This is a genomic window from Acidimicrobiales bacterium, from assembly GCA_022452145.1.
Classification (GTDB): Bacteria; Actinomycetota; Acidimicrobiia; order Acidimicrobiales; family MedAcidi-G1; genus UBA9410.
In genome coordinates, this window is the sequence record JAKURY010000017.1 from 1 (window position 1) to 50811 (window position 50811).

Consider the following 50811-nt stretch of genomic DNA (forward strand, 5'->3'; position numbering starts at 1 on the left):
AGCCTGGCCGGGATGGCCGCCGCCGGGCCGGTCGCCGTGTTCCCCCTCATCCATGGCCCGCTCGGCGAGGACGGCACCCTGCAGGGCCTGCTCGAGTTGGCCGACGTGCCGGACGTCGGGAGCGGCGTGCTGGGCTCGGCGCTGGCCATGGACAAGTTGGCCGCCAAGGAGATCCTGGCCCACCACGGGATTCCCCAGGTCCGGTACCGGGGACTCCATGTCGACCGCCTCGGCGAACCCGGGTCGGACGGCCGCCGGGCACTGCTGAAGGGCCTGCTCATGGACCTCGGCCCCACAGTGTTCGTGAAACCGGCCAACATGGGCTCCTCGGTCGGGGTATCGCGGGCATTCGACCCGGCCTCGCTGGATACCTCCCTGGCCACTGCCGCCACCTACGACGAGTGGATCCTCGTCGAGGAGGCGGTGGCGGGTCGGGAGATCGAGTTCGCCGTGCTCGGCGGCAGGACCCCGCAGGTCTCGGGGCCCGGCGAGATCAGGCCGGGCGACACCTTCTACAGCTACGTGGACAAGTACGAAACCGACGCCGCCGAGCTCATCGACGATCCCGACCTGGAACCGGCGACCGTGGTCGGCTTCCAGGAACTCGCCGCCAGGGCCTTCGTCGCCCTGCGGTGCTCGGGCATGGCCCGGGTCGACTTCTTCCTCGCCGACGACGGCCGCATGCTCCTGAACGAGATCAACACGATCCCCGGCTTCACCTCGATCTCGATGTACCCGCGGCTCTGGCTGAAGGCCGGTCTGTCGTACGGAGGACTCATCGACCGGCTGGTCGACCTGGCCGTCGAGCGCCACACCCGCCGGCGGCGCAACACCGGCCGCTAACCGGACCCGCCTCAGGCCACCGGGTCCAGGGACGCCCTCAGGAACCGCAGCAGCTCGCTCCGACGTTGTACGACGGGCCGCAGAGTCGGGCCCACACCGGCCACCCGGAGCACCTCGATCTCGGTGGCCACCCCGACCACCGTGGAGTACGCGCTCAGCAGCAGCAGCTGGGCGTCTGTCCGCCGCATCCGGCCGGCGGCCATCTCCGCCTCGATCCACAACCGGGCCCGGGCCATCAGCGGTTCCAGGTGGCCTCGCAGGCGTTGGGCCCCGGGCGAGTTGGGACGGCTCACCTCGCGCAGCAACCCGAGCAGGACCGGTTGTTCGAGCGCCACCCGGAACACGGCCCTCACCAGGGCATCCACCCGCTCCCAGTCCTTCTGGCCTCCGACCAGCACCTGGTCCAGCGCCCCGGTGAGGTGTTCGGCGCAGCGGTCCACCACGGCGTTGAGCAGGCCGCGCTTTGATACGAAGTGGTACAGGATCGTCTGCTTGCGTATGCCCAGCCCGGCCGCCAGGTCGTCCAGCGAGGTGCCGTCGTAGCCGGCCGTGCCGAAGGAGGCTAGGGCGGCGTCCAGCACCCGTCCCTTGGTGCCCCCGCGGGCCTCGCTCGACGCCACCCGACCACCGTAGTCCATAATTCTACCATCTGGTAAGGAGCCTGACCATCTGGTAGAATTATGGGCGTGATACCCCAGAACCTGGCCGGGCGCCGCATCGCAGTCACCGGCAGCACCGGATTTCTGGGCACCGCCCTCGTCGAACGCCTGCTGCGCTCGGCCCCGGGCTGCGAGCTGCTCCTGATCGTCCGTCCGGGCCGCCGTGGAGCCACCCGCCGCGTCGAACGGGACATCTTCCGCAACGACGCCTTCGACAACCTGAGAGCCGACCTGGGAGCCGATGGCTTCGCCGAGATGCTGGCACGTCGGGTGACCGCTGTGGCCGGCGACGTGACCACCGACGGCCTCGGACTGGACGCAGACGGACGCGCCGACCTGGCATCCTGCGACATCGTCATCCACTCGGCGGCGGTTGTGAGCTTCGACTCGCCCCTGGACCAAGCCGTCGAGGTCAACCTGCTTGGCCCGGTCAGGGTCGTCGAGACCCTGGCGGACCTGGGCGTCGCCCCCCACCTGGTGGCCGTCTCCACCTGCTACGTGGCCGGGAGCCGACGTGGAAGCGCCCCCGAGGAACCGGTCGACGCCTCGACGTTCTTCGTCGGCGTGGACTGGCGAACCGAGGTGGATGCAGCCCGCCGGATCCGCCTCGACACCGAGACGGAGAGCCGGACCCCGGAACGCCTCCAGGGCTTCCGGAGCGAGGCACACGGCGAGTTGGGCGCCGCCGGCACCCCCAGCCTTGCCGCCAAGACCGAACAACTCCGCTCCCGCTGGGTCGACGACCGGATGGGGGAGGCCGGGGTTGCCCGTGCCACCTCCCTGGGCTTCCCCGACGCCTACGCCTACACCAAGGCGCTCGGAGAGATAGCCGTCGCCGAGAGCGCCGGCGACGTGCCCGTCAGCGTCGTGAGGCCCGCCATCATCGAATCGGCGCACTCGGAGCCCTACCCCGGTTGGATTCGGGGCTTCCGCATGGCCGAGCCCGTCATCATCTCGTACGCCCGGGGCCTGCTGAAGGAGTTCCCCGGCGTCCCCGAGGGCACGGTCGACGTGATGCCCGTCGACTTCGTGGTGGCCGCCATCTGCGCCGTAGCCGCCCGCGGACCCCTCGGCCCCGACGACGGCACCGACATCGTGCAGGTGGCTTCGGGCAGCGTTAACCCGCTGCGCTACGGGCACCTGGTGGACATGGTGCGGGAGTGGTTCACCGAGCACCCCATCTACGACGACTTGGGCCAGCCCATCGCGGTCCCCGAGTGGTCCTTCCCGGGCCGCGGTCGGGTCAAGAAGCAGTTGGAGAGGGCGGCCACGACACTGGACCGGGCGCAGAAGGTGTTCGAGGTGCTGCCTGTCCGGGGCCGACAGGCCGAGGTGGGGGCGCGCCTGGAGGAACAGCGCGACCTGATCCGCCGGGCCGAGGGCTACGTGGACCTGTACGGCGCCTACGCCGAATGCGAGGCCATCTACGGGCTAGACAACCTGCTCGGCCTGTGGGACTCGCTGGACGACGCCGATCGGGCCACCTTCTGCTTCGACCCCCGGATCATCGACTGGAACCGCTACGTACCCGACATCCACCTGCCGTCGGTCGTGAAGGCCGGCCGGGTCCCGATGAAGCCCCCGGCCCGGGGTGGCGAGAGCCGGTCGGCCCGCCTCCGCCGGCAGGTCCTGGCGCCCGAAAGGCACCTCGTCGCCTTCGACCTCGAGAACACACTCATCGCATCCAACGTCGTCGCCTCCTACGCCTGGCTGGGAAGTCGCCACCTCCGCGGACGCGACCGAGCCCGCTTCGTGGCCGGCCTGGTGGCCGAGGCCCCGACCCTGCTCTCGCTCGACAAGAAGGACCGCAGCGACTTCCTCCGCCACTTCTACCGTCGCTACGAGGGCGCTCCGGTCGACCAGATCGCCGCGGACTCCGTCGAGCAGTTCAGCGAGTTGATCCTGGCCAAGTCGTTTCCGGCGGGCATCCGTCGGGTCCGCCAGCACAGGGCTCTCGGCCACCGGACCGTCCTCATCACAGGAGCCCTCGACTTCGTCGTCGAGCCCTTCCGCCCCCTGTTCGACGACATCGTGTCGGCCAAACTGGGCGTGGTCGACGGCACCTACGACGGTCGCATGACCGCCGTGCCACCCACCGGCGAGGCCCGCTACCAGGCACTCGTGGACCATGCCGCGGCCCACGACATGGACCTGCGGGAGTCGGTGGCCTACGCCGACTCTGCCAGCGACCTGCCCATGCTGGAAGCGGTCGGCTTCCCGGTGGCGGTCAACCCGGAGACCCGACTCGCCAGCATCGCCCGCAAGCGCGGCTGGCTGGTAGAGGACTTCCGCAAGTCACCCGGCATGCGACGCAGCCTCCTGCCGCTGGCCCCTGCGAGGAGCGCCGCCCGATGAAGGCCCTGCAGTTCCGACGCAACCTCCCCCGCTACGCAGCCGCCCGGCTGGCCGGCGGGTTCGTCCCCGGTCGCGGTGCCTCGGCCGGGCCCCTCAGCCTGGTCGACATGGATCCCCCCACCGCTCCCGGCCCCGACTGGGTACGCGTCCGCCCCCGGCTCTCGGGAATCTGCGGCTCGGACCTGGCAACCGTGGACGGTAGGTCGGCCCGCTACTTCGAACCCCTGGTCTCCTTCCCGTTCGTTCCGGGCCACGAGGTGGTCGGCGACCTGGACGACGGCACCCGGGTGGTCCTGGAGCCGGTGTTGGGCTGCGTGAGCAGGAACCTCCATCCGGCCTGCCAGTCCTGTGCCGACGGTCGGCTGGGCAACTGCGAGCACACCTCCTTCGGGGACCTGGAGCCCGGCATCCAGACCGGCTCCTGCCACGACACGGGCGGAGGCTGGGCCACGGCCTTCACGGCCCATCGGTCCCAGCTGCACGCCGTTTCCGTCGACATGGACGACGCTGCGGCTGTCATGGTCGAACCCACGGCCTGCGGTGTCCACGCGGCCCTAGCGGCCCATGTACCCAACGGTGGCGTAGTAGTCGTCCTCGGCGCTGGGACGCTCGGACAGGTCACCCTGGCCGCCCTGCGCGCACATACCGCTCCCCGCACCATCATCGCCACCGCCCGCTATCCCGAGCAGCGGCGCATGGCGGGCCTCCTGGGCGCCGACCTGGTGATCGCCCCCGACGAGGTCAGGCGGGCGGTCAGACGTGCCACCGGCAGCCGGGCCATCGGGGCACCGACCGTCGGCGGGCCCCGGGATGGCGTGGTGGACCGCCTCACCGGGGGCGCCGACGTGGTCGTGGACTGCGTCGGCTCCTCGGCCAGCCTCTCCGACGCCCTGGCAGTGGTCAGGCCACGGGGCCGAATCGTGCTCGTCGGCATGCCGGCCGAGGTCACCCTGGAGCTGACACCGCTGTGGCACCGCGAGGTGGAGCTGGTCGGCGCCTACACCTACGGCACCGAGACCCTCGCCGACGGCGCAGAGAGCCGCACCTTCGACCTGGCCACCGACCTGGTACGCGACGCCGACCTGGGTCGGCTGGTGACCGCCACCTACCCGCTGACCCGCTACCGCGACGCCCTCGAACACGCTGCGGCTGCCGGCCGACGGGGTGCCGTGAAGATCGCCTTCGACCTCCGCGATGAGAAGGAGCGCAACGACCTGTGAGCAACGGACGCCACCTCGCCCCCCGGCCCGGCTTCGTCCTCGACGTCGACCGGAACAGCCCGCCCATCGTGTTCCACCACGGCGAGGGCTTCCGCCTGGAGAAGCTTCCGCCCGGGCGGTCCCGGGTCATCTACCCGGCCGAACCCCTGGAGGGCCTGGCCGACCCCGACGGCGCCATCCGCCACGCCCTTGCCAACCCGCTCGGCGACTCCGAGCCGCTCCGCGCCCTGCTGCACTCCGGGATGAAGCTCACGATCGCCTTCGACGACATCTCCCTCCCACTCCCGCCGATGCGCCGCCCGGACATCCGCCAGCGGGTCATCGAGGCGGTGCTGGACGTGGCCGCCGAGGCCGGGGTGGACGACGTCCACCTCATCGCCGCCCTGGCCATCCACCGGCGCATGACCTCCGACGAACTCCGGCACGCCGTCGGCGACCGGGTGTACGACGCCTTCGCCCCCGACGGTCGCCTCTACAACCACGATGCCGAGGACCCGGACGGCATGGTGGTGCTGGGCGAGACGCCCCACGGCGAGGACGTGCAGTTCAGCCGGCGGGCCGCCGAGAGCGACCTGTTGGTATACGTCAACATCAACCTGGTGGCCATGGACGGAGGCCACAAGAGCACCGCCACCGGCCTGGCCGGCTACACCGGCCTCCGGCACCACCACAACGTCCACACGATGTCCAACTCCCGCTCATTCATGGACCAGGAGAACTCGGCCCTGCACGCATCGAACTGGCGGATGGGCAAGGTCCTCCGGGATGCCGGCGTAAAGATCTTCCAGATCGAGACCACGGTCAACAACGACACGTTCGGACGCCAGGGCCCGCTCGCCCTACTCCAGAAGCGTGAGTGGGAGTGGTCGGCCCGGGACCGCATGCAGTTCCTGGCCATGAAGGCCGGCCTTGACCTCATGCCCAACGGGGCCAAGCGCCGTGCTTTCTCCGGCTGGCAGGCGCCGTACGCCCTGACGTCGGTCCAGGCGGGCGAGGTCGAGGCTGTCCACGAGGTCACGACGGCCAACGTCTACAGGCAGCAGCTCGTCGCGGTCGAAGGCCAGACCGACGTCCTGACCATGGGCCTGCCGTACATCTGTCCCTACAACGTCAACTCGATCATGAACCCGATCCTGGTCATGTGCCTGGGGCTCGGCTACTTCTTCAACCTCTACCGGGGTCGGCCGCTGGTCAGGGAGGGTGGCGTGCTCATCATGAGCCATCCCACACCGTGGGAGTTCCACCCGGTCCACCACCCCAGCTACATCGACTTCTTCGAGCAGGTCCTGGCCGACACCACCGATCCGGCCGAAATCGAACGGAAATACGAGAAGCAGTTCGCCGAGGACGAGTGGTACATCCACCTGTACCGGAACTCGTACGCCTACCACGGCGTCCACCCGTTCTACATGTGGTACTGGGGCACCCACGCCCTCGAGCACCTCGGCCGGGTGGTCATCGTGGGTGGCGATCCGGCGGCAGTGCGCCGCATGGGGTTCCAGCCGGCTTCCACCCTGCAGGACGCCCTCGAGATGGCGTCTGACGTGGTCGGTCCACAGCCCACGATCACGCACCTCAAGAACCCGCCCATCTTCATGGCCGACGTCACCTGACCTGATGGGGCAGGTGGGCCTCCGGGTGGCGAAGACCCGGGCCATGGTCGCAAGGCTCGGCTTTCCGTGGCGTGCCGCACCGGTACCGAACGGCATCACCCCTGCACCACCGGCGCGCCGACTCGGCGCCGACTACGACACCGACTGGGCCCGCCGCTATCCGGCACGACTGGCCCGGGCCGCCCTCGTGGAGGGCGTCATGCGCCCGGTCATGTCGGCGGTCGCCTCGCCTGACCGCCGCGGCCTGGACCGCCTGGACGACCTGGACGGACCGGTCGTCTTCGTGGCCAACCACCACAGCCACGCCGACACGCCCCTGCTGCTCACGTCCATCCCCGACCCGTGGCGCCACCGGACCCTCGTGGGAGCGGCCGCCGATTACTTCTTCGGGAACCGATTCAGCGGAGCCGTATCAGCACTGGCCATCGGAGCGGTGCCCATCGAGCGCACCCGCGTGGGCCGTCGGTCAGCCGACATGGCCCGCGACCTCATCGACGACGGCTGGAGCATGCTGCTCTACCCGGAGGGTGGTCGGAGCCCCGACGGATGGGGCCAGGAGTTCAGGGGAGGAGCAGCCTTCCTGGCCATCCGGTGCAACGTACCCGTCGTGCCCATCCACCTGCAGGGCACCGGGCGGATCCTCCGGAAGGGTCGGACACTGCCACGTCCGTCGCGTACGACCGTCACGTTCGGCAACCCGCTCGTTCCCACGGAGGGCGAGAACGCCCGCGCCTTCGCCGTCCGACTCCAGTCTGCCGTGGCCGCCCTCGGAGACGAGGCCACGTCCGACTGGTGGCAGGCCAGGCGACGGGCCCACGCCGGCACCTCACCCGGCCTGACCGGTCCGGACGTGGGCGCCTGGCGTCGGGCATGGGCCCTGGGCGACCGCGACCGGCGGTCGCGGCGGCGTCGTCGCCGGTGGCCCGAACTCTGAGCTTCCGGCCCACCACCGTCGAGCCGAACTTCTTCAGTCCTTCGGCTGCCATCCCGTTCAGCGCCGGGCACCCCGCCGGTAGCATCCGGAACATCGATGGAAGCGTGGCCAGAGCCGTTCCCGTTCCCGTCGGATCCCACGATTCTGACCAGCGATTCTGACCAGCGAACGAGACAAGCGAGTTCCCCATGACCGTCGCCGCCTCCACCCCCATCGAGCTGATTCGGGGCGTCTACGCCTCTCTGGACGAGCGCTTCGAGATCGGCCGCCGCCGCATTGATCGACCCCTCACGCTGGCCGAGAAGATCCTCGTCAACCACCTCGATGACCCCGAGGGCGCCGCTCTGGAGCGCGGCGTCTCATACGTCGACCTGCGTCCCGACCGGGTGGCGATGCAGGACGCCACAGCCCAGATGGCCTGGCTTCAGTTCATGACCGCCGGCCTCGACCAGGTCCGGGTTCCGACCACCACCCACTGCGACCACCTCATCCAGGCCCGCGACGACGGCAGGACGGACCTGCTCACAGCCGTCGAGGGCAACCGCGAGGTCTACGACTTCCTGGCCTCGGTCTGCGCCCGCTACGGCGCGGGCTTCTGGAAGCCCGGCTCCGGGATCATCCACCAGGTGGTGCTCGAGCAGTACGCCTTCCCCGGCGGGATGATGATCGGCACCGACAGCCACACCCCGAACGCCGGAGGCCTCGCCATGGTGGCCATCGGCGTGGGTGGCGCCGACGCCGTCGACGTGATGGCCGGCTTCCCGTGGAACGTGCGCTGGCCCAGGCTCATCGGCGTCCACCTGACCGGCGAGTTGAACGGCTGGGCCGCCCCCAAAGACGTCATCCTGAAGGTCGCCGACATCCTCACCGTCAACGGCGGCACGGGTGCCATCGTGGAATACTTCGGTCCCGGTGCCCGCAGCCTCTCGGCCACAGGCAAGGGCACCATCTGCAACATGGGCGCCGAGATCGGCGCAACCACCTCGCTGTTCGCCTACGACGACGCTGTGGCCCGCTACCTGAAGTCCACAGGCCGCGAGGCCGTGGCCGACGCGGCGGACGCCGTGGCCCACCACCTCCGGGCCGACGACGAGGTCGAGGCCGATCCCGGAGCATTCTTCGACCAGGTCATCGAGCTCGACCTGACCACCCTGTCGCCGCACATCAACGGCCCCCACACCCCCGACCTGTCCCGCCCGGTGGCCGACCTGGGCGCCGAGGCTGAGCGCGAGGGCTGGCCCATGGAGGTCAGCGCCGGCCTCATCGGGTCGTGCACCAACTCCTCCTACGAGGACATCACCCGGGCGGCCAGCATCGCGCGTGACGCCCTGGCCAAGGGCCTGACGGCAAGGGCCCCGCTGCTCGTCACTCCCGGCTCCGAACAGGTCCGGGCCACCATCGAGCGCGACGGCCTGCTGGCCGACTTCGAGGCCATCGGTGCCAAGGTGCTGGCCAACGCCTGCGGGCCCTGCATCGGCCAGTGGGACCGCCAGGACATGGAGGACGGCGTTCCCAACTCCATCGTCACTAGCTACAACCGGAACTTCCCCAAGCGCAACGACGGGTATGCCACCACGCACGCGTTCGTCACCTCTCCCGAGACGGTGATGGCCCTGACCATCGCCGGCCGCCTCGACTTCGACCCGGCGAACGACACGCTCACCAACGACGCCGGCGAGGAGGTCTGCCTGAGCGTCGGTGACGGCGAGGAACTTCCGGCCGCCGGATTCGATCCAGGTGAGGAGACCTTCCAGTCGCCGCCGGCCGACGGCATCACCGTCGAGGTGGTCGTGTCGCCGACCAGCGACCGCCTGCAGGTCCTGACCCCGTTCCCGGCATGGGACGGCGAGGACATCACCGGCCTGGCGGTGCTCGTCAAGGCCCGGGGCAAGTGCACCACCGACCACATCTCGATGGCCGGACCGTGGCTGAAGTACCGGGGCCACCTCGAGAACATCTCGGGCAACGTCTACATGGGAGCCGTGAACGCCTTCACCGGCGAGGTCGGCACCGGCCTGGACGTCACCGACGGCGGGACGCGGCCATACCCGGATATCGCCCGCCGCTACCACGAGGCAGGCATCGGGTGGGTCGCCATAGGCGACGAGAACATGGGCGAGGGATCGTCACGTGAGCACGCCGCCATGGAGCCCCGGTTCCGGGGAGCCCGAGCGGTCATTGCCCGCTCGTTCGCCCGGATCCACGAGACCAACCTCAAGAAGCAGGGCCTGCTGCCCCTCACGTTCGCCGACCGGGACGACTACGACCTGATCGGTCCCGAGGACCACATCTCGGTGGTCGGACTGGCCGACCTGGCTCCCGACGAGCAGGTCGAGGTCGTCGTCACCTCACCGGACGGTTCCACGACCAGCATCACCACGAACCACACGTACTCGGCCGACCAGATCGAGTGGTTCAGGGCGGGCAGTGCCCTGAACCTGATCCGCCAGCGCACCGGGTCCTGACGGTTCCCAGCCACCGGGGCGCCCGTGCGCCACAGCAGACGGCGTAGCACTGGCACCGGCCACCATCCGCCGCCTCGCATGCGACGCCGGCATCATCCCCGTCGTCCTCGCCACGAACGGCGAAGTGCTGGACATCGGCCGTCGCACCCGCACCATCTCCACCGCACTACGAAACGCCCTCACCATCCGAGACCGCGGCTGCACCTTCCCCGGATGCACCCAACCACCGTCATGGTGCGACGCCCACCACGTCCGCCATTGGTCCGGGCGACCCCACAGACCTCGCCAACCTCGTCCTGTTGTGCTCGACGCACCACCACGTGGTCCACGAAGGCAACTGGCAGATCACCAGAGCCCCCGACGGCCGCCACGAGTTCAGATCACCCACTAGCGAACGGTTACCAACCCGACGTGTACCACTACTCCACCCGCTTCTGGAATAGACCCACGTGCGATGCTCCAGGGCCTCGGAACCTCATGTAGGGAGACACGGGTACCCCCGGAAGCGGCCTCAACCGTCGACGGGCACCAGGCGTGCGCTGACGGCTACGTCGCCGGTCCATGCCCACGACAGGACACAGGTCGTGTCGCCGAACCTCTGGGCGTGGTGCTCCCACGGAGCGTGGTGCACCGACTCGCCGACCGCCCTTTCCACCCACGGGCCAACGCCCCTCTGGAACGAGACCGAGCCCGACAACACGTGGTACGTCTCCTCAGCCGGGTGCTCGTGCCGGGGGTAGTGCAGGCCGGCTCCCCACACGCCCAGCCCCGCGCTGGCCACGTCGGACTCGACCAGTCCACCGGATCCGATCACCCGGACGTATCCGTAGTTGTCCAGGAAGTGCTGCGACAGCGTCGCCGCGTACTCGGCGGTCTGGACCCAGTGCAGGATCGGCGCCGCCGCCGTGAACGCCCGCAGCACCGCTCCGACGCCCGGAACGGCGCTTCCGACGTCGATCGCAGACTCACACCCGGCCAGCAGCCGGGCCACCGGTAGGGCCACCGGATCGGGCTCCACCACCTCGTCCGCCTCCAGGGCGGCGACCAGCAAGCTCCCGACCGTGCCCAGCATCGAAAACCGCTGGGCATCCGGATGTCCGACATAGAAGTCGGCAAGGGCGGCGACCAGATCGCGACGCAGGTCAGCGCTCATCGGCACCGGCGGCCCACCCCGTGGGCCACGGTCCGACGAGGGGCAGAAGAATCCACCGGGTTCCTGAGCGCCGGAAGCGGGTACTCGTCAGACCGCCCGCAGCCTGTAGCCGCGGTTGCGGGCCTCGGCGAACGTGTCCGGTCCGAAGCACAGGAAACGCTCGCTGGACATCAGTTCGTCCAGCACGATGGCCAAGGTCTCCTCATCGGCAACCTCGTCCAGGTCGTAGACCTGCTGGGTGCGCTTGTCACCGATGAAGCGGTGGTGGGCGAAGGACGACGGTCGATCCATGACCGCGGAGGCTAGCCCGACGATACGACCGCAGAGGTGGGAGCCCGGATGGCCAAGGACGGTGACTCGGTCCCCGAGGTGGGGCTGTCGCCGAACCCGAAGAAGACGACCTGAACCAGCAAGAGGGCCAGGTACGGCAGGACGCCGAGGAGCATCCCCCAGCGCACGTCAGTCGACCGTGCCCGCCACGCCGGCCATACGAGGGCAACCAGGCCCATCAGCAGGAGCGCATATACCTCCCAGACGATGAGGACCGGGCTTGCCAACATGGTGAGCAGCCCCACGGGCAGGACACGACGGAGGGCGCGCCCGGACGGGCGCGCCCTCACGTCTCGAATCTCGTCTTGCAACTCATCTGGATTCCCGGATCGACCGGTTGTGACGGCAGGGACTAGTGCCGACGGTCGGGTCCCGGGGGTGGATCGGCGTGGTATCGCCGGGTGGTCCAGCGCCGCTCAGCGGCCGCCCACCTCCGAAGTCCCATATCTACTGCTGCTGATCTGGACCACCTCCTCTCCTCGGTACCGGCGACCATACGCCCCCGACGTCACCGGCGCAGGAAGTTGCGCCAGCAGTGATACGAATTCGTACTGCCGCCTACACTCCGACCCGTGTCCCATCCCACCCAAGACTCGTCAGGGACAACCGTCTACTCCGCTCGTGCCGTCCACACCCTCGACTCGGCGCGGGCCACGGCTGCAGCCGTGGCCGTCCGCGACGGTCGTTTCCTGGCAGTCGGCGACCCCGACGACCTGCCCGGCACGCCGCAGGCCGCCATCGTCAAGTGGTTGAACCTGCTGGCCTGAGACTGGTTCCAAAATCCTGCGGTGGTGAACCAGCCGGTGTGAACTGGCCAAGTGAACCGGTCTGACCGCTCGGGTCCCGCTCAGCCTGAGACTTCCACCTGACGGGTCGCGGCCTCCACCGCCAACCTGTCGGCCTCGTCGTTCCACCTGTCGCCCGAGTGACCCTTCACCCACCGGAAATCCACGTCCCCCCGGGACCGCACGGACTCGACGAGGGGCTCCCACAGGTCGCGGTTGGCCACCGGCTCCCGCTTGGAGTTGACCCAGCCCTTCCGGATCCACTTCTCCCACCAACCGTCCCGGAAGCAGTGCACCACGTAGGTTGAGTCGCTCACGACCAGCAGTGGCCCGTCGAAGGCGCGGATGGCCTCCAGAGTGGCCGTCAGCTCCATTCGCTGGTTGGTGGTCCTCAGGTCGAATCCGGCGGCGAACGGACCGTCGGGCACCACCCACGCCCAGCCACCCGGACCGGGATTCCCCGAACACGCCCCGTCCGTGTAGACGACCAGCGGATCCCCCACCGGGGTCGCCACGTCATCGTCGGGGGGGTCGAAGAGGCGCCCTGCGCCACCACCGGGCATGGTCGGCGACCCTACGGCGGCCACCGGCCTGATTGGTGGAATCGGGAGCCCGCGCCATTCTCCACGGTCCTCGTAGGATCCGACCGTGATAGACGGATTCACCCACCAGCTCCCGGACGCCGATCCGGCCGAGACGAAGGAGTGGATCGACTCCTTCGACGCCATGGTCGACAAGTCGGGCCGAAGGCGGGCCCGGTACATGCTGGCCAAGCTCCTGGAGCGGGCAGGCGAGCTGAACGTGGGCAACGCCCCGCCCACGTGGACCCCCTACGTCAACACCATCGCCACCGAGGACCAGCCGTGGTTCCCGGGCGATGAGTTCATCGAGCGCCGCATCCGGGCGTTCATCCGCTGGAACGCCGCCGCGATGGTGATCAACGCCAACAAGGCGGCCGACGGCATCGGCGGACACCTGTCCACCTTCGCCTCGTCGGCCGCCCTCTACGAGGTGGGTTTCAACTGGTTCTTCCGGGGAAAGGACGACGGTCGGCCCGGTGACCACGTCTACTTCCAGGGTCACGCCGCCCCCGGCGTCTACGCCCGGGCCTTCCTGGAGCGCCGCCTCACCGAGCAGCACCTGAACGGCTTCCGCATGGAGATCGGCGGCGAGGGGCTCTCCAGCTACCCGCACCCCCGGCTCATGCCCGACTTCTGGGAGTTCCCCACCGTGTCGATGGGCCTCGGCCCCATCAACTCCATCTACCACGCCCGGTTCAACAACTACCTGGAGAGCCGCCGGATCGACGAGACGTCGGGAAGCCGGGTGTTCTGCTTCCTGGGCGACGGCGAGTGCGACGAGCCGGAGACCCTGGGCGCCATCTCCCTGGCGGGCCGCTCGGGCCTCGGCAACCTGATCTGGATCGTCAACTGCAACCTGCAGCGTCTGGACGGTCCGGTCCGGGGCAACGGCCAGATAATCCAGGAGCTGGAGGGCGTGTTCCGGGGTGCGGGCTGGAACGTCCTGAAGGTGATCTGGGGATCCGAATGGGACGAGCTCATCCACAAGGACGTGGACGGCATCCTGCTCAACAAGTTCAACACCACGGTCGACGGCGAGTACCAGCGCCTGGCCGTGGAGGGTGGCGACTACATCCGGGAGCACTTCTTCGGACCGGATCCCCGCCTGCGGGCCATGGTCGAGCACCTCTCGGATCAGCAGTTGGCCGATCTGCCGCGGGGCGGCCACGACTACCAGAAGATCTACGCCGCGTACCGCAACGCCACCGAGGAGAACGAGGCCCCCACGGTGATCCTGGCCAAGACCATCAAGGGCTGGACGCTGGGCGAGGGCTTCGAGGCACGGAACGCCACCCACCAGATCAAGAAGATGACCAAGGACGAGCTGCTGGCTCTCCGGGAGCGGCTCCACCTGGTCGATGAGATCCCCGAATCGGCCCTGGAGGGCGACAGGGCCCCCTACTACCGACCCGACGAGGACAGCGCAGAACACGAGTACATGGTCCAGCGGCGACTGGCCCTGGGGGGGTCCATCCCCAAGCGGCGAATTCGGAACCGGCGGCCGATCACCCTGCCCGACCCGTCGGTCTTCGCCAGCCTGGCCAAGGGCTCCGAGGGTCGGGCCGTGTCCACCACCATGGCCATGACCAACCTGCTCCGCGACCTCATGCGCGACAAGGCCTTCGGTCCCCGGGTGGTACCCATCGTCCCCGACGAGGCTCGGACGTTCGGCATGGACTCGCTCTTCCGGGAGTTCGGGATCTACGCCCCGTTCGGCCAGCTCTACGAGCCGGTCGACCACGAGCTCCTGCTGTCGTACACGGAGAGCGCCGACGGCCAGCTCATCGAGGAGGGCATCACCGAGTGCGGCTCGATGTCCAGCTTCATCGCCGCCGGAACCAGCTACGCCAACCTCGGCGTGCCCATGGTGCCGTTCTTCACCTTCTACTCCATGTTCGGCTTCCAGCGGGTGGGCGACTCCATCTGGTCGGCGGCCGACTCCCGGGCCCGGGGATTCCTGCTGGGCGCCACGGCCGGCCGGACCACGTTGGCCGGCGAGGGCCTCCAGCACCAGGACGGCCACAGTCTGCTGCTGGCTGCCACCGTGCCGGCCTGCCAGGCGTTCGATCCGGCCTTCGCATACGAACTCGGGGCGATCATCGACGACGGCCTGCAGCGCATGTACGGCCACGACGACCCCCACGACGACGAGGACGTCTTCTACTACGTCACCCTCTACAACGAGGCATACGAGATGCCGCCCAGACCGGACCACGTCACCGACGCCGACGTGGTCCGGGGGTTCTACCAGTGGGCCGACGCCCCGGATCGCCCCGTGACGGCCACGCTCGTGTTCTCAGGTTCGGCCCAGGGTGCGGCCCGGGAGGCGGCCGACGAGCTGGCCGACCGCTGGGGCGTGGGGGTCGACCTGTGGAGCGCCACCTCGTACAAGCGCCTCCGGGAGGAGGCCCTCGCCGTGGAGCGACGCAACCGGCTGCACCCGACGGACCCGGCCGAGGTTCCCCTGGTCACCAGGCTGCTCTCGGGGGGCGAGGGCCCTGTGGTGGCGGTCACCGACTTCCAGAAGCTGCTACCCGGTCAGGTGGCCCGGTGGATCCCCCGTCCGTACCACACGTTGGGAACCGACGGCTTCGGGCGCAGCGACACTCGCGAGGCCCTGCGACGGTTCTTCGAGGTCGACACCGGCCACGTGGTCGTAGCCGTGCTCCACGCCCTGGCCCAGGAGGGCACCATCGACGCATTGGTGGTGGCCGAGGCGATCGCACACCACGGCCTGGACGTGGGCATCGCCGATCCGGGTCGCCACGACACCGTGCCCGTACCAGGACACAGCGTCGGACGGGCCCACTCGCCCGAATGAACACGCCGTCTCCGAATAGACACGCTGTCCCAGAACGTACACACCGTTATCCCGAGCCCCGGGTTGCCAGCGGTAGGTTCCGGCCATGACACAGTCCTCCTCCGGCTCCACCTCGGGATCTTCCACGGGCTCCACCACCGGCACGCTGGCCATCACGGGCGACGCCAGCGCCGACCGGCTCCTGAACACCGACCCCCTGGCCCTACTGGTCGGCATGCTGCTGGACCAGCAGGTGCCCATGGAGTGGGCCTTCCGGGGGCCGGCCACCCTGGTCCAGCGGCTGGGGTCCCTCGACGTGTCCCTCGACGCTGCTGCGATCGCAGCCATGGACCCCGAGGCCTTCGGGGAGGCGTGCCGCACCAAGCCGGCCATCCACCGGTTCCCCGGCTCGATGGCCGCCCGGATCCAGGGGCTCTGCCAGCACGTCGTCGACCACCACGGTGGAGACGCCGCCGACCTCTGGCGGGGAGCCGCCGACGGCGCAGACCTCGCCCTACGGCTCCGGGCACTACCCGGCTACGGCGCCGAGAAGACGATGATCTTCGTGGCCATCCTTGCCAAGCGGATGGGAGTGGCCCCCGACGGCTGGGAGGCGGCGGCCGGCCCGTTCGCGGACGACGCGCCCCGGTCGGTGGCTGACATAGACGGTCCCGAGGCACTGGCAGCCGTGCGCGCCTGGAAGAAGGCCCAGAAGGCCGCAGGCAGGGGCAAGCAGGAATAGCCACCAGCAGGGGCAGGCAGGAATACCTACCGGCAGGGGCAGGCTCCTAAAGCCGAAGTTCTCCCCGTTCGACGGCCTCCACGAACCACTCGTAGGTGGCGGCCAGGCCCTCGGCCAACCCCGTCGACGCCGTCCAACCCAGATCGGCGAGGCGTGACACGTCGAGTACCTTGCGGGGCATGCCGTCCGGCTTCGAGGTGTCGAAGGCCAGTTCGGCGCCGGGGTGCACGAGGTCGCGCACCGCTTCGGCCAGTTCCCGGATGGTCAGGTCCACACCGGTCCCAACGTTGACGTGCCCGGCCGCCGAGTAGTTGTCCATCAGGAACAGGCATGCATCGGCCAGGTCGTCCACGTGCAGGAACTCACGCCGGGCGTCGCCTGTCCCCCAGACGCCAACCGTGGCATCGCCGGCCTCGCGGGCCTCGTGGAACCGACGGATCAGGCTTGGTAGGACGTGGCCACCCTCCAGGTCGAAGTTGTCTCCAGGCCCGTAGAGGTTGGTGGGCATCGCCGAGATGAAGTCGTCCCCGTACTGGCACCGGTAGGTCTCGCAGAGCTTGATACCGGCGATCTTCGCCAGGGCATAGCCCTCGTTGGTCGGCTCGAGTGGCCCGCTGAGCAGCGCATCCTCGGTGATCGGCTGTTCGGCCAGCCTCGGGTAGATGCAGGAACTCCCCAGGTACAGCAACTTGTCGACCCCGACCCGGTGTGCGGCCTGCACCACGGTCCCGTGGATCATGAGGTTGTCGTAGAGGAACTCCGCGGGACGGGTGGTGTTGGCCTGGATCCCGCCGACCGTGCCGGCCACCAGGAACACGTAGCGTGGTCGCTGGTCGTCGAACCAGGCGTCCACAGCCGACTGGTGCCGAAGGTCCAGGGCCTCGCGCCCGACGGTCCGAAGGTCGGTGAACCCGTCGGCCTCGAGACGGCTGACGATGGCAGAGCCGACGAGGCCACGGTGGCCGGCCACGAAGACCGGGGCCTGTCGGTCGAGCATGTCGCGACGCTAGCCCTGCGGCTGGCTAGGCCCGTGGGGCCGTCGGATCGGTTGGCCCACCAACCGGGCCGCTAATTGCGCCCATCGCAGCCAGGTAGGTCCCGAGCAGGTCGGCCACCATTGCCACCGCCACGGCATTCAGCGGGTCGCGTCGCTCCAGTCCCCGGGCCACCACGTGGTCCAGGGCGTCGTCCAACGGGGCCACAACACGCCCCTCGGCATCGCCGGCGTCGTCGGACAACGCTCCATCGCCGAGTTCCTGACCATGGCTGGCGGCCAACCCGACCTCTGCGAACGACTCCAGGTACCAGCCGACCACGTCGACCACGTCGTCGCGGCTCAACTGGCCTGCCGCCTCATCGGGAAGCCGGTCGGCTATCCAGTCGACGGCGTCGTCCACCTCCAGCACGGCCGGCAGGGCCGAGGCCTCCAGGCGGCCCACGGCCGATCCCACCGCGTACATGGCTATGCCGGCCACCAGGACGGTGCCGAGCGCCAGGAACAGCCAGATCACGGGATGATCATGCCAGTGGGCGGAGGTGCCCGGTAGGAAGAACCGGCGCGGCGCCCCGGAACGACCCCGCCTTCAAGGTCTCAGGGCGCGGGCAGGCCAGTGCCCGGCTCAGATCCCGATGCGCTGGGCCAGCAGCTCCCGATGGTAGGTCGGGTCGCCGAACAGCAGCTCGGAACTCTTGGCCCGCTTGAAGTACAGGTGGGCGGAGTGCTCCCAGGTGAAGCCGATACCACCGTGGATCTGGATGTTCTCCGCGGTGGTGTGGAAGTAGGCCTCGGAGCAGTACGCCTTGGCCAGCGACGCCACCGACGGCAGCTCGTCGTTCAACTCGGCGGCGCACCAGCCGGCGTAGTAGGCGGCTGACTTCGCCGACTCGACCTCGAGCAGCATGTCGGCGCACTTGTGCTTGATGGCCTGGAAGCTGCCGATCGGCCGGCCGAACTGCACACGGTCCTTGGCGTACTGCACGGCTGTGTCCAGACAGATCTGCGCACCGCCGACCTGCTCGGCGGCCAGTGCCACCGCGGCCAGGTCCAGCACGCGCTCCAGGACGTCCCAGCCGCCGCCCTCCGCGCCGACCAGGGTGGCCGCCACGCCGTCGAACTCCAGGCGGGCCTGCTTGCGGGTCATGTCCATGGTGGCCAGGGCGGTCCTGGTCAGGCCTGCGGCATCGCCGTCCACCCGGAACAACGACACGCCGTTGGCCGTGTGGGCGGCCACCAGCACCAGGTCGGCGATGTGGCCGTCCAGCACGTACATCTTGGTGCCGGACAGCGACCATCCGTCACCGTCGGCGGTGGCCTCCATGGTGATGCCGGCCTCGTCCCAGCGTCCGCTCTCCTCGGTGAACGCCAGCGTGGCTATGGTCTCGCCCGACGCGATCCCGGGCAGCAGGTCGGCCTTCGCAGCGTCGTCTCCCGAGTGGATGAGCGTGTTGGCGGCCAACACCACGGTGGAGAAGAAGGGTGCGCACAGCAGGGAGCGGCCCATCTCCTCCAGGACCACGATGAGCTCCACGTAGCCGAACCCCTGCCCGCCGTACTCCTCGGGGATGATCAGGCTCTGGAGGCCCAGCTGTTCGGCCATCATCGACCAGGTGGCGGCGTCGTAGCCGCTCTCGGTCTCCATCAGCTCGCGGACGGTGGACTCCGCCGAGTAGTTCTCGAGGAACTGTCGGACGAACTCCCGCAGCTGCTCCTGTTCCTCGCTGAAGGCGAAGTTCATGTGCGCACTCCCACTTGTCTGATCTCGACTGGTGATCCCGACTGATTCGGCGGCTGCGAGAGCCGGCCCGACGGCATGGTTCTACCAGTCGATCGCTGGTGCGGCGACATCGGGCGTGCCGGCCACCCGTCACAACCTGTCGCACCCTCAGGAATGCTGGTGTACGTCGGTGCTTGGGCACCATGATGGCCGGATGAGCGACCTGCCCGTCAGCCCGACCTCACCCCACGCCGGCCCGTGCCACCATCACGACCACCCCCGACCGGGCGTCGAGGGGGCGGCCCTCCACTGGTGCGACGAGAGGGCGGAGATCCACCGCATCGTGGTGGGCGACTACGAGAACAACGTGTTCGTGCTGCGTTGTCGCCAGACAGGCGAGTCCGTGCTGATCGACGCCGCCAACGAGCACGACAAGCTCCTTGAGCTGTGCCGCGCCCTCGACGTCCGATCGGTACTCGAGACCCACGGACACTTCGACCACATCCAGGCCGTCCCGGCGGTGCGCGAGGCCGGCTACCGGGTCGCCGTCACGGCCGATGACGCTGCGATGCTCCCCTCCTACGACGACATCCTGGAGGACGAGTCGGTCATCCAGGTCGGGCGCCTACGGCTCCACACCATCTGCACGCCCGGCCATACGCCGGGGTCCATCTGCTTCAGCCTGGAGGACTCGCCGGTGCTCTTCTCCGGCGACACCCTTTTCCCAGGTGGACCAGGCGCCACCACCTTCGACGGCGGAGACTTTGCCGCGATTATCGAGTCCATCGACAGGCGGCTCTTCGCCCGGATCGACCCCGGCACCATCGTGATGCCCGGACACGGGCTGGACACCACGATCGGCGCCGAACGTCCCAGCTTGGACGAGTGGGTGGCCCGGGGCTGGTGACAACCGGCTCGTCTGAGGGGCGGCCGGGATTACCCCTATCTCCATAGTGGTAATCCGGACATCTCCCTAGACTCGTACCATGTCCGACGCGACAGTTTTCGACGCGATACCTACCGAGGGAACGCCCCTGTTCGAGGTACGGGATCTCCACGCATCGACGACCGACGGCATCGGGATACTCCACGGGGTCGACCTGGTGGTACACCCCGGCGAGGTCCACGCCCTGATGGGTCCCAACGGTTCCGGGAAGTCGACCCTGGCCTCGGTCCTGCTGGGCAGCCCCGAATACCTCGTCACCGGCGGTTCGATCCGGTTCCGTGGCGACGAGATCACCGAATGGCCACCCGACGTGCGCGGCAAGGCCGGCATCTTCCTGGCGTTCCAGTACCCGCTGGAGATCGCCGGCGTGTCGGTCATCAACTTCCTGCGCCAGTCCCTCTCGGCCCGAAAGGGCATCGACATGTCGGTCCTGGAACTCCGGCTGTCGATCATGGACTGGATGGACCGCCTCGGCATGGACCCGTCGTTCGCCGACCGCCATGTCAACGAGGGCTTCTCGGGCGGCGAGAAGAAGCGCAACGAGATCCTCCAGATGGCCATCCTCGAGCCTGAGATGGCCATCCTGGACGAGACCGACTCGGGCCTCGACATCGATGCCCTCCGGGTGGTGGCCGAAGGAGTCGCAGAGGTGCGACGCGACCGCGCCAACCTGGGCATTCTGGCCATCACCCACTACCAGCGACTGCTGGACCACCTGCGGCCCGACGTGGTCCACATCCTCATGGACGGTCGAGTCGTCGAGCGGGGCGGCCCGGAGATCGCCGCACGGCTCGAGCGCGACGGCTACGAGGCATTCCGGGCCACCGGGCCGAATGCAACGGACTGAATCAGTCTTCGTCATGCGCACCGCCACCCTCGACGCAACCGCCGTCAAGGCCGACTTTCCCCTCCTCTCCCGGGAGGTCCACGGGCACCCCATCGTGTACCTGGACTCCGGAGCCACCTCCCAGAAGCCCCGCCGTGTGCTGGACGCCATGGACCGGTACTACGAGGAGATCAACGCCAACATCCACCGGGGCGCCTACCAGATCGCCGAGCAGTCGACCATGGCCGTAGAGGACTCGCGAGCCGCCCTGGCCCACTTCGTGGGCGCCCCATCGGCCGCCGAAATCGTCTTCACCAAGAACGCCACCGAGGCCATCAACCTGGTGGCGCACTCATGGGGCCGGACCAACCTCGCCGAGAGTGACGTTGTCCTGCTCACGGCACTGGAACACCACGCCAACATCGTCCCGTGGCAGCAGCTGGCCGCCGAGCGGGGCGTGGAGATCCGCTGGATCCCCCTGGACGACGACGGCCGTCTGGACCTCACGGACCTCGACCGCCTGCTCGACGGCGTGCGCATGGTGGCGGTGTCGGCCGCCTCCAACGTGCTCGGTACCCTGCCCCCGGTCCGTCGGATCGCCGACGCAGCCCATGCTGTCGGCGCCCTCTGCCTGGTGGACGCCAGCCAGTGGGTGCCCCACCTCCCGACCGACGTAACTGGGTGGGGCTGCGACTTCGTGGCCTTCACCGGACACAAGATGTGCGGACCGACCGGCATCGGCGTTCTCTGGGGCCGCCGCGAACTGCTGGATGCCATGCCTCCGTTCCTGGGCGGTGGATCCATGATCCAGAACGTCACCTTCGACGGCTTCACCCCGGCCGATGTTCCCACCAGGTTCGAGGCCGGTACCCAGCCGATCGCCGAGATCGTCGGACTGCACGCCGCTGTCGACTACCTCGAGGCGCTGGGAATGGACGCCGTCCGCCAGCACGAGCTGGAGCTCACCTCCTACGCCCTGCGGACCCTGGCCGAGCGGTTCGGCGACGAGTTGGCCATCCACGGCCCCGACACGGTCGAGGACCGGGGTGGAACCCTGTCGCTGGCCTACCGGGACATCCACCCCCACGATCTCAGCCAGGTGCTGGACCAGCACGGCGTGTGCGTCCGCGCCGGCCACCACTGCGCCAAGCCGCTCATGAAGGTGCTGGGCGTGAACGCCACGGCCCGCGCCTCTCTGTACCTGTACAACGACGAGTCCGACGTGGACGCCCTGGCCGATGGCCTGGCGGCCGCCGGCGACTTCTTCGCCCTCTAGATTCTCAGCCCTCCAGGAGGACATGCCCGTGGCCGGACTCGACGACCTCTACCGCGAGGTCATCCTCGATCACTACCGGAGCCCCCGGAACCGGGGCGAACTGGAGACCCCGCCGGCGCTGATGGCAGAGGGCTTCAACCCGCTCTGCGGCGACGAGATCCAGGTGTACCTGCTGGTAGATGATGGTCTGATCTCCGAGATCCGAATCGGTGGGCAGGGGTGCTCGATCAGCCAGTCGTCGGCGTCGATGATGAGCGCCGCCGTGGTCGGACGGACCCCGGACGAGGCCCGCGAGGTGCTGCGCTCCTTCAAGGAGATGATGTCGATCCACGAACACGGCCTGGACGGCGAGGCGGGCCCGTCCGACCAGCGTCCGGGCTCGTCCGGCCTGGGCGACCTGGAGGCACTCCGTGGCGTGGTGAAGTTCCCGGTGCGCATTAAGTGCGCCACGCTGGGCTGGAACACGCTGGACCAGGTGCTCGACCAGGCCGACGCCTGATCCCGGCCGAGGCGCCTGCTTTACGCCCCCACAGGCCCGTGCCGCACTCGTCGGCCGACGGTTCGACCGAGGATCCGACATGGCCGAGGGAACGGGTCCGGATGCGGTAACACCGGAAGGCTGTTCTAGCCGTTCTGGCGATCGGGCTCATGGCACTCGGTTACGGAGCCGAGGTGGAGGCGCCCAGGGAGGTCGCACCGGCCACCACGACCGCCGACCGCCTGGGTCGGCCCCTGCGTCGCCCGGCCCGAAAACTCAGGCCGGTGCGTCCAGCACTTCGGCGGTGGCGACTACTCCCATGTGCCTCAGCGAAAGAAACGCCGACACATCGGCTCAGAGTTTCGGCACCTACTGTGAACACGGTTGTGACAACGGACTCTATTGAGGAGACAAAACATGTTGGGTGAAAACGTCGGCTCCCTTTCAGGGCCCACCTCGATGAAAGCCCTCCCAGCCGTAGGCGGGTATCCATCGTTTGAAACGGTCGCCAGTGGTCTGTCCGGAACCCTTGCTGGTGCTGAAGTGACCAGTTTTGCAACGTACTCGGCGACGATGAGAGCTGACGGCTCCTTCTACGGCGAGTGCCCAAACTCTGGCGTGGTATTGGCAGCAGATGGAGTAGCCACATTCCGAGCTACCGGAATCGGATCCCCAACAGCTGACGGCGGGTTTTCGTTCAGGGGGGTCGTGTACTTCGATTCTGCTGCGCCATCTCTCTCGTCCCTGAATGGCGTCGCAGTCGTCTACGACTGGGAGGTCGATGCAAGCGGTGACGCATCCTGGGATCTCTGGGAGTGGAAATAGTTCAACGCGAGCAGGAACCAAACCACCCTGCTAGCCCGGGAGGTCGGTGAACACCTTCCCGAGAGACAGGCAACCCACCGACTACTCCGTGGAGGCCGTCTCAGGGTGTGGGAAGTCGGTCGACCGCTTCGGCGAATGCCACGTCGAGGCGAGTCGGGCCACCGGCACTGTGGGTGGTGACGGCGACGTCCACCCGGTTCCACGAGTTGGACCAGTCGGGATGGTGCTGAAGCTCCTCGGCGATGGCGGCCACCTGGGTCATGAAGGCGAACGCCGCGGCGAAATCGGCGAACGTGAAGGTCCGACGGAGGTGCTCGCCCTCGAGCACCCATTCCGGTAGGCGAGCGGCGAGGTCGGAGCGCTCCTCGGGGTCCAGCAGAGTCCTATCGGCCATGTGGCGACCCTATGCGTGGAGAACCGACCCGGTCAGCCCAGCGGATCGACGAACGGGTCGGGCCAGCAGGGTCATGTCCTGCCGTGGAGCGCGACCAGTGGGTCAGCCCAGCGGGTCGGCGAACGGGTCTTCGCCGAATCCCGCCTCGTGCGAACCTAGGTGCGGCAGGTCGACCGGCGTACCAGCAGCGCCCAGCACGCCCCTGTAGCCCTCGGCCTCCAGGCGAGCGGCCAGCTCCGGTCCGCCGCTGGTGTGGATCCGCCCCTGGGACAGCACGTGCACCCGGTCGGGTTCCAGCACCTCCAGTAGTCGGCTGAAGTGGGTGATGGCCAGGACGCCGAGGTCGTCCTCGTCGGTGGCCTCCTGGATCCGGCGCGCTACGGCGGCCAGCGCGTCCACGTCCAGGCCGGAGTCGATCTCGTCCAGGACCGCGTACTTAGGCCCGAGTGCCCCCATCATGAGGGCCTCGTTCCGCTTCTTCTCGCCACCGGAGAGGTCAACGTTGACCGGCCGCGACAGGAACCGCTCGTCGAAGCCGATGCGCTCGGCCTCGGCTGCCAGCAGCTCGTAGATGCCGTCGGTGACGCGTCCGGCGGCACGGGCCGCCTCGGTCACCACCGACTCGAGGCTCACGCCGGGGACCTCGGTCGGGTGCTGGAGGGCCAGAAACAGGCCGGTCCGGGCCCTCTCCCATGTGGGCAGCGACAACAGGTCGACGCCGTCGAGGGTGACCGAACCGCTGGTCACCTCGTAGCCTGGGCGACCCATCAGCACGTGTGACAGGGTCGACTTGCCCGACCCGTTGGGTCCCATCACGGCGTGCACCTCTCCGGGCCGGACCTCGAGGTCGATTCCGTGGAGGATGTCGGTCCCGCCGACGCTGGCGGCCAGGCCCTCGATCCGCAGCACCCGCTCGCTCATCGGCCGGCCCGTTCGTCCGGATGAGCCCCGTCCCGGTGGGTCTCGTTCAGCTGGACGACCACGTCATCGCCGTCCACGCTGGCCTCGTGCACGGCCACCGGCTTGATAGCGGGCAGCGTGAGGGCCTCCCCCGTCTCCAGGTCGAAGAGGCTGCCGTGCTTCCAGCACTCCAGGGCGCATTCCTCGACGTCCACGTCCCCCTCCGACAACGAGACCTCGGCGTGGCTGCAGACGTCGTCGATGGCGTGCACCCTCTCGCCGATGCGCACCAGGGCAACCGGCCGGCCGTCGACGACCACCCGACGGGCCGCACCGTCGACCAGCTCGGACCACCCACAGACCCGAACGCCGCTCATGCCGCGTCTCCTTCAGAAGTATCCGAATCCGCAGCGGCAGGACCGGCTCCCCCGGGACGAGAATCGGATGCCGCCGAACCATTTCCATTCTTCGAGAACTCGGGTCCGGTCCTACGGTCGAGCCTCTCGGCCAGTGCCTCGCGCAGGATCCCGGCCACGGCGGACACCGGTGCCGCGTCGGCCACGTCCTGGAAGAAGCCCTCGAGCAGGAGGCGCTCGGCGACCCGGGTCGGCACGCCCCGGCTCTCCAGGAAGAACCGCTGGTCCTCGTCGACAGGCGACACGGTCGAGGCATGACTGCAGACGACGTCGTCGGTCTCGATCTCCAGGTTGGGCACGCTCTCGGCCCAGGCATCCGGGGAGAGCTTGACGTTCCGGTTGGTCTGGTGGGCCCTGGTGCGTACCGCCTCGGGGCGGACCCGGATGAGGCCCGAGTAGATCGAGTGGGAGGCACCGTCGAGAGCTCCCTTGAACAACAGATCGCTCGTCGTGTCGGGAGCCGCGTGCTCCTGGAATGTACGGAAGTCCAGCGTCTGGTCGCCTTCGCCGTAGTAGGCGGCGGCCAGCCGTCCCTCGGCCCCCCGCCCCACCAGCCGGCAGTCGATGCGGGTCCGGGCGTATTCGCCTCCGAGGCCGGCGGTGAACGCCTCGACGGTGCCCGACTGCCCCACCTGGAAGGCCTGGTGGGCCAGCTGCCACACCCGCGGGCCCAGTTCCTGGACCAGGGCGTGGCGGAGGTGGCCGTCCCGACCGACCGTGGCCTCCAGTACCGGGACGACCAGCGATCCGACGTCGGTCGACGTGTGGAGCTCGACCACCGTCAGGGTCGCTCCGTCTCCGCACCTCACGATCACCCGGGGGAAAACCGCCGAGGCATCCGCATCGGTGAGGACGACGACCACGACGGGAGCATCCACCTGGACGCCGTCGGGCACCACGATGGCCACGGGCTCGGGCCCGTAGGCCCGGTTGAGGTGGCCGAAGAGGTCGACCGGGAAGTCGATGGCCGACCCGAGGTGGTCGGCACCGTCGACGAGGTCGGCTATGGGTCCGATGGTCACCCCGGCCTCGGCAATACGGGTGTCCAGCGTGTTGTCCACCACCCAGCCGTTCCGGATGACCACGACGCCTGCGATCTCACCGAAGGCCGACAGGTCACGCTCGACGAGGGTGTTCGAGGCGCGCTGACGCTTCAGCGGCGCGAACCCGTCAAGGTCGAGGTCGCCGATCCGGGAGTATCGCCAGACCTCTTCCTCAGGGCTGGGAGGATCGACGTCGTCCAGGCCGACAAAGGCCGTCCGACGGACCTCGGCTAGCCACTCCGGCCCGGGCAGTCCGGCCGAAACCTCTGCGGTGAAGGCTTTCAGGGCGGTACCTCACCGACTACCCCTGGGGGTGTCGGACATCTCGGGTGGACGGGCGGTCGTGGTTCGTGGGCACAGCCCGCGGACCGGGATTTACCCTACCGGCGTAGGTGTAATCCTCAGCGCCCTGGAACCCGCCGGGATCACCCCCAGCCAGGGCACCAGTCAGCGCAGCAGTCAGAGCACCAATCAGGGCAGGTGGAGGTGGCCGAGGCTCCCGGGCCGGATCTCGCAGGAGGCCTCATAGGCCTCGACATCACCCGACTTCAGCCTTATGACCCTTCCGATCCGAAAGGCGCGGAGTTCGCCACGATCGATGAGGCGGTAGACGGTCTTGGTCGCCACGCCGAGGCGGTGGGCCACCTCGTCGGTGCTCATCCAGTCAGGATGGCCACCGGAATCCACCCCGGTCCGGGCCGTTCCGTCAAAGCCACCGGACCCCGGGTCCCCGTCATCAGGGTGTCCACCTGCGGCCTCTGTGCCCACCACCCCTGCGATCATTCTGATGATTTTACATACCTTTCGACCCCCCGGTAGATCACACGGCACCATGAGTTCGGCGCTGGAGGGTCCGGACCCGCCGGCGGTATGGTCGCCGTCGTGTCCACCAGGAAGATGCCGCACGTCGATACGGAGGCGGACGGGCAGGGACAGGACGGTGCCGGCCCACCCGACGGATCGGCCCCGGCAAGGTCGGACCGCGCCATGCGGGCCCGGATCCGCTCGGCTCCGACGGGTCCGGGTCGATGGACCGCTATCGCCTTCCTCACCACCGGTGCCGTCATCGTCGCGACCGCCGCCCTGGCCTTCTACCGGACCACCGGCGACGAGGAGCCCCTCCCGGATCCGCCGCCGCTCGTCATGGAAGGCGGCCCCGTGGTCACATACATGGACAGCACGTACCAGATCGGCCGGCCGGGCGATGTCGCCGTGGTCCGGTCCTGCGAGGGTCGGGCCAAGGCATGGCTCCTCCGGCCGTCCACCGGGGCCATCTACCGGTTCGACTCGTGGGCCACCGACGGGATGGCCGTCACCAGCCCCATCCGGACCGTCCTCGGCGCCGACCGGCTGCGGCTGGTCCGCAGCCTGGGGTGCACAGACGTCCACGTCGAGACCACCGACGGGCGTTCCATACCTCTCACTGACGGATCGTGAGTTGCTGACGAATCGCTAGTTGTTAACCGATCCTGAGTTGCCGACCGATCCTGACCAGCGACGGATCCCTACGACCCACGGCTCCCGACGGGGCCCTCCACCACCGCCCCGGGACTCCGACACCAGGCTCAGCGGGCTCGGGACCAGATGCCGTGGGGGGCCGACGGGAAGAACGCCATGGTGCGCTCCTCCAGCAGCTCCATGCCCAGCCGTCGGGCTACGGCCTGGGATGCGCCGTTGTCGGGGAGGATGCACGAGAAGATCCGGTCCAGGTCCAGTTCCTCGAATGCGTACCGGATGGCCTCGGCACCGGCCTCCGTGGCGTAGCCCCTCCCCCAGTGGTCGGGATGGAGCGTCCAGCCGACTTCCACGCCCGGCCAGTCCGGACGCTCGGGACGGTGGAGGCCTGCCCGGCCCAGGAAGACTCCCGTGGACCGCTCCTCCAGCGCCCACTGTCCGGTTCCCCGGAGCACCCACTGGCCCAGGAACCCGGCCATCTGCTGCCAGGCGTTGCTCCGGTCCAGGCTCTCCGGGAGGTGCAGCCAGCGTCGCACCTCCGGGCTGTCCAGCACGGCGAAGTAGTCGTCCACGTCATCGTCCCGGAATGGGCGCAGAACCAGGCGGTCGGTCTCGAGCGTCGGGCAGGCCCCGCGGTGGATCGACATCGCCCCATCGTGGCATCAGCCTTCCGATGCTGGTGAACTCGGCCGATGGCGGAGATCCAACTCGAGTCACCCGTGACCGGCGTGGTGTGGAAGGTCGTGGCAGGACCCGGCACCGTCGTGGCTGCCGGCGACACCATCCTGATCGTGGAGTCCATGAAGATGGAGATCCCAGTCGAGTCCCCGGAGGACGGGACGGTGACCGTCCTGCAGGTGGGCGAAGGCGACCAGGTCTCCGAGGATGACCCGGTGGCCACCGTGGAGACAGCCTGACGGCCTGATCCGGTTGCCATCATGGAGAAAGCCTTACGGCCTTACCCGATTGCCATCATGGAGTCAGCCTTACGGCCTTACCCGATCCCTGCCGGCGCAATACCGGGTGGCGAGCGTCAGGGCCGGTAGGGACTGCCCACCGGACCGGGAGTTCGCAACGGCGCCGCCAGGTTGGCGAACTCGCAGAGCAGCGGTCGTGTGTCGGCCGGATCGATGATCTCCTCGACTAGAAATGCCTCGGCGGTCCTGAATGGCGATCGCACGCTGTTGAGGCGCTCGGTGATCTCGGCCAGCAGGGCCTCGGGGTCGTCGGACGCCTCCAGGTCGGACCGGTAGGCCGCCTCCACGCCACCCTCGACGGGCAGCGAGCCCCAGTCGCCCGAGGGCCAGGCGTAGCGGTACTGGAAGCGGTGCCCCGGAGAATGTGCTGCGCCGGCGACCCCGAACGCCTTGCGCACCAGCACCGAACACCACGGCACGGTGGCCTGGTAGACGGCGGCCAGAGCACGGGCTCCGTGGCGGATGGTGGCCTGCTGTTCGGCCTTGGTACCGATCACGAAGCCCGGGTTGTCCACCAGGTGGACGACCGGGAGGTGGAACGTCTCGGCCAGGTCGACGAACCGGGTGACCTTCTGCGACGAGGCGGCCGTCCAACCACCGCCGTAGTGGTACGGGTCGCCTGCCAGGATGGCCACCGGCCAGCCGTCCAGCCGTGCCAGGCCACAGACGGCCGATCGACCGAAGGACGCTCCGAGCTCGAAGAAGCTGTCCTCGTCGACCACCGAGTCGATGATCGACCGCATCCGGTAGACCTGCCGGCGGTCCCGGGGCACCAAGTCCGCCAGGTCGGCATCGGTGCGGTTCGGATCATCCGTGCACGGTCCCCGCTCTGCCAGCTCGTACACCGATGACGGCAGGTAGGACAGGAACCTCCGGGCCCGCCCGAAGGCCTCCTCCTCGCTTCCGACCTCGTCGTCGATGCTGCCGTTCCGGGTGTGGATCCGGCTTCCCCCGAGGTCTTCCTTGTCGACCTGCTCGCCACCCATGCGGTTGACCACCACCGGTCCGGCGGCGAAAAGGTGCGACATGCCCTTCACCATCAGCGAGTAGTGGCTGGTCACGGCACGGGCAGCTCCAAGGCCGGCCACGGACCCGAGGCAGAGTGCCACGGTCGGCACCACGGCCAGGTTGGCCACCACGTGTTCCCAACCGGGGTTCATCGGGACGTAGGTGCGGGCACCGCGCCCGTAGCCGCCGTCACCGCTGGAGACCTTCTTGGAGGGGTCGGTGTCCAGCGTCCTGACCGACCCGCCTCCGCCGGTGCCATCGATGAGGCGGATGATCGGCAGCCGTAGCTCGCCGGCCATCTGCTCGGCCGCGATCTGCTTGCCGACAATCGCCGCGTCGGCCGCCCCGCCCCGGACGGTGAAGTCGTCGGCGGCCACCACGACGGTCCGCCCGTCGATCAGACCCCGTCCGAACACGAAGTTGGCGGCCCGAAGGTCGACCAGATCACCGTTCTCGTCGTAGGTGGGGCTGCCTGCGATCTTGCCAATCTCGTGGAACGACCCGTCGTCGAGCAGGGCCCCGATCCGCTGTCGCACGTCGAGCTTGCCCCGCTCGTGCTGCCGGGCGACCTTGTCGGCACCACCCATCTGCTCGGCCATCGCCTCGCGCTGGCGCAGCTCACCGAGTTCCGGTTCCCACTCCCCCATGGTCCGTCGCTCCTCCCAGTGGATGCCGGTCTCGGTGAATGCAGGCGCTAGGCGGGCCGGAGCTCGGTCAGCGCCCGGACATTGTCCCGCAACACCAGCCGGCGATCCTCGTCGGAAAGGTCTTCCACCTCCGACAAGAAGTCCAGAGGGGCGGGCAGCCCTTCGATGTGCGGCCAGTCCGATCCGAAGATCACGTGATCGGCGCCCATGAGGTCCACGATCTCGTACACGTCGTCCTCCCAGAAGGGGTTCATCCAGACGTGCTCCCGGAAGAGCGCCACAGGGTCCTCGTCGTACCAGTGGGGGGACTTGTCAGCCTGCTGTCGCAACTTGCGGAACATGGGCGCCAGGTAGTCCGAGCCGTTCTCCACGCTGGCGACCCGCAGGTTCGGGAAACGCGTGTACATCTTCTCCATCGACATGGTGATCAGCCAGTCGTGGGCGGCCCGCTCGATGCTGAAGGCCTTGATCGAGGGCCGGGACACCCTCGTCACCTTCGCCATCTGCGACGAGAACCCGTCGTCGGCGTAACCCTGTGTGCTGTAGCCGCTGTCGCCGGCATGGATCACGACCGTGATGCCCGCATCGTTGACCAGGGTCCAGAACGGGTCGAACGTCCAGTCGGCGGGCGAGCGTGGCCCGGCGGCGGTCTGCACGGCGGCCGGCCGCATGACGACGGTTCTGGCGCCGTTGTCCAGGCACCATTCGAGTTCCCGGACGGCGAGGTCGGGGTCGGCCAGCGAAAGGTACGGAGCGGCGAAGATCGTGTTCTCGTGGGCGAAGCCCCAGTCCTCCTGGAGCCACCGGTTGAAGCCGACCATGAGGGCGCCCACCGCCTCGGTGTCCTCCTTCAGGAGTTCCTCGTAGAGCACGCCGAGCGTGGGAAACAGCCACACCGCCTCGAGGCCCTGCGCCTCGACCGTCCGCAGCCGCGCCTCACGGTCGATGTACTCGGCGGGCAGCGGCTCCCGGTCGCGGAGGAGCTCGAGTGGGCTCTTGCCATCGGGGTTGCCACGGAAGTACTGGTAGAGCGCCCCGGGCTTGGCGATCGGATCCCAGGTCGGGTTGACCACGGCGTGGCTGACCCTGCCGCCGACGACGTGGTACCTCCGCCCGTCCATCTCGCACCACTGGACGACCCTGGGCTGCATCTCAGCGGGCACGTGGCGGGTGAAGGCGTCGACACCCTCGTAGTAGTGGTTGTCGCAGTCGAAGGGCCGGTAGCCCAGGTCGTCGGTCATCGGTAGCTCCCCGTAATGATCCGACGCAACCACCCGAGCGGTTCGCTGCCGGCCGGGCACGACAGTACCGACCATCAGGGACCGGGGCCGAACGGGGCGCAGCACTAGGGTTCGTGCCGTGGCCGACCCATCAGCCGACGAGAGCGCCTACGAGGCCGCCTACGAGACGCTCCACGTCACGGTCGCCGACCACGTGGCCACGGTCGTCCTGAACCGGCCGGAGGCGGCCAACGCCTTCACGGCCGCCATGCAACGGGAGTTCCGGGACCTCTGGGCCACGCTCAGGTCCGATGACACCGTCCGTGTGGTGGTGCTCACCGGAAGCGGCGATCGGGCGTTCTGCACCGGCATCGACCGTGACGAGCCGTTCACCGCCATGGAGGACTCCCCGGCGCTGTACGGCACATCCAACAACTTCATGTACGACGACCCCGGCGACTGGTTGGGGCCCAAGTCCAACGACCTCTGGAAGCCGGTCATCGGTGCGGTCAATGGCATGGCCTGCGGAGGCGCCTTCTACCTCCTCGGCGAGTGTGACGTGCTGATTGCCGCCGAGCACGCCACGTTCTTCGATCCGCACGTCAGCTACGGCATGCCGGCCATCTACGAGCCAATGAAGATGCTCCCCCGCATGCCGTTCGGCGAGGTAATGCGCATGTCGCTGACCGGCAGCGCCGAGCGCATCTCGGCCGAGACCGCCCTGCGCATGGGCCTCGTCACGGAGGTGGTCCCGGCCGCCGAGTTGGCCGGAGCCGCTGCCCGCCTGGCCGCCTCCATCGCGGCCAACCCGCCGTGGGCCGTGCAGGGCACGCTCCGGGCCATCTGGGCCGCCCAGGACCTCGGACGCCTCGGTGGCCGCTCGGTCGCCACCGCCCTGCTCAGCACCGCAACCGACAAGGACGCACTGCGCTCAGGTGCCGAGGAGTTCACCTCAGGCAACCGGGTGGATCCTCGGATCCGCTGATACCGACAGGGTCGTTCCCGGGGCCGCCGACACCGGGCCGCGGGCCCTGGTGCGCAGACCCGGGTTCGGCTCGAGGGCGACCCCGGCCCTCAGAACCTCGGCAGCCCGTCGGCCAGGAGCGGCCGCAGCCTGGGCCCCCAGAGGTGGGCGAGCGACTCGCCGTCGTAGTCGGCCTCGTACGCCGCCTCGATGAGGACCACCCGGTAGGCCTGCACGGCCAGCACGATGTCGCAGTCGTTCAGGAACTCGTCGAGTGGATGGTCGGTCACCCCGGCGGCGACAAGGCCGTCGTGGTACTCGCGGCACAACCGCAGGAACGTGGCCCGGGCGCCGGGCCCGGGCGGGATGGTCTCCGAGAGCAGGTAGGCGACGTCGCCGGCGGGCCGTCCGGATCCGGACACGCCGAAGTCGACCATCACCAGCCCGGTGTCGGTGAACAGCATGTTGTCGGTCCGACAGTCCCCGTGGCGGATCGAGAGCGGCTCGTTCAGGTGGTCGACCAGGCCGACTATGTGGTCGCCGAACCAGTCGGCGTGCCGCATGAACCCGTCGGTGAACACCTCGGGTTCCCGTTCCACCACCTCGTCCCGCCAGGCCCGGTAGAGGCCGTGCATGACGTTGGGCATCTGGGTGACCATCGACCACTCGACTATCGAGTCGTCGGCCAGCCCGGGGTAGCGCCAGTAGTGGGCGTGCATGCGGCCCAGGGCGCGGAGGATGGCGGAGAGGTCCTCGGCCGGCGGGAGGTCCTGGGCCGTGGTGATCCGTGCATCGGGGATGTACTCCAGGACCAGCGCGTAGCGCCGCCTTGTGGCCCGGATGAGCTTGCGTGCATGGCGGCCGATGAACTTCACGACCGGGCGTGGTAGGCCGTCGACGAACCGTTCCCGGCGGCGGCGGGCCGCCAACGACGGCCCGGGGTCACGGGTCGCGTGGATGAGGCGCGGGACCCGCACGGGGAAGTCGGCCGAGAGGCGTTCGTAGAAGTCGAACTCCCGGTCGTAGCCGCCCTCGGCCTCCGCCAGGCCCCGGTTGCCCACGTTGTCGGTGGGGAACTTGACCAGCACCACGTCGGGTGCATCGAGTTCGTCGGAGTTCCAGTCCAGCGACACGCGGATCGTCTGGCCCTGGAAGCCGACACCCGAACCCGGGCTCCCGGTTCGGAAGTCGACCACCTCGGCCTCGCCGGCCAGGCCGGAGGAGTGGACCGCAAGGGTCAACCAGGCCGCGTCGATCTCCTCGACCGACTGGGGAATCTGGATCGGCAGCCGCCTGGGCATCGGCCGGACCCTAGGTCACGGCCCGACCTGCCGACCTGCCGACGATATGTCAGGCCAGCGTGATCCGCCCGGACCCGGTCGTGGCCAGGCCGATCACGGCCGACTCGTGCCCGGTCGACGCCAGGGCGGCCAGCGCGGCGTCGACCCCGGTCGGATCCACGCCGAACACGAGGCCACCGGACGTCTGGGCATCGGCCAGGAGCATTACCTCGGCCTCGTCGAATCCGCCGCGGTCCAGGCGCTCGTCGGCCCATGCCAGGTTGCGCCGGCTTCCCCCCGGTATGGCCCCGGCGTCGGCCAGCTCCCGCGTCCCGGGAAGCAGTGGCACGGCGGCAACGTCGATCGTGACGTCGACCCCCGATTCGTGGGCCGCCCGGCCCAGGTGCCCCAGGAGGCCGAAGCCGGTCACGTCGGTCGCCCCGCTGGACCCCGCCTCGACGGCGATCCGTGCCGCCTCCTCATTGAGTCGGGTCATGGAGGCCAGGGCAGCGCCGACCACCTGGTCGGACGCACTGCCCTGCTTGATGGCCGTGGTGATTATCCCCACGCCCAGTGGCTTGGTGAGGAGCAGCACGTCGCCGGGCCGGAAGCCGGTGTTGGTGAGCATCCGATCGGGATGGACCTCGCCGACCACGGCCAGGCCGAACTTTGGCTCCGGGTCGTCGACGGTGTGGCCTCCGGCGATCACGAAGCCTCCCTCGGATGCGATCTCCTCGGCGCCGAGGAGCACCTCGACCAGGAGGTCGTTAGACAGCTCGGCGGCGTTCCACCCCACCAGATTGAGCGCCAGCAGGGGTCGGCCGCCCATGGCGTAGACGTCGGACACGGCGTTGGCCGCAGCCACGCGTCCCCACGAGCGGGCGTCATCGACGACCGGGGTGATGAAGTCGGCGGTCACCACCAGGGCGCGCTCGTCGTCGAGGCGCCACACGGCGGCGTCGTCGCCGGTGGACGCCCCGACCAGGAGGTCGGGATCGGTCACGGGTGCCAGGCGGCGCACGACGTGCGCCAGCTCGCCCGGGGCGAGCTTGCAGCCTCAACCGGCGCCGTGGCTGAACTGGGTCAGTCGGCGGGTCTCCGCCATGTCGTCACCCCCTCTCCCGTGGACGGGCTCCCATCACCGGTCCCGATCGGGACACAGCCGTCTTCGGCAAGAGTAGGCGGCGGCTCAGGTGCCGCCGATGACACCACGCTCCCGGAGCTCGGTCAGGCGTCCGTCGCTCAGGCCCAGTTCGGCGGCCAGTACCTCGTCGGTGTGCTCGCCCAGCCAGGGAACCCGGGCATCGGCGGCCTCGGGGACCTCCGACAACTTGACCGGGTTTCCCGGTACTAGCACGGGCTGGCCGGTGGCGCTGGGCAGGGTCTCAATCAACATGTTCCGGACCCTCAGGTGGGGATCGGCGACCACCTGGGCGCTGGTCCGCGAGGGGCCACAGGCGATGCCGGCACCCGACAGCGTCCCCACCACCTCGACCAGCGTGCGGCCGGTCGACCACGACTCGATGGCCGGTCGCAGGAGGTCGTCGAGATGGTCCTGCCAACCGGCACGGGTGGCGAGCCGCTCGTCGTCGAGCAGGTCCGGTCGACCGATCTCGGCCATCAGGACCTCGAAGTGGTGCTCCCTGACGCACTGCAGCACGAAGTGGCCGTCGGCCGCCTCGAAGGTCTCGACGATGCCCACCCCACTCCCCCATTCCCGCTCGATTCCCATCGATTGGAAGTTGGCGACGATGTCGGTCATGGCGACCGTGGAGTCCAGCATGGCGACGTCGATGTGCTGGCCGGTTCCGGTCAGGTCCCGGTGGCGCAGGGCTGCCAGGATCCCCACGGCGCCGAACAACGCCGAGCTGATGTCCCCCAGGGCTCCGACCGGGTTGGCGGCAGGGGGTCGGCCCGGGGCGCGCTTGTACTCGTAGATGCCCGACATGCCCTCGACCACCGCCGCATAGGCGCCCATTTCCCGGTAGGGGGAGCGTGGGTCCTGGCCGAAGCCGGACACCGAGAGGTAGACGACCGCCGGATGGACGGCACGGACGGCCTCGTAGCCGATGCCCAGACGGTCGGCGGTGCCCGCCCGGAAGTTCTCACCGACCACGTCGAAGCTGGGCGCCATCCTGAGGAACAGCTCGATGCCCTCCGGGTGCTTCAGGTCTATGGCCACGCTGCGCTTGTTCAGGTTGTTCCGCAGGAACGTCGCACCCATCTGGCGCCCGTCGGGGTCGGTCACGAAGGGTTGGGACCCACGGCCGCTGTCGCCGGTCACCGGGTGTTCGACCTTCACCACCTCGGCCCCGAGGCGGGCCAGGAGCTGGGTGGCGAACGGGAGGGCCGCCATCTGCTCGGCGGCCAGGATCCGTACGCCATCCAACGGCCGGAGGATCTCATCATTCGGGGCATCATTCGGCCCGTCGTTCTGAGTAGTCATCGTGAGCCAGTCTGCCCTATCCGGTGATAGATCTGACGATCCGTCAGAAGACAAGCCGATCCGTCAGAAACCCTGGCACACCATCGTCAGAAGCCCGCCGTCACAGGCCGGTCGGCCGGTTCACGAATCGCCCGACCTCCGGCGAGAAGAACCAGCCACCACCGGCCAGCGTTCCCCCGTCCACCGGCAAGTTGTGGCCGGTGACGAAGGACGACATGTCGCTGGCCAAGAACAGGGCCACCCGTGCCTGGTCCTCGGGCCAACCCAGCCGACCCACCGGTGCCCACGCCTCCCAGAGGTGGTCGTGCCCATCGCCGTCGGACAGGTAGTCGACCTGGGGGGTCTGGGTCAGGTCGGGCCCTATGCCGTTTACCCGAATCCCCTTTCGGCCGTAGCCGGCGGCCAGCGACGTCGTGAAGTGGGCCGCTGCCGCCTTCATGGCCGCGTAGACCGGTTCACCGGGAAAGCCGCGCATTCCCTCCACCGAGTGCACGTTGACGATCGAGCCGCCTCCACCGTCGACCATCGGCTCCAGGAATGCCCTAGTGACCCTGAAGACGTGCTCCAGGTTGGCCGAGTACATGGCCTGCCACGACTCGGGCGTCGACTCATGGAACCGGACCAGCGGCCGGTAGTCGCCGACGTTGTTCACCAGCACGTCGACCCGTCCATGCTCGCCCATGACTGCGACACGGAGGTCCTCGACCTCGGCATCGGATGCCACGTCGACCACGTGGACCCGTGCCGTCCCACCGGTCGCCTCGATGTCCTCGACGGCGGCCGCCGCCCGGTGGGGGTCGATCTCGACGATCTCGACCAGGGCACCGTGCTCCGCGAACAGTCGGGAGATCGCTCTGCCGATCCCCGATCCACCACCGGTCACCACGGCCACCCGACCGTCCAGCAGGCGGCTCCAGTCGTCAATCTCCGGGACCCGCTCCGGGCCCTGTGCCAGCCCCCCGGACGGTTCGGACTGGGAGGGAGCCTCCCCGGAGGGGCGTGTCACCCCGACGCCGCCACATCACGCAGGGCGTCGAGGAGCCTGTCGACGTCGTCGTCGGTCGTGTAGACGCTGATCCCGGCCCTGACTGCGCCGGCCTCGGCGTCCAGCCCCAGCGGGAGCATGGCCTCCACGGCGTAGTTGTGGCCGTCCCAGACCGCCACCCGGTCGGTGGCCAAGCGTTCAGCGACCGCCACTGGAGATAGGCCGTCGACCTCGAACATCAGCGTGGGTGCCCGGTCAACGGTGTCCTGTGGCCCCACCACCCGGACCCCGTCGATCCCGTGCAGGCCGTCCAGCAGGCGTGCGAACCGCAGCGCCTCGTGGGCGACGATCCTGTCCATCCCGGTCTCCAGCAGGAAGCGGGCCGCTGCGTCGATCCCGGCCAGCGCCTCCCACGACGGCGTGCCGTACTGCAGGCGCCCCGGACCGGAGTCCGGAGCGGGGCGCACCTTGTAGACATCCATCGAGTCCAGCAGGTCGGGCTCCACCCACATGACCCCGGCGTGGGGGCCGTACCACTTGTACGACGACGTGGTGAAGACGTCACACCCGATGGCGGCGACATCGACCACGTGGTGCGGGGTGAGGTGGACGCCATCCACCACCACCCGGGCTCCCACGGCGTGGGCAGCCGCGGTGACGGCCGCCGTGTCGGGAATAGTCCCCACCGCGTTCGAGGATCCGGTCACCGCCACCCACCGGGTGGCCGGGCCGATCAGGTCGGTCACCGCGTCGACCGGCAACCGGCCGGTGGTCGGATCCAACTCGGCCATGCGCACGGTGGCACCCGTGTCCCGGGCCAGCAGCAGCCACGGCGACACGTTGGAGTCGTGGTCCAGGGTGGTGCAGACGATCTCGTCGCCCGGCCCGAGCCCCCGACCGATGGCCCGGGTGAGGGCCATCATGTTGGACGTGGTGCTCGGCCCGAAGACCATTCCGCCGGGACCGGCGCCCAGCAGTTCGCCCATGGTGGTGCTCACCGTCTCCACCAGGGCGTCGCAGGCCACCGCCGCTGCGAAGGAACCGTGCGAGTTGGCGTTGTTCCCGCTGCGCTGCCAGGCGGCGCCGGCATCGATCGCAGCATCCACGACCTGGGTGCCAGCCGGGCCGTCGAAACGGGCCCATTCCCCGGTCACCCCGGGAAATCGGTCCCGAATGTCGTGGAGGTCGTTCACCGTCGGGCACGCTAGTGGGCGACACCGAACGGAGAGGACCCCTGTGGAGGCCTGGGAACTGGATGCCAGAGAGCAGATCCGTGGCCTCGTGGCCGCCTACAACGCCCTCGGCGACCGCGGTCGCCTCGACGGCGTCATGGCCCTGTTCGCCCACGACGCCGTGATGGACATCGGCGACGGACGCACCTACGAGGGCGTGGACCAGATCCGCACGATCTTCACCGGGACCCGCGACTCGATTCTCGACGGCGGCGACGGCGACGGTCCGCGCTTCCTCCAGCACCACACGACCGGCCTACACGTCACCCTGGCCGGCCGCGACGAGGCCACCGGCCACGCCTACTTCACGGTGATGACCGACCGCGGCCTCGACCACTGGGGTCGCTACCAGGATGCCTACCGACCGGTGGGCGACGCCTGGCTGTTCGCCTCCCGTCGGGTCCGCATAGACGGCTACACGCCCAGCGGCTGGGCGGACGCACGCCTGAACGGACCGGCGAAGTGAGCACGCCCGCCGGCATGTCCGACGTCGAGCGCCTGGTAGCCGAGGCCGAGATCCGACAGCTGGTCGCCCGCTACGCGGTCGCGACCGACCGTCGCGACCTCGAGACCCTGGTGTCTCTGTTCGTCCCCGACGTGCGGGTCGGACGCGACTCCAGGGGCCACGAGGCCCTGAGGGAGACCTTCGACCGACAGCTCAGGACCGTCGGCACGACGGTGCTCAACGTCGGCACCCACCAGATCGACCTGGGCGGGCCGGACGACGCCACGGGCCACGTCTACTGCAAGGCCGAGATCCAGGACGGCGACCGCTGGATCCACCAGGCCATCCGGTACGACGACACGTACCGGCGGGTGAAGGGCGACTGGCGGTTCGTGCGCCGGCTGCACCGCCTCTTCTACGGCGCCGAGGTGGGCGTCAACCCGTTGGGGCTCCCGCCCGCTGACTGGCCCAGCCACCACGACGGCCTCGGCACCCTCCCCCACGAGGACCCGACCTGGCAGGCCTTCCAGGTGGCCGGGGGGGACGAGGCAGGCCCATGACCGGCACTCCCCCACAGTGACCAGCGACGACCTCTCCAAGCAGGTCGGACGCCAGATCGGCGACACGATCCTGGCTGGCTTCGTGGACTACATCGCCGGCTTCCGGAAGATCTCCCGTCGCGCCCAGCGACACTTCACGCAGCGCGAGTGGACCGAGCACGACGCCGACTCCCGGCAGCGGCTGGCCCTCCACCGCTCCTGCGTCGTCCAGGCGGTGGACCGCGTGCGACCGCTGCTGGACGGGGTGGCTGACGGACGGGGAACCTGGCGGACGGCACGGAACCACTACAAGCGCCGGATCGCCGACCGGTCCGACCTGACCCTCGCCGAGACCTTCTTCAACTCGGTGACACGTCGGACCTTCACCACGATCGGTGTGGACAACGACGTGGAACTCCGCTGGTTCGGGGCGACCACGGTTCCACGCGGTGAGGGTCGGGCCGAGCTGTTCGCCACGGCCAGCCGGGTCAGGGACACGTCGGCCATGGTGCGCCAGATCCTGGAGTCCTACGAGTTCGAGGCGCCCTGGGCCGACCTGGAGGACGACGCGCGACGGGTGGCCGCCCGCATGGACACCTTCCTCATCGAGGAGTGGGACAGCCTCGAGGCCGACGGCGTCGACATGCTGCGGCCCATCTTCTACCGGAACAAGGCCGCCTACCTGGTGGGCCGGCTCCGGCAGCTCAACCGGGTGACGCCAATCGTCTTCCCCATCCTCCACGGTCCCGACGGCCTCCGGGTCGACACCGTGCTGCTGACCGAGTCACAGGCCAGCAGGCTGTTCAGCTTCACCCGGTCGTACTTCTTCGTCGAGTGGCCCAACCCGTCAGAGCTGGTCGGCTTCCTCAAGTCGCTGCTCCCCATGAAGTCGCTGGCCGAGCTCTACACCGCCGTCGGGTTCCCCCAGCACGGCAAGACCAGCCTCTACCGGTCGCTCTACCGCCACCTCGACCACTCGCACGACAAGTTCGTCCGGGCTCGGGGCACGCCCGGCATGGTGATGTCGGTGTTCACGCTGGTCTCGTTCAACGTGGTCTTCAAGATCATCAGGGACCGGTTCGACCCACCCAAGAACACCACGCGTGACGCCGTGAAGCGTCGCTACGCGCTCGTCTACAACCACGACCGGGTGGGTCGGATGGTCGAGGCCTGGGAGTTCGAGAACCTCTCGTTCGAGAAGGACCGGTTCGACCCCGAGCTGCTGGAGGAACTGCTCGAGACGACCTCCGAGTCGGTACGACTGATCGGCGACCAGGTGGTGATCAGCCACGTCTACACCGAGCGACAGGTGTACCCCCTGAACCTGTACCTACGGGAGATGTCCACCGCCAAGGCGACGGCCGCGGCCATCGACTGGGGTTGGGCCATCAAGGACCTGGCGGCGGCCAACGTGTTCCCCGGTGACCTGTTCACCAAGAACTTCGGCGTGACCCGCCACGGCAACGTCGTCTTCTACGACTACGACGAGCTGACCCTCCTGGAGGAGTGCCGGTTCCGGTCCATTCCGCAGTCCGACGACCCGGCCGATGAGATGAGGCCCCAGCCGTGGTTCTCCATCGAGCCCGGCGACGTCTTCCCCGAACAGTTCCCGACATTCATGACCTTTCCACGCGACGTGTCCGGTGAGGTCCGGCGACGCTTCGACGAGGTCCACTCCGACCTGTACACGCCGGCCTTCTGGCAGGAGGTCCAGGCCAGCCTGGCCCGCCGCGACCTCCCGGACTTCTACCCGTACGTCGAGGACCTCAGATTCCGCCGCAGGCCCACAGAGGCCCTCGGTTAGGGTCGCACCGTGTCTCGCCCGATAGCCGTCGCCCCATCGGTCCTGCCCGTCGACTTCTCCCGCCTGGGCGACGAGTGCATCGCCCTGGAGAAGGCCGGCGTGGACCTCATCCACTGGGACGTCATGGACGGCGTGTTCGTACCCAACCTGACGTTCGGCCCGGACGTCATCGCCTCGACCCGCCACCTGGTCGACCTGGAGTTCGAGGCCCACCTGATGGTCGTGGACCCGGACCGGCTGGTCGACCGCTACGTGGACGCCGGCTGTTCGACCGTGCTGGTCCATGCCGAGGCCTGCGACCACCTGCACCGGACGCTCTCCCACATCGCCGACCTGGGGGCCACCCCGGGGGTCGCCCTGAACCCACACACACCGGCCGAGGTGATCCGCCACGTGCGCGACCTCCTGGGCGTGGTCCTGGTGATGACCGTCAACCCGGGCTTCGGCGGACAGTCCTACATAGGTGCCATGGAACCCAAGGTGGCCGAGGTGGCCACCATGCTGGACGGCTACGACTGTGCACTTGAGGTCGACGGCGGAATCGGGCCGTCCACGGTGGCCGACGTGGTGGCAGCCGGGGCCGACCGGCTGGTGTCGGGCAGCGCCCTGTTCAGTGACCCCGAGGGTCTGGAGCACGCCGTGGCCGACCTCCGGGGCCGTGCCGAGGCGGCGCAGGGCTGAGCGACCACGCCGCTACCCTGCGCCCACATGAACGCCTACCTCTCGACACCTCAGCCGTCCGCGGCGCTGGCCGCCGACGACGACAGCCCCGACCACGGCCGGTTCGACGTCTACAACCGACTGCTCAAGGACAGGATCGTCTTCCTGGGCACCGACGTGAACGACGACGTGGCGAACTTCATCATCGCCCAGATGCTCTTCCTGGAGGCCCAGGACCCCGAGAAGCCGATCTGGCTCTACATCAACTCGCCGGGCGGGTCGGTCACCTCGGGAATGGCCATCTACGACACGATGCAGTTCGTGGGCCCCGAGGTGGGCACCATCTGCATGGGCCTCGGCGCCTCGATGGGCCAGTTCCTCCTGTGTGCCGGTGCCCCGGGCAAGCGCTTCGCCCTGCCCCACGCCCGGATCATGATGCACCAGCCCCTGGGCGGGGTCCGGGGCCAGGCGTCGGACATCGCCATCCAGGCCGAGCAGATGGCATACACGAAGAAGATGCTCCAGGAACGGATCGCCGAGCACACCGGCCAGCCCGTCGAGACCATCGAGGCCGACAGCGACCGGGACCGCTGGTTCACCGCCGAGGAGGCCCAGGAGTACGGGATCATCGACCAGGTGATCGTGCGACGCGGCGAAATGCACTAAGGCCGACCGGACGACCACCTGCCCGTAGGCTTCCGAGCGCGGACGTGGCGGAACTGGTAGACGCACCGGCTTTAGGAGCCGACGCCGAGAGGCATGGGGGTTCGAGTCCCCCCGTCCGCACGTGACCGAACCAACCGACGCTCGCCCGTCCGAGGGCACTCCCCCAGACGACGGTGGCGTCCTTGACGCGCTCGTCGAGGCCGCTCCCGCCGGGATGGCCCGTCTAGACGCCGACGGCAGGATCCTGCGGGTCAACGGCCGGTGGGCCACCACCACCGGTCAGGATTCGGCGGACGCCCACGGCGACGGCTGGACTTCGATTCTGGACCCGGACGGCCGCGACGAGTTCCTAGCGGACCTACGCCGTTCGCTGTCCGACGGGACGGCCCTACGGGGTCGGCTCCGCCTGCTCGACGCCGACGGTGCCATCCGGTGGCTGGACCTCTCGACGGTCCCACTCGACGGGGTGGACGGGTCGGCCGGCGCTCTGCTCACCGTCACCGACGTGACCGACGAGACCGACGAGACGAGGCGGGCGCACGAGCTGACCAGGGTGCTGGAGTCCAGCCCCGATCCCGTGGCCGTCCTGGACCCCTCCGGCGAGCTCGTCGTCTGGGCCAACGACGCCATGCATCGCCATACCGGGGCCGGATCCACCTCGGCCGAGATTCGGCTCCTGGACGTGCTGGATGCCTGGTCGCAGGCCCAGTACGCCACGACAGCGCTGCCGGCGGTCCGAACCGGTGGCACGTGGCGGGGCGAGCTCCGCCTCGTGGGCGACGGCCGGACCGTGCCCGTCTCGGCTGTACTCGTCGCCCACCGCGATGCCGAGGGAGCGGTCGACGCCATCTCGATGATGGCCCGCGACCTGACCGACCTCCACGCCGCCCAGCAGCGGGTCGAGGCCTCCGAGATGCGCCTTGCCGCCCTGGTGGAGCACGCCTCGGACCTGGTGTGCGTGATCGGCGAGGACGGACGGATCATCTACGCCAGCCCGGCGGTGGCCCGCATCCTCGGCCGGGAGGCCCATGCCATGGAGGGCGTCCCGGTGGCCGAGCTCGTCCATCCCGACGACCTCGGCGAGCTGGTAGAGCGGGCCGACGAGGTGGTCGCCCGACCCGGCATGTCGCCCGCCTTCGAGGCCCGCGTAGCGCATGCCGAAGGGGGCTGGCGCCACATGGAGATAGTCGCCACCAATCTGCTTGGCAATCCCGCGGTGGCCGGCGTGGTCGTGAACGCCCGCGACGTCACCGAGCGCGTAGAGGTGGCCGCGCAACTCGAGGAACGGGCCTTCCACGACGAGCTGACCGGGCTCCCCAACCGGGCCCTCCTGCTGGACCGCCTCCAGGACGCACTGCACCGGTCGGCTCGACACGATCGGATGGTCGGGGTGCTGTTCCTGGACCTGGACCGCTTCAAGGTGGTGAACGACTCGCTCGGCCACGGTGCCGGCGACGACCTGCTGCGCGAGGCTGCCCGTCGGCTGCTGCGGACCGTGCGTCCCGGCGACATGGTGGCCCGGCTGGGTGGCGACGAGTTCGTGGTGGTAATCGGCGACATGGTCCGGACCACCGATGCCCTGGCCGCCGCCGAACGGGTTCGGACCGCCCTGGCCCGGCCGATGCAGCTGGGCAGCGACTCCACGGTGGTGTCGGCCAGCGTGGGGATCGCCGTTGCCCACGGGTCCGAGACTCCGGCCGACCTACTGCGGGACGCCGACACGGCCATGTACCGGGCCAAGGAGCAGGGGCGGGACCGGGCGGAGCTGTTCGGGGACCACCTCCGGGCCCAGGCGGTCCGACGACACTCCGTCGAACAGGAGCTCCGGGCTGCCATCATCGATGACCGCATCGAGGTCCACTTCCAGCCGGTGGTCCGCCTCTCGGACGGCGCCGTGACCGGAGCCGAGGCGCTAGCCCGGATCCGCAGCACCACCGGCGAGTTGCTCCAACCGGCGCAGTTCATCGACATAGCCGAGGACAGCGGCCTGATAGCCGACCTGGGAGCCCGGGTCCTGACCATCGCGGTCGGCCGCCTGGCTGCGTGGGAGGCCCGGCAACTCGGGAAGGGTCCCCGCCTCAGCGTGGCCGTGAACGTGTCCGCCCGACAGTTGGCCGATCCGTCATTTCCCGGCGTGGTGGCCGCCGCGGTGGCCGACAACGGCGTGCAGGCCGACCAGTTGGCCCTCGAGTTCACCGAGAGTGCCCTGATCGCCGCCAACCCGATTACCGAGATGGTGCTTGGGGAGCTGACCGACCTGGGCGTCCGGATGGGCCTGGACGACTTCGGCACCGGCTTCTCGTCGCTGGCCTACCTGAAGCGCTTCCCCATCGACTTCCTCAAGATCGACCGGTCGTTCGTGTCCGGCCTCGACGACCCCGAGGTGGACGGCGGCGTGGGCGACGACACCGCCATCGTGACCGGCACGGTCGCCCTGGCCCACAGCCTGGGCCTGAGGGTGATCGCAGAGGGCGTGGAGACCGAGTCGCAGTTGAGACGCCTGCAGCGACTGCAGTGCGACATGGCCCAGGGCTTCCACTTCTCCGAACCGGTCACCGACGCCGAGTTCGACCGCTTCCTGGGACGTCGATTCACAGAGGCGCCCGTCTCGCCGAACTGAGCCGGATGCCGGTCAGGTGCCGGCGGCCAGCCGATGGGCCAGGTTCCGGAAGGCCCGTCCCCGATGGGAAATGGCGTGCTTCTCGTCGCCCATCTCGGCGAAGGAACGCCCGTCGCCCTCCACCGGAACGAACACCGGGTCGTATCCGAAGCCCCCGTCGCCCCTAGGCCGGTCGGCGATGTGGCCCTCGACGGTGCCGGTGGCCACCACCTCGGTGCCGTCGGGGCGCCGCACGAGGGCCACGGTCCGAAACCTGGCCGTACGCCTACCGGCAGGGACCCCGGCCAGGTCGCCGAGGAGCCGGCCCATGTTGGCCTCCGAGTTCCCGTGGTCTCCGGCGTAGCGCCCGGTGTGCACTCCCGGGGCGCCTCCCAGGGCGTCGACCTCCAGGCCAGTGTCGTCGGCCACGGCGGCACAGCCGGTGGCCTCGCAGATGGCCACGGCCTTCAGGCGGGCGTTGGCCTCGAGCGTGTCGCCGTCCTCCACCACGTCGGGCAGGTCCGGCGGCCTGGGGTCAAGGTCGACGAGGCCGTCCAGGACGAGGGCGATCTCGGCCACCTTGTCCGGGTTGGCACTGGCCACCACCAGCCGTGGCAGGGGGTTCACGGAGTGCCGATCTGACCCGATGGACCACGGACCACAGCGTGGCCGGCCTGCCCATCCGAGGAGCGTCCGGTCATGGCGATCCGGTCAGGAGCGGGCTGCCGGTGGTTCGACCAGGACGGCCCGCTGGACATCCACGATCCGTGCGATGCCCGCGCTGGCCAGGTCCACCAGGGCGTCCAGCTGGCCCCGGTTGAATGCCCGACCCTCGGCGGTGCCCTGCACCTCCACGAAGTCGCCGGAACCGGTCATGACCACGTTGAAGTCGACCTCGGCGACGGAGTCCTCCACGTAGGGCAGGTCGAGGCGCGGCGAGCCGTCGACGATGCCCACCGAGATGGCGGCAAGCTCGTCGGTGATCGGCGAGGCCGGCAGCGTGCCCGCTGCCACCATCCGGGTGAAGGCATCGTGGAGCGCCACGTAGCCACCGCAGATCGAGGCCGTCCTGGTGCCGCCGTCGGCCTGCAGGACGTCGCAGTCCACGGTGACCTCCATCTCGGGCATGGCCTCGAGGTCGACGACGGCGCGCAGCGACCTGGCGATGAGCCGCTGGATCTCCTGGTCGCGACCCGACGTGCGGCGTCGGATGCGCTCTGGGCTGGAGCCGGGAAGCATCGAGTACTCGGCGGTCACCCAGCCCCGGCCGGTGTTGCGCAGCCACGGTGGTACGCCGTCGCCCAGCGAGGCGGTGCACAGCACTCGGGTCCTGCCGAATGAGACGAGGCACGAACCGGCCGCCATCTCTGTGAAGTCGCGCTCGAAGGAGAGGGGTCGCAACTCGTCGTCGGCACGTCCGTCGGGGCGGTTACTCGCTGCGGACACTGTGCCTCCTGGGTGGGTGGTTCTAGAAGTAGATGATCGATTCGGCGTTGGCGGCGGCCTCGTCGAGGTCGTCGGTCCAGGCGCCCGTGGAAAGGTACTTCCATCCGGCATCGCTCACGATGAACACGATGGTCGCCGTCTCACCGTCGGCCAGCTGCTCGGCAACCCTGATGGCGCCGGCCAGGGCGGCGCCGGCGGACAGCCCGGCGAAGATGCCGCACTCGTCGGCCAGCCGGCGGACGTACTCGATGGACTCCCGGGGGCGCACGATGCGCTTGCCGTCCAGGAGGTCGTAGCCGCCCCACTTCTCGAAGACCGGCGGAATGTAGCCGTCGTCGAGGCTCCGCAGTCCCTGGACCAGCTCGCCGGACGGTGGTTCGACCGCCAGCACCTTCACATCGGGCTTCTGTTCCCTGAGATAGGTGCCGACTCCCATGAGCGTGCCGCTGGTGCCCAGCCCGGCCACGAAGTGGGTGATTTCGGGGACGTCGCGCAGTATCTCCGGGCCGGTGGTGGCGTAGTGGGCCCGGGGGTTGGCCTCGTTGGCGTACTGGTAGAGGAACGCCCAGTCGGGGTTCTCGTCGGCCAGTCGGCGGGCCAGGCGTACCGCCCCGTTGGAGCCCTCGTCGCCGGGCGACGCGATGATCTCGGCGCCAAACACCTCGAGGGCCTGTCGACGCTCGATCGACACGTTCTCCGGGAGGACGATCTTGATCGGGTAGCCCCGGATGCGGGCGATCATGGCCAGCGCGATGCCGGTGTTGCCCGACGACGGTTCGATGATCGTGCGACCGGGCACCAGCGTGCCGTCGGCCTCTGCGTCTTCGACCATGGCCCTGGCTATGCGGTCCTTGACCGAACCGGTCGGGTTCTGGCCTTCCAGCTTGGCCAGCAGCCGGGCCGACGGGTTGGGGCTCAGCACGCTCACGTCGACGATCGGCGTGTCGCCGATGAGGTCGAGGATGGAGGGGTGGACGGCCATGGTGCTGCAGTTCGTGCGAGGGATGTTCGGGTCGGTGGGAACTCGGCAGAAAGCCGACCTATCTGGTCGGGATTCTAACCCCCGTCGACGACGACCGGCACCTCGGTGATGTCACCGTCCAGGATCCGGTAGGCCCGCAGCACCGGATCCGGGTGCTTCAGCGAGACGATGACGAAGACCCAGGCCCCGAACGGGTCGAAACGGGCGGCATCGGCCACGTCGGTCGGTGACGGATAGGCCGTCGTATGGGTGTGGCTGTGCATCACCCCGAGTACCGCCCGACCCTCGGAGTCGACCGCCGCCTCCACGTCGAGCATCTCGCGACCGTCCAGGACGTAGAGCTTCCACGCCTCGTCAGGGTCGGCCGTGTTGGCCATCGGGTGGTAGCCGTCGACGTGCAGGCCACCCTTGGCACCGCTGAACAGGCCGCAGGCCTCGTTGGGCGTCTCGGTCAGGGCACGGTCCAGCATCGCCCGGTACACGTCGACGGTCATCGTCACGGTCTCGCCCACCTCACGGAGGCTAACGGCGGGCCCGCAACCCACCGCCGGACGCCGCCGGCACCGCCCGGAGCCCGGCGGACGCTGCCCTGAGCCCGGAGGTTCGACAGGTACGATTCCACGGGTGAGCGAAGCCAACGACCGCACGGTCGCCACCAACCGCCGGGCCCGACACGCCTTCGACCTCCTCGACACGTGGGAGGCCGGCCTCGTGCTGCGCGGCAGCGAGGTGAAGTCGCTGCGGGACGCCAAGGTGCAGATCACCGAGTCATTCGGCCGGCCGGAGAACGGCGAGATCTGGCTGCTGGGCCTGCACATCTCGCCCTACTCCATGAGCGGCGGCGAGGGCATGGGCCACGACCCGGACCGGCCCAGGAAGCTGCTGCTGCACCGGGCCGAGATCCGCCGTATCACCGAGAGGATGAACCTCGAGGGCCTCTCGCTGATCCCCCTGCGGCTCTACTTCAAGGCCGGGCACGCCAAGGTCGAGATCGCTCTGGCCCGGGGCCGCAAGCTGCACGACAAGCGCCAGGCGCTCGCCCGTCGGGAGGCGGATCGGGAAGCCGACCGGGCCATGGCCCGCGGCCGACGGCGCTGACGGCGACGGCCCTGCTGCCCGTCAGTCGCCGCAGACGGCCGAGATGGATTCACCCACCACGGCCACGACGACGTCCATCTCGGCCTCGGTGATGGTGAACGGCGGCCCGATCAGCAGCGCATCGGGGGCGTTGCCGTCGCCCGCCGGGTAGACCCACACGCCGCGGCGCAGGGCCTCGGCCACCACCTGGTCGGCCATGCGGTCCATCGGCCCGTACGGCTCGCCGGCGGCCTTGTCGCTCACCAGCTCGATGCCGATCATGAGGCCCAGGCCACGCACCTCCCGAACGTGCGGATGCTCCTCCAGCGGGCGAAGCCGGCGCAGGAAGTCCTCGCCCTTGGTGGCGCTGGCCGCGACCAGGTCCTCCTCCTCCAGGATCGTGAGGCTGGCGATACCGGCCGCACAGGCTGCTGAATGGGCCGAGTAGGTGAAGAACATCATGCCGCCACCGGCCTCGGCGATCGGAGCGACCACCTTCTCGGAGGTGTACACGCCGCCGAGGGGCGCATAGCCGCCGGAGAGGCCCTTGCCGCCGACCATGATGTCGGGCACCACATCCCAGTGGTCCACGCCGAACTTGCGACCGGTCCGACCGAACCCTGTCATGACCTCGTCGGCGATGAGCAGGATGCCGTGGGCGTCGCAGATCGACCGCACATCTGACCACCAGTCGTCCGGTGGCAGCAGGGCGCCGGCGCTCGCGCCGATCACCGGTTCGGCGATCACAGCGGCGATCGTGTTGGGATCCTCGGATTCGATGACCTTCTCGAGGCCCTCGGCGTCGGCGACCGGCATCTTGGGGAAGTCCATGAGGACGTGCTCGAAGCCGGCTCGCCTCGAGGAGTGCCCGCTGGCAGACAGCGAAGCCAGGGTCACCCCGTGGTAGGAGGTCTCCCGCCCGATGACCTTCCAGCGTTCCGGGCTTCCGGCGGAGACGAAGTGGCTGATGGCCAGCCGTATCGCCGAGTCGACGGACTCGGACCCGCCGCTCACCAGTCCGACCCGGTTCAACTCGGGCGGCAACCACCGCTCGCGGAGCATCTCGACGAGGGTGATCCGCTCCTCGGTCACCCATGGCGGAATCACGTACGAGACCCGCCGGGTGGCATGGGCTACGGCATCGGCCACCTCGGTGCGACCGTGGCCGATGCTGATGGCCACCGCCCCTCCGCCGGCATCGATGACCTCGCGGCCGTCGGCGAAGAAGAGCGTGCAGCCCTCGGCCCTCTCGACGACGGGAGGAGCCTCGGTCGCCGGCATGAACGAATACGAGGCAGCCCGACGGTCGTCGATGCGCGGAGTCTGCCAGACGGCATGACCTGACTGCCTGCCGGACGACACGACCTGCTGGACGAGAACCCACCCGTTCGCACCTGCCGGTGGCAGGCCCGCTGGGGCGCCGGGCTGGCCGTCACAGACCTGCTGTACCCTTGACGACGCGGATCCTTGACAACCGAACACCTGATATCCGCACACGGCGGCCTCCGGGCCGCCACCCACGGGGCTGATCGGTTTCGACGCCGATGGCAGTGGGCGTGTCGTGCGACCGGAGTTGCCCAGACTCCCTAAACGGGGCACCCAAAGAGACGCCAACACGGACGATCTCGCTCTCGCCGCCTGACCTAGTCAGACGGTAGAGAGTCATCGCGACCGGTAACGGCACGCGGGGTCGGTCCACCGCAACCCGGCAACAGAAGCGGTGGAGACAGCTGGGACAGACCGCTGACGGCGTGAAAGACCGCTGACCCGGGGGAAAGACCCCGTGGCGGGGCCTCCGGGCCCGCCCGACCCGGCGGGGTGGCAGCCAGGAGCCACGTTCTCGGGAATGGTCGTAGCGCGCACGGTCACCCTTCGACGGACGGGGGTTCGATTCCCCCCAGCTCCACAAGACGAATTATCGACGAGAGGCCTGATATTTCAGGCCTCTCTGTCGTTTTGGGCCTCGGCAGCCGGCGTCCAAGTGCACAAATTGTCACAGTCGGTCTGGAAGTGCCGGTCAGGAGGTGAAGGCGCCACCGTTGAGGCCGATGGTCTGGCCGGTGACCCACCCGGCTTCGTCC

Annotated in this window: 50 protein-coding genes, 1 tRNA gene and 1 other RNA gene; 26 read left to right on the forward strand and 26 right to left on the reverse strand. The window is 69.1% G+C overall.

Annotated features, from left to right (window positions below; translation table 11 throughout):
• Window positions 1-843 (forward strand): D-alanine--D-alanine ligase (locus tag MK177_07455; GenBank protein MCH2427155.1); only part of this gene is annotated, 843 nt, incomplete at its 5' end.
• An 11-nt stretch (window positions 844-854) separates the two neighbouring features.
• On the opposite strand, the gene MK177_07460 is transcribed toward MK177_07455, so the two are convergent.
• Complete coding sequence (locus MK177_07460; GenBank protein ID MCH2427156.1) at window positions 855-1463, reverse strand: TetR/AcrR family transcriptional regulator; 609 nt, start codon at window positions 1461-1463, stop codon at window positions 855-857.
• A gap of 66 nt (window positions 1464-1529) precedes the next feature.
• On the opposite strand from MK177_07460, the gene MK177_07465 reads away from it, so the two are divergent.
• The 5 genes from MK177_07465 to MK177_07485 all read left to right on the forward strand — a co-directional run bounded on the left by MK177_07465 (window position 1530) and on the right by MK177_07485 (window position 10089).
• Window positions 1530-3857, forward strand: a complete 2328-nt coding sequence (locus MK177_07465; protein MCH2427157.1) for an HAD-IB family phosphatase — start codon at window positions 1530-1532, stop codon at window positions 3855-3857.
• Window positions 3854-5077: a zinc-binding dehydrogenase gene (locus tag MK177_07470; GenBank protein ID MCH2427158.1), complete on the forward strand. Its 1224-nt coding sequence runs from the start codon at window positions 3854-3856 to the stop codon at window positions 5075-5077. Before MK177_07465 ends, MK177_07470 begins: the two co-directional genes overlap by 4 nt.
• A complete protein-coding gene (locus MK177_07475) occupies window positions 5074-6690 on the forward strand; it encodes a nickel-dependent lactate racemase (GenBank protein MCH2427159.1) in 1617 nt (538 codons plus the stop codon). Before MK177_07470 ends, MK177_07475 begins: the two co-directional genes overlap by 4 nt.
• A gap of 25 nt (window positions 6691-6715) precedes the next feature.
• Complete coding sequence (locus tag MK177_07480; GenBank protein ID MCH2427160.1) at window positions 6716-7624, forward strand: 1-acyl-sn-glycerol-3-phosphate acyltransferase; 909 nt, start codon at window positions 6716-6718, stop codon at window positions 7622-7624.
• Between the two features lie 188 nt (window positions 7625-7812).
• Window positions 7813-10089: an aconitate hydratase gene (locus MK177_07485; protein ID MCH2427161.1), complete on the forward strand. Its 2277-nt coding sequence runs from the start codon at window positions 7813-7815 to the stop codon at window positions 10087-10089.
• Window positions 10090-10600: 511 nt separating this feature from the next.
• Here MK177_07485 and MK177_07490 read toward each other — a convergent pair.
• The 3 genes from MK177_07490 to MK177_07500 all read right to left on the reverse strand — a co-directional run bounded on the left by MK177_07490 (window position 10601) and on the right by MK177_07500 (window position 11862).
• Window positions 10601-11242 (reverse strand): dimethylsulfonioproprionate lyase family protein, encoded by a 642-nt coding sequence (locus MK177_07490; GenBank protein MCH2427162.1) that lies wholly within the window; start codon window positions 11240-11242, stop codon window positions 10601-10603.
• 87 nt (window positions 11243-11329) lie between these two features.
• The gene (locus MK177_07495) at window positions 11330-11533 is read right to left on the reverse strand and encodes a hypothetical protein (protein MCH2427163.1); all 204 of its coding nucleotides are present in this window, start codon (window positions 11531-11533) and stop codon (window positions 11330-11332) included.
• 11 nt (window positions 11534-11544) lie between these two features.
• Window positions 11545-11862, reverse strand: coding sequence for a hypothetical protein (locus tag MK177_07500; protein ID MCH2427164.1), 318 nt, complete (start codon window positions 11860-11862; stop codon window positions 11545-11547).
• Between the two features lie 282 nt (window positions 11863-12144).
• Between MK177_07500 and MK177_07505 the strand changes: the two genes are divergently transcribed.
• Window positions 12145-12339, forward strand: a complete 195-nt coding sequence (locus MK177_07505) for a hypothetical protein (protein MCH2427165.1) — start codon at window positions 12145-12147, stop codon at window positions 12337-12339.
• A gap of 80 nt (window positions 12340-12419) precedes the next feature.
• Here MK177_07505 and MK177_07510 read toward each other — a convergent pair whose 3' ends face one another.
• Entirely contained in the window at window positions 12420-12920 is a 501-nt protein-coding gene (locus MK177_07510; protein ID MCH2427166.1) for a ribonuclease HI, read from the reverse strand.
• An 85-nt stretch (window positions 12921-13005) separates the two neighbouring features.
• On the opposite strand from MK177_07510, the gene aceE reads away from it, so the two are divergent.
• Together aceE and MK177_07520 are read left to right on the forward strand one after the other, a co-directional pair.
• Window positions 13006-15759, forward strand: a complete 2754-nt coding sequence (gene aceE / locus MK177_07515) for a pyruvate dehydrogenase (acetyl-transferring), homodimeric type (GenBank protein MCH2427167.1) — start codon at window positions 13006-13008, stop codon at window positions 15757-15759.
• Window positions 15760-15844: 85 nt separating this feature from the next.
• On the forward strand, window positions 15845-16480 hold the full coding sequence (locus tag MK177_07520) for a Fe-S cluster assembly protein HesB (GenBank protein MCH2427168.1): 636 nt from the start codon (window positions 15845-15847) through the stop codon (window positions 16478-16480).
• A 46-nt stretch (window positions 16481-16526) separates the two neighbouring features.
• Here MK177_07520 and MK177_07525 read toward each other — a convergent pair whose 3' ends face one another.
• The 3 genes from MK177_07525 to MK177_07535 form a co-directional block, all read right to left on the reverse strand.
• A complete protein-coding gene (locus MK177_07525) occupies window positions 16527-17477 on the reverse strand; it encodes a GDP-L-fucose synthase (protein ID MCH2427169.1) in 951 nt (316 codons plus the stop codon).
• 25 nt (window positions 17478-17502) lie between these two features.
• Window positions 17503-17991, reverse strand: a complete 489-nt coding sequence (locus MK177_07530; GenBank protein MCH2427170.1) for a hypothetical protein — start codon at window positions 17989-17991, stop codon at window positions 17503-17505.
• Window positions 17992-18099: 108 nt separating this feature from the next.
• Window positions 18100-19215: an acyl-CoA/acyl-ACP dehydrogenase gene (locus tag MK177_07535; protein ID MCH2427171.1), complete on the reverse strand. Its 1116-nt coding sequence runs from the start codon at window positions 19213-19215 to the stop codon at window positions 18100-18102.
• A 193-nt stretch (window positions 19216-19408) separates the two neighbouring features.
• Here MK177_07535 and MK177_07540 point away from each other — a divergent pair, with 193 nt between their 5' ends.
• The 5 genes from MK177_07540 to MK177_07560 all read left to right on the forward strand — a co-directional run bounded on the left by MK177_07540 (window position 19409) and on the right by MK177_07560 (window position 23545).
• Window positions 19409-20101: an MBL fold metallo-hydrolase gene (locus MK177_07540; GenBank protein MCH2427172.1), complete on the forward strand. Its 693-nt coding sequence runs from the start codon at window positions 19409-19411 to the stop codon at window positions 20099-20101.
• A 79-nt stretch (window positions 20102-20180) separates the two neighbouring features.
• Window positions 20181-20987, forward strand: a complete 807-nt coding sequence (gene sufC, locus MK177_07545; GenBank protein MCH2427173.1) for a Fe-S cluster assembly ATPase SufC — start codon at window positions 20181-20183, stop codon at window positions 20985-20987.
• A gap of 13 nt (window positions 20988-21000) precedes the next feature.
• The gene (locus tag MK177_07550) at window positions 21001-22242 is read left to right on the forward strand and encodes a SufS family cysteine desulfurase (GenBank protein ID MCH2427174.1); all 1242 of its coding nucleotides are present in this window, start codon (window positions 21001-21003) and stop codon (window positions 22240-22242) included.
• 28 nt (window positions 22243-22270) lie between these two features.
• Window positions 22271-22741 (forward strand): SUF system NifU family Fe-S cluster assembly protein, encoded by a 471-nt coding sequence (locus MK177_07555; protein MCH2427175.1) that lies wholly within the window; start codon window positions 22271-22273, stop codon window positions 22739-22741.
• Between the two features lie 396 nt (window positions 22742-23137).
• A complete protein-coding gene (locus MK177_07560; protein MCH2427176.1) occupies window positions 23138-23545 on the forward strand; it encodes a hypothetical protein in 408 nt (135 codons plus the stop codon).
• A gap of 100 nt (window positions 23546-23645) precedes the next feature.
• Here MK177_07560 and MK177_07565 read toward each other — a convergent pair whose 3' ends face one another.
• The 5 genes from MK177_07565 to MK177_07585 all read right to left on the reverse strand — a co-directional run bounded on the left by MK177_07565 (window position 23646) and on the right by MK177_07585 (window position 27081).
• On the reverse strand, window positions 23646-23939 hold the full coding sequence (locus tag MK177_07565) for a 4a-hydroxytetrahydrobiopterin dehydratase (GenBank protein ID MCH2427177.1): 294 nt from the start codon (window positions 23937-23939) through the stop codon (window positions 23646-23648).
• A 102-nt stretch (window positions 23940-24041) separates the two neighbouring features.
• Entirely contained in the window at window positions 24042-24860 is an 819-nt protein-coding gene (gene sufC, locus MK177_07570) for a Fe-S cluster assembly ATPase SufC (GenBank protein ID MCH2427178.1), read from the reverse strand.
• Window positions 24857-25216 carry a non-heme iron oxygenase ferredoxin subunit gene (locus MK177_07575; protein ID MCH2427179.1) on the reverse strand — a complete coding sequence of 120 codons (360 nt, stop codon included), beginning with the start codon at window positions 25214-25216 and terminating at the stop codon, window positions 24857-24859. Before MK177_07575 ends, sufC (MK177_07570) begins: the two co-directional genes overlap by 4 nt.
• Window positions 25213-26340 (reverse strand): SufD family Fe-S cluster assembly protein, encoded by a 1128-nt coding sequence (locus tag MK177_07580; protein MCH2427180.1) that lies wholly within the window; start codon window positions 26338-26340, stop codon window positions 25213-25215. Before MK177_07580 ends, MK177_07575 begins: the two co-directional genes overlap by 4 nt.
• A 429-nt stretch (window positions 26341-26769) precedes the next feature.
• Complete coding sequence (locus MK177_07585; GenBank protein ID MCH2427181.1) at window positions 26770-27081, reverse strand: helix-turn-helix domain-containing protein; 312 nt, start codon at window positions 27079-27081, stop codon at window positions 26770-26772.
• A 99-nt stretch (window positions 27082-27180) separates the two neighbouring features.
• Between MK177_07585 and MK177_07590 the strand changes: the two genes are divergently transcribed.
• Window positions 27181-27735, forward strand: a complete 555-nt coding sequence (locus MK177_07590) for a hypothetical protein (GenBank protein ID MCH2427182.1) — start codon at window positions 27181-27183, stop codon at window positions 27733-27735.
• 128 nt (window positions 27736-27863) lie between these two features.
• Here MK177_07590 and MK177_07595 read toward each other — a convergent pair whose 3' ends face one another.
• Window positions 27864-28400 (reverse strand): GNAT family N-acetyltransferase, encoded by a 537-nt coding sequence (locus MK177_07595; GenBank protein ID MCH2427183.1) that lies wholly within the window; start codon window positions 28398-28400, stop codon window positions 27864-27866.
• Window positions 28401-28445: 45 nt separating this feature from the next.
• On the opposite strand from MK177_07595, the gene MK177_07600 reads away from it, so the two are divergent.
• Window positions 28446-28670 (forward strand): acetyl-CoA carboxylase biotin carboxyl carrier protein subunit, encoded by a 225-nt coding sequence (locus MK177_07600; protein ID MCH2427184.1) that lies wholly within the window; start codon window positions 28446-28448, stop codon window positions 28668-28670.
• 116 nt (window positions 28671-28786) lie between these two features.
• Here MK177_07600 and MK177_07605 read toward each other — a convergent pair whose 3' ends face one another.
• Together MK177_07605 and MK177_07610 are read right to left on the reverse strand one after the other, a co-directional pair.
• The gene (locus MK177_07605; GenBank protein ID MCH2427185.1) at window positions 28787-30385 is read right to left on the reverse strand and encodes a hypothetical protein; all 1599 of its coding nucleotides are present in this window, start codon (window positions 30383-30385) and stop codon (window positions 28787-28789) included.
• Between the two features lie 47 nt (window positions 30386-30432).
• On the reverse strand, window positions 30433-31626 hold the full coding sequence (locus tag MK177_07610) for an amidohydrolase family protein (protein ID MCH2427186.1): 1194 nt from the start codon (window positions 31624-31626) through the stop codon (window positions 30433-30435).
• Window positions 31627-31744: 118 nt separating this feature from the next.
• Here MK177_07610 and MK177_07615 point away from each other — a divergent pair, with 118 nt between their 5' ends.
• Window positions 31745-32590: an enoyl-CoA hydratase/isomerase family protein gene (locus tag MK177_07615; GenBank protein MCH2427187.1), complete on the forward strand. Its 846-nt coding sequence runs from the start codon at window positions 31745-31747 to the stop codon at window positions 32588-32590.
• A gap of 89 nt (window positions 32591-32679) precedes the next feature.
• Here MK177_07615 and MK177_07620 read toward each other — a convergent pair whose 3' ends face one another.
• The 5 genes from MK177_07620 to MK177_07640 form a co-directional block, all read right to left on the reverse strand.
• Window positions 32680-33870: an ecdysteroid 22-kinase family protein gene (locus MK177_07620; GenBank protein MCH2427188.1), complete on the reverse strand. Its 1191-nt coding sequence runs from the start codon at window positions 33868-33870 to the stop codon at window positions 32680-32682.
• A 49-nt stretch (window positions 33871-33919) separates the two neighbouring features.
• Window positions 33920-34954, reverse strand: coding sequence for a selenide, water dikinase SelD (gene selD / locus MK177_07625; protein MCH2427189.1), 1035 nt, complete (start codon window positions 34952-34954; stop codon window positions 33920-33922).
• An 84-nt stretch (window positions 34955-35038) separates the two neighbouring features.
• Window positions 35039-36295 (reverse strand): CoA transferase, encoded by a 1257-nt coding sequence (locus tag MK177_07630; GenBank protein MCH2427190.1) that lies wholly within the window; start codon window positions 36293-36295, stop codon window positions 35039-35041.
• Window positions 36296-36395: 100 nt separating this feature from the next.
• Window positions 36396-37301, reverse strand: a complete 906-nt coding sequence (locus tag MK177_07635) for an SDR family oxidoreductase (protein ID MCH2427191.1) — start codon at window positions 37299-37301, stop codon at window positions 36396-36398.
• On the reverse strand, window positions 37298-38473 hold the full coding sequence (locus MK177_07640) for a cysteine desulfurase-like protein (protein MCH2427192.1): 1176 nt from the start codon (window positions 38471-38473) through the stop codon (window positions 37298-37300). The genes MK177_07635 and MK177_07640 overlap by 4 nt, the downstream gene beginning before the upstream one ends.
• Window positions 38474-38516: 43 nt before the next feature.
• On the opposite strand from MK177_07640, the gene MK177_07645 reads away from it, so the two are divergent.
• From MK177_07645 to MK177_07675, 7 genes are all read left to right on the forward strand, one after another.
• Window positions 38517-38978 carry a nuclear transport factor 2 family protein gene (locus tag MK177_07645; GenBank protein MCH2427193.1) on the forward strand — a complete coding sequence of 154 codons (462 nt, stop codon included), beginning with the start codon at window positions 38517-38519 and terminating at the stop codon, window positions 38976-38978.
• A complete protein-coding gene (locus tag MK177_07650) occupies window positions 38975-39517 on the forward strand; it encodes a nuclear transport factor 2 family protein (protein ID MCH2427194.1) in 543 nt (180 codons plus the stop codon). Before MK177_07645 ends, MK177_07650 begins: the two co-directional genes overlap by 4 nt.
• Window positions 39518-39533: 16 nt before the next feature.
• Window positions 39534-41300, forward strand: a complete 1767-nt coding sequence (aceK, locus tag MK177_07655) for a bifunctional isocitrate dehydrogenase kinase/phosphatase (GenBank protein ID MCH2427195.1) — start codon at window positions 39534-39536, stop codon at window positions 41298-41300.
• A gap of 9 nt (window positions 41301-41309) precedes the next feature.
• Window positions 41310-41981 carry a ribulose-phosphate 3-epimerase gene (rpe, locus tag MK177_07660; GenBank protein MCH2427196.1) on the forward strand — a complete coding sequence of 224 codons (672 nt, stop codon included), beginning with the start codon at window positions 41310-41312 and terminating at the stop codon, window positions 41979-41981.
• 27 nt (window positions 41982-42008) lie between these two features.
• Window positions 42009-42626 carry an ATP-dependent Clp protease proteolytic subunit gene (locus tag MK177_07665; GenBank protein MCH2427197.1) on the forward strand — a complete coding sequence of 206 codons (618 nt, stop codon included), beginning with the start codon at window positions 42009-42011 and terminating at the stop codon, window positions 42624-42626.
• Window positions 42627-42664: 38 nt separating this feature from the next.
• Window positions 42665-42746: transfer RNA gene (locus tag MK177_07670), tRNA-Leu, on the forward strand.
• Between the two features lies 1 nt (window position 42747).
• Entirely contained in the window at window positions 42748-45246 is a 2499-nt protein-coding gene (locus MK177_07675; protein ID MCH2427198.1) for an EAL domain-containing protein, read from the forward strand.
• A gap of 12 nt (window positions 45247-45258) precedes the next feature.
• Here MK177_07675 and MK177_07680 read toward each other — a convergent pair whose 3' ends face one another.
• The 4 genes from MK177_07680 to MK177_07695 form a co-directional block, all read right to left on the reverse strand.
• The gene (locus MK177_07680) at window positions 45259-45852 is read right to left on the reverse strand and encodes a non-canonical purine NTP pyrophosphatase (GenBank protein MCH2427199.1); all 594 of its coding nucleotides are present in this window, start codon (window positions 45850-45852) and stop codon (window positions 45259-45261) included.
• 84 nt (window positions 45853-45936) lie between these two features.
• Window positions 45937-46671 (reverse strand): ribonuclease PH, encoded by a 735-nt coding sequence (gene rph, locus MK177_07685; GenBank protein ID MCH2427200.1) that lies wholly within the window; start codon window positions 46669-46671, stop codon window positions 45937-45939.
• A 22-nt stretch (window positions 46672-46693) separates the two neighbouring features.
• Window positions 46694-47653 carry a pyridoxal-phosphate dependent enzyme gene (locus MK177_07690; protein MCH2427201.1) on the reverse strand — a complete coding sequence of 320 codons (960 nt, stop codon included), beginning with the start codon at window positions 47651-47653 and terminating at the stop codon, window positions 46694-46696.
• 74 nt (window positions 47654-47727) lie between these two features.
• Window positions 47728-48165, reverse strand: a complete 438-nt coding sequence (locus tag MK177_07695; protein MCH2427202.1) for a M67 family metallopeptidase — start codon at window positions 48163-48165, stop codon at window positions 47728-47730.
• Window positions 48166-48277: 112 nt separating this feature from the next.
• Between MK177_07695 and smpB the strand changes: the two genes are divergently transcribed.
• Window positions 48278-48751, forward strand: a complete 474-nt coding sequence (gene smpB / locus MK177_07700; protein MCH2427203.1) for an SsrA-binding protein SmpB — start codon at window positions 48278-48280, stop codon at window positions 48749-48751.
• Between the two features lie 21 nt (window positions 48752-48772).
• Here the strand turns inward: smpB and MK177_07705 are convergent, their stop codons facing one another.
• A complete protein-coding gene (locus tag MK177_07705) occupies window positions 48773-50011 on the reverse strand; it encodes an aminotransferase class III-fold pyridoxal phosphate-dependent enzyme (protein MCH2427204.1) in 1239 nt (412 codons plus the stop codon).
• 240 nt (window positions 50012-50251) lie between these two features.
• Here MK177_07705 and ssrA point away from each other — a divergent pair.
• Window positions 50252-50639, forward strand: a transfer-messenger RNA (tmRNA) gene (ssrA, locus tag MK177_07710).
• The last annotated feature ends 172 nt before the right edge of the window (window positions 50640-50811 follow it).

Bases quoted from the DNA above. Each gene is read 5' to 3' on its own strand.
- MK177_07595 (MCH2427183.1), bottom strand. From the start codon at position 28,400: ATGTCGATCCACCGCGGGGCCTGCCCGACGCTCGAGACCGACCGCCTG.
- sufC (MCH2427178.1), bottom strand. From the start codon at position 24,860: ATGAGCGAGCGGGTGCTGCGGATCGAGGGCCTGGCCGCCAGCGTCGGC.
- MK177_07665 (MCH2427197.1), top strand. From the start codon at position 42,009: ATGAACGCCTACCTCTCGACACCTCAGCCGTCCGCGGCGCTGGCCGCC.
- MK177_07690 (MCH2427201.1), bottom strand. From the start codon at position 47,653: ATGGCCGTCCACCCCTCCATCCTCGACCTCATCGGCGACACGCCGATC.
- MK177_07630 (MCH2427190.1), bottom strand. From the start codon at position 36,295: ATGACTACTCAGAACGACGGGCCGAATGATGCCCCGAATGATGAGATC.
- MK177_07605 (MCH2427185.1), bottom strand. From the start codon at position 30,385: ATGGGGGAGTGGGAACCGGAACTCGGTGAGCTGCGCCAGCGCGAGGCG.
- MK177_07585 (MCH2427181.1), bottom strand. From the start codon at position 27,081: ATGATCGCAGGGGTGGTGGGCACAGAGGCCGCAGGTGGACACCCTGAT.
- MK177_07520 (MCH2427168.1), top strand. From the start codon at position 15,845: ATGACACAGTCCTCCTCCGGCTCCACCTCGGGATCTTCCACGGGCTCC.
- MK177_07510 (MCH2427166.1), bottom strand. From the start codon at position 12,920: ATGCCCGGTGGTGGCGCAGGGCGCCTCTTCGACCCCCCCGACGATGAC.
- MK177_07575 (MCH2427179.1), bottom strand. From the start codon at position 25,216: ATGAGCGGCGTTCGGGTCTGTGGGTGGTCCGAGCTGGTCGACGGTGCG.
- sufC (MCH2427173.1), top strand. From the start codon at position 20,181: ATGTCCGACGCGACAGTTTTCGACGCGATACCTACCGAGGGAACGCCC.
- MK177_07705 (MCH2427204.1), bottom strand. From the start codon at position 50,011: ATGCCGGCGACCGAGGCTCCTCCCGTCGTCGAGAGGGCCGAGGGCTGC.
- MK177_07540 (MCH2427172.1), top strand. From the start codon at position 19,409: ATGAGCGACCTGCCCGTCAGCCCGACCTCACCCCACGCCGGCCCGTGC.
- MK177_07610 (MCH2427186.1), bottom strand. From the start codon at position 31,626: ATGACCGACGACCTGGGCTACCGGCCCTTCGACTGCGACAACCACTAC.
- MK177_07525 (MCH2427169.1), bottom strand. From the start codon at position 17,477: ATGCTCGACCGACAGGCCCCGGTCTTCGTGGCCGGCCACCGTGGCCTC.
- MK177_07470 (MCH2427158.1), top strand. From the start codon at position 3,854: ATGAAGGCCCTGCAGTTCCGACGCAACCTCCCCCGCTACGCAGCCGCC.
- MK177_07490 (MCH2427162.1), bottom strand. From the start codon at position 11,242: ATGAGCGCTGACCTGCGTCGCGATCTGGTCGCCGCCCTTGCCGACTTC.
- MK177_07560 (MCH2427176.1), top strand. From the start codon at position 23,138: ATGTTGGGTGAAAACGTCGGCTCCCTTTCAGGGCCCACCTCGATGAAA.
- MK177_07485 (MCH2427161.1), top strand. From the start codon at position 7,813: ATGACCGTCGCCGCCTCCACCCCCATCGAGCTGATTCGGGGCGTCTAC.
- MK177_07600 (MCH2427184.1), top strand. From the start codon at position 28,446: ATGGCGGAGATCCAACTCGAGTCACCCGTGACCGGCGTGGTGTGGAAG.
- MK177_07565 (MCH2427177.1), bottom strand. From the start codon at position 23,939: ATGGCCGATAGGACTCTGCTGGACCCCGAGGAGCGCTCCGACCTCGCC.
- MK177_07535 (MCH2427171.1), bottom strand. From the start codon at position 19,215: ATGAACTTCGCCTTCAGCGAGGAACAGGAGCAGCTGCGGGAGTTCGTC.
- MK177_07495 (MCH2427163.1), bottom strand. From the start codon at position 11,533: ATGGATCGACCGTCGTCCTTCGCCCACCACCGCTTCATCGGTGACAAG.
- MK177_07550 (MCH2427174.1), top strand. From the start codon at position 21,001: ATGCGCACCGCCACCCTCGACGCAACCGCCGTCAAGGCCGACTTTCCC.
- MK177_07620 (MCH2427188.1), bottom strand. From the start codon at position 33,870: ATGCCCAGGCGGCTGCCGATCCAGATTCCCCAGTCGGTCGAGGAGATC.